The organism is Thermotoga petrophila RKU-1 (genome assembly GCF_000016785.1).
Classification (GTDB): Bacteria; Thermotogota; Thermotogae; order Thermotogales; family Thermotogaceae; genus Thermotoga; species Thermotoga petrophila.
This window is the reverse complement of sequence record NC_009486.1, coordinates 1,264,882-1,318,222: the sequence shown is the minus strand read 5'-3', so window position 1 is coordinate 1,318,222 and position 53,341 is coordinate 1,264,882. Positions and strand designations below refer to the sequence as shown.

The 53,341-nt window shown below is 46.3% G+C and carries 75 protein-coding genes and 1 riboswitch (2 of these 76 running past the window's edge); of the genes, 19 read left to right on the top strand and 56 right to left on the bottom strand.

The window, feature by feature from the left end:
* The 37 genes from rho to TPET_RS06565 all read right to left on the bottom strand — a co-directional run.
* Nucleotides 1–753, bottom strand: partial view of a transcription termination factor Rho gene (gene rho, locus TPET_RS06745; protein WP_011943804.1) — the 5' portion only. Its footprint begins 531 nt before the window's first position; only the first 753 of its 1,284 coding nucleotides appear in the window; its start codon is at nt 751–753; its stop codon lies off the left edge, out of view.
* Nucleotides 754–807: 54 nt separating this feature from the next.
* Nucleotides 808–1,203, bottom strand: coding sequence for a 50S ribosomal protein L17 (rplQ, locus tag TPET_RS06740; protein ID WP_011943803.1), 396 nt, complete (start codon nt 1,201–1,203; stop codon nt 808–810).
* Nucleotides 1,204–1,206: 3 nt separating this feature from the next.
* A complete protein-coding gene (locus tag TPET_RS06735; RefSeq protein ID WP_011943802.1) occupies nt 1,207–2,217 on the bottom strand; it encodes a DNA-directed RNA polymerase subunit alpha in 1,011 nt (336 codons plus the stop codon).
* 5 nt (nt 2,218–2,222) lie between these two features.
* Entirely contained in the window at nt 2,223–2,852 is a 630-nt protein-coding gene (gene rpsD, locus TPET_RS06730; protein ID WP_011943801.1) for a 30S ribosomal protein S4, read from the bottom strand.
* 12 nt (nt 2,853–2,864) lie between these two features.
* Complete coding sequence (rpsK, locus tag TPET_RS06725) at nt 2,865–3,257, bottom strand: 30S ribosomal protein S11 (protein ID WP_011943800.1); 393 nt, start codon at nt 3,255–3,257, stop codon at nt 2,865–2,867.
* An 18-nt stretch (nt 3,258–3,275) separates the two neighbouring features.
* On the bottom strand, nt 3,276–3,653 hold the full coding sequence (gene rpsM, locus TPET_RS06720; RefSeq protein ID WP_004081785.1) for a 30S ribosomal protein S13: 378 nt from the start codon (nt 3,651–3,653) through the stop codon (nt 3,276–3,278).
* 15 nt (nt 3,654–3,668) lie between these two features.
* Nucleotides 3,669–3,785: a 50S ribosomal protein L36 gene (gene rpmJ, locus TPET_RS06715; RefSeq protein ID WP_004081787.1), complete on the bottom strand. Its 117-nt coding sequence runs from the start codon at nt 3,783–3,785 to the stop codon at nt 3,669–3,671.
* 17 nt (nt 3,786–3,802) lie between these two features.
* Nucleotides 3,803–4,027 (bottom strand): translation initiation factor IF-1, encoded by a 225-nt coding sequence (gene infA / locus TPET_RS06710; protein ID WP_004081789.1) that lies wholly within the window; start codon nt 4,025–4,027, stop codon nt 3,803–3,805.
* A 1-nt stretch (nt 4,028) separates the two neighbouring features.
* Nucleotides 4,029–4,781, bottom strand: a complete 753-nt coding sequence (gene map, locus TPET_RS06705; protein ID WP_011943799.1) for a type I methionyl aminopeptidase — start codon at nt 4,779–4,781, stop codon at nt 4,029–4,031.
* The gene (locus tag TPET_RS06700; RefSeq protein ID WP_011943798.1) at nt 4,778–5,440 is read right to left on the bottom strand and encodes an adenylate kinase; all 663 of its coding nucleotides are present in this window, start codon (nt 5,438–5,440) and stop codon (nt 4,778–4,780) included. The genes map and TPET_RS06700 overlap by 4 nt, the downstream gene beginning before the upstream one ends.
* Nucleotides 5,437–6,732, bottom strand: a complete 1,296-nt coding sequence (gene secY, locus TPET_RS06695; protein ID WP_011943797.1) for a preprotein translocase subunit SecY — start codon at nt 6,730–6,732, stop codon at nt 5,437–5,439. Before secY ends, TPET_RS06700 begins: the two co-directional genes overlap by 4 nt.
* Nucleotide 6,733: 1 nt before the next feature.
* Nucleotides 6,734–7,177 carry a 50S ribosomal protein L15 gene (gene rplO, locus TPET_RS06690; protein WP_011943796.1) on the bottom strand — a complete coding sequence of 148 codons (444 nt, stop codon included), beginning with the start codon at nt 7,175–7,177 and terminating at the stop codon, nt 6,734–6,736.
* Nucleotides 7,174–7,377 carry a 50S ribosomal protein L30 gene (gene rpmD / locus TPET_RS06685; RefSeq protein ID WP_011943795.1) on the bottom strand — a complete coding sequence of 68 codons (204 nt, stop codon included), beginning with the start codon at nt 7,375–7,377 and terminating at the stop codon, nt 7,174–7,176. Before rpmD ends, rplO begins: the two co-directional genes overlap by 4 nt.
* Nucleotides 7,370–7,888 (bottom strand): 30S ribosomal protein S5, encoded by a 519-nt coding sequence (gene rpsE, locus TPET_RS06680; RefSeq protein WP_038034562.1) that lies wholly within the window; start codon nt 7,886–7,888, stop codon nt 7,370–7,372. The genes rpmD and rpsE overlap by 8 nt, the downstream gene beginning before the upstream one ends.
* 32 nt (nt 7,889–7,920) lie before the next feature.
* Nucleotides 7,921–8,289 (bottom strand): 50S ribosomal protein L18, encoded by a 369-nt coding sequence (rplR, locus tag TPET_RS06675; RefSeq protein WP_004081803.1) that lies wholly within the window; start codon nt 8,287–8,289, stop codon nt 7,921–7,923.
* Nucleotides 8,290–8,303: 14 nt separating this feature from the next.
* Nucleotides 8,304–8,858 (bottom strand): 50S ribosomal protein L6, encoded by a 555-nt coding sequence (rplF, locus tag TPET_RS06670; protein WP_011943793.1) that lies wholly within the window; start codon nt 8,856–8,858, stop codon nt 8,304–8,306.
* A gap of 13 nt (nt 8,859–8,871) precedes the next feature.
* The gene (rpsH, locus tag TPET_RS06665; protein ID WP_008195021.1) at nt 8,872–9,276 is read right to left on the bottom strand and encodes a 30S ribosomal protein S8; all 405 of its coding nucleotides are present in this window, start codon (nt 9,274–9,276) and stop codon (nt 8,872–8,874) included.
* Between the two features lie 15 nt (nt 9,277–9,291).
* Nucleotides 9,292–9,477, bottom strand: a complete 186-nt coding sequence (locus TPET_RS06660) for a type Z 30S ribosomal protein S14 (RefSeq protein ID WP_008195018.1) — start codon at nt 9,475–9,477, stop codon at nt 9,292–9,294.
* A gap of 14 nt (nt 9,478–9,491) precedes the next feature.
* Nucleotides 9,492–10,046, bottom strand: a complete 555-nt coding sequence (rplE, locus tag TPET_RS06655; RefSeq protein WP_008195012.1) for a 50S ribosomal protein L5 — start codon at nt 10,044–10,046, stop codon at nt 9,492–9,494.
* A 13-nt stretch (nt 10,047–10,059) separates the two neighbouring features.
* The gene (gene rplX / locus TPET_RS06650) at nt 10,060–10,377 is read right to left on the bottom strand and encodes a 50S ribosomal protein L24 (protein WP_011943791.1); all 318 of its coding nucleotides are present in this window, start codon (nt 10,375–10,377) and stop codon (nt 10,060–10,062) included.
* Between the two features lie 12 nt (nt 10,378–10,389).
* Nucleotides 10,390–10,758 carry a 50S ribosomal protein L14 gene (rplN, locus tag TPET_RS06645; RefSeq protein ID WP_011943790.1) on the bottom strand — a complete coding sequence of 123 codons (369 nt, stop codon included), beginning with the start codon at nt 10,756–10,758 and terminating at the stop codon, nt 10,390–10,392.
* On the bottom strand, nt 10,755–11,078 hold the full coding sequence (rpsQ, locus tag TPET_RS06640; protein ID WP_008195006.1) for a 30S ribosomal protein S17: 324 nt from the start codon (nt 11,076–11,078) through the stop codon (nt 10,755–10,757). The genes rplN and rpsQ overlap by 4 nt, the downstream gene beginning before the upstream one ends.
* 4 nt (nt 11,079–11,082) lie before the next feature.
* Entirely contained in the window at nt 11,083–11,283 is a 201-nt protein-coding gene (gene rpmC, locus TPET_RS06635) for a 50S ribosomal protein L29 (RefSeq protein ID WP_004081820.1), read from the bottom strand.
* The gene (rplP, locus tag TPET_RS06630) at nt 11,280–11,708 is read right to left on the bottom strand and encodes a 50S ribosomal protein L16 (RefSeq protein ID WP_011943789.1); all 429 of its coding nucleotides are present in this window, start codon (nt 11,706–11,708) and stop codon (nt 11,280–11,282) included. Before rplP ends, rpmC begins: the two co-directional genes overlap by 4 nt.
* Nucleotides 11,709–11,722: 14 nt before the next feature.
* Nucleotides 11,723–12,352, bottom strand: coding sequence for a 30S ribosomal protein S3 (gene rpsC / locus TPET_RS06625; protein ID WP_011943788.1), 630 nt, complete (start codon nt 12,350–12,352; stop codon nt 11,723–11,725).
* A 9-nt stretch (nt 12,353–12,361) separates the two neighbouring features.
* Nucleotides 12,362–12,841 carry a 50S ribosomal protein L22 gene (gene rplV, locus TPET_RS06620; protein ID WP_011943787.1) on the bottom strand — a complete coding sequence of 160 codons (480 nt, stop codon included), beginning with the start codon at nt 12,839–12,841 and terminating at the stop codon, nt 12,362–12,364.
* Nucleotides 12,842–12,852: 11 nt separating this feature from the next.
* Complete coding sequence (gene rpsS / locus TPET_RS06615; protein WP_008194997.1) at nt 12,853–13,140, bottom strand: 30S ribosomal protein S19; 288 nt, start codon at nt 13,138–13,140, stop codon at nt 12,853–12,855.
* Between the two features lie 13 nt (nt 13,141–13,153).
* On the bottom strand, nt 13,154–13,984 hold the full coding sequence (gene rplB / locus TPET_RS06610; RefSeq protein WP_008194995.1) for a 50S ribosomal protein L2: 831 nt from the start codon (nt 13,982–13,984) through the stop codon (nt 13,154–13,156).
* 13 nt (nt 13,985–13,997) lie between these two features.
* Nucleotides 13,998–14,300, bottom strand: coding sequence for a 50S ribosomal protein L23 (gene rplW, locus TPET_RS06605; protein WP_011943786.1), 303 nt, complete (start codon nt 14,298–14,300; stop codon nt 13,998–14,000).
* A complete protein-coding gene (gene rplD / locus TPET_RS06600; protein ID WP_011943785.1) occupies nt 14,272–14,979 on the bottom strand; it encodes a 50S ribosomal protein L4 in 708 nt (235 codons plus the stop codon). Before rplD ends, rplW begins: the two co-directional genes overlap by 29 nt.
* Nucleotides 14,980–14,999: 20 nt before the next feature.
* Nucleotides 15,000–15,623, bottom strand: coding sequence for a 50S ribosomal protein L3 (gene rplC, locus TPET_RS06595; protein WP_004081835.1), 624 nt, complete (start codon nt 15,621–15,623; stop codon nt 15,000–15,002).
* 18 nt (nt 15,624–15,641) lie between these two features.
* Complete coding sequence (rpsJ, locus tag TPET_RS06590; protein WP_004081837.1) at nt 15,642–15,950, bottom strand: 30S ribosomal protein S10; 309 nt, start codon at nt 15,948–15,950, stop codon at nt 15,642–15,644.
* A 50-nt stretch (nt 15,951–16,000) separates the two neighbouring features.
* Nucleotides 16,001–17,203, bottom strand: a complete 1,203-nt coding sequence (gene tuf, locus TPET_RS06585) for an elongation factor Tu (protein ID WP_011943784.1) — start codon at nt 17,201–17,203, stop codon at nt 16,001–16,003.
* Between the two features lie 11 nt (nt 17,204–17,214).
* Nucleotides 17,215–19,302, bottom strand: coding sequence for an elongation factor G (gene fusA, locus TPET_RS06580; protein ID WP_011943783.1), 2,088 nt, complete (start codon nt 19,300–19,302; stop codon nt 17,215–17,217).
* A 5-nt stretch (nt 19,303–19,307) separates the two neighbouring features.
* Nucleotides 19,308–19,775, bottom strand: a complete 468-nt coding sequence (rpsG, locus tag TPET_RS06575; RefSeq protein ID WP_011943782.1) for a 30S ribosomal protein S7 — start codon at nt 19,773–19,775, stop codon at nt 19,308–19,310.
* Between the two features lie 11 nt (nt 19,776–19,786).
* Nucleotides 19,787–20,170, bottom strand: coding sequence for a 30S ribosomal protein S12 (rpsL, locus tag TPET_RS06570; RefSeq protein WP_004081846.1), 384 nt, complete (start codon nt 20,168–20,170; stop codon nt 19,787–19,789).
* Nucleotides 20,171–20,291: 121 nt separating this feature from the next.
* A complete protein-coding gene (locus tag TPET_RS06565) occupies nt 20,292–20,711 on the bottom strand; it encodes a DUF1893 domain-containing protein (protein WP_011943781.1) in 420 nt (139 codons plus the stop codon).
* Between the two features lie 46 nt (nt 20,712–20,757).
* Here TPET_RS06565 and TPET_RS06560 point away from each other — a divergent pair, with 46 nt between their 5' ends.
* The 6 genes from TPET_RS06560 to TPET_RS06535 are packed head-to-tail and all read left to right on the top strand — an operon-like array spanning nt 20,758 to nt 26,710.
* Entirely contained in the window at nt 20,758–21,732 is a 975-nt protein-coding gene (locus tag TPET_RS06560; RefSeq protein ID WP_048810882.1) for a PhoH family protein, read from the top strand.
* Complete coding sequence (locus TPET_RS06555; protein ID WP_048810881.1) at nt 21,729–23,105, top strand: HD family phosphohydrolase; 1,377 nt, start codon at nt 21,729–21,731, stop codon at nt 23,103–23,105. The genes TPET_RS06560 and TPET_RS06555 overlap by 4 nt, the downstream gene beginning before the upstream one ends.
* The gene (ybeY, locus tag TPET_RS06550; RefSeq protein ID WP_011943778.1) at nt 23,086–23,538 is read left to right on the top strand and encodes an rRNA maturation RNase YbeY; all 453 of its coding nucleotides are present in this window, start codon (nt 23,086–23,088) and stop codon (nt 23,536–23,538) included. The genes TPET_RS06555 and ybeY overlap by 20 nt, the downstream gene beginning before the upstream one ends.
* Nucleotides 23,493–24,713, top strand: a complete 1,221-nt coding sequence (locus tag TPET_RS06545; protein WP_011943777.1) for a DUF1015 domain-containing protein — start codon at nt 23,493–23,495, stop codon at nt 24,711–24,713. The genes ybeY and TPET_RS06545 overlap by 46 nt, the downstream gene beginning before the upstream one ends.
* Nucleotides 24,714–24,725: 12 nt before the next feature.
* Entirely contained in the window at nt 24,726–25,418 is a 693-nt protein-coding gene (locus TPET_RS06540; RefSeq protein ID WP_011943776.1) for a zinc metallopeptidase, read from the top strand.
* Nucleotides 25,415–26,710 carry a 16S rRNA (cytosine(967)-C(5))-methyltransferase gene (locus TPET_RS06535; protein WP_011943775.1) on the top strand — a complete coding sequence of 432 codons (1,296 nt, stop codon included), beginning with the start codon at nt 25,415–25,417 and terminating at the stop codon, nt 26,708–26,710. The genes TPET_RS06540 and TPET_RS06535 overlap by 4 nt, the downstream gene beginning before the upstream one ends.
* On the opposite strand, the gene TPET_RS06530 is transcribed toward TPET_RS06535, so the two are convergent.
* The 11 genes from TPET_RS06530 to TPET_RS06480 are packed head-to-tail and all read right to left on the bottom strand — an operon-like array spanning nt 26,680 to nt 36,144.
* Nucleotides 26,680–27,957 (bottom strand): nucleotidyltransferase, encoded by a 1,278-nt coding sequence (locus TPET_RS06530; RefSeq protein WP_083756018.1) that lies wholly within the window; start codon nt 27,955–27,957, stop codon nt 26,680–26,682. The two genes, TPET_RS06535 and TPET_RS06530, sit on opposite strands and share 31 nt — an antisense overlap.
* Entirely contained in the window at nt 27,954–28,346 is a 393-nt protein-coding gene (locus TPET_RS06525; protein ID WP_048810880.1) for a hypothetical protein, read from the bottom strand. The genes TPET_RS06530 and TPET_RS06525 overlap by 4 nt, the downstream gene beginning before the upstream one ends.
* Nucleotides 28,343–28,753, bottom strand: a complete 411-nt coding sequence (locus TPET_RS06520) for a Fur family transcriptional regulator (protein WP_011943772.1) — start codon at nt 28,751–28,753, stop codon at nt 28,343–28,345. The genes TPET_RS06525 and TPET_RS06520 overlap by 4 nt, the downstream gene beginning before the upstream one ends.
* 14 nt (nt 28,754–28,767) lie before the next feature.
* The gene (locus TPET_RS06515) at nt 28,768–29,841 is read right to left on the bottom strand and encodes a M20 family metallopeptidase (RefSeq protein ID WP_011943771.1); all 1,074 of its coding nucleotides are present in this window, start codon (nt 29,839–29,841) and stop codon (nt 28,768–28,770) included.
* Nucleotides 29,842–31,002 (bottom strand): diaminopimelate decarboxylase, encoded by a 1,161-nt coding sequence (lysA, locus tag TPET_RS06510; protein ID WP_011943770.1) that lies wholly within the window; start codon nt 31,000–31,002, stop codon nt 29,842–29,844.
* Between the two features lie 9 nt (nt 31,003–31,011).
* Nucleotides 31,012–32,217, bottom strand: a complete 1,206-nt coding sequence (locus TPET_RS06505) for an aspartate kinase (protein WP_011943769.1) — start codon at nt 32,215–32,217, stop codon at nt 31,012–31,014.
* Between the two features lie 15 nt (nt 32,218–32,232).
* Entirely contained in the window at nt 32,233–32,934 is a 702-nt protein-coding gene (dapD, locus tag TPET_RS06500) for a 2,3,4,5-tetrahydropyridine-2,6-dicarboxylate N-acetyltransferase (RefSeq protein ID WP_011943768.1), read from the bottom strand.
* A gap of 1 nt (nt 32,935) precedes the next feature.
* Complete coding sequence (gene dapB / locus TPET_RS06495) at nt 32,936–33,586, bottom strand: 4-hydroxy-tetrahydrodipicolinate reductase (RefSeq protein ID WP_011943767.1); 651 nt, start codon at nt 33,584–33,586, stop codon at nt 32,936–32,938.
* Nucleotides 33,583–34,467, bottom strand: coding sequence for a 4-hydroxy-tetrahydrodipicolinate synthase (gene dapA / locus TPET_RS06490; protein ID WP_011943766.1), 885 nt, complete (start codon nt 34,465–34,467; stop codon nt 33,583–33,585). Before dapA ends, dapB begins: the two co-directional genes overlap by 4 nt.
* The gene (gene dapF / locus TPET_RS06485) at nt 34,452–35,162 is read right to left on the bottom strand and encodes a diaminopimelate epimerase (protein ID WP_011943765.1); all 711 of its coding nucleotides are present in this window, start codon (nt 35,160–35,162) and stop codon (nt 34,452–34,454) included. The genes dapA and dapF overlap by 16 nt, the downstream gene beginning before the upstream one ends.
* Before the next feature lie 4 nt (nt 35,163–35,166).
* Nucleotides 35,167–36,144 carry an aspartate-semialdehyde dehydrogenase gene (locus TPET_RS06480; protein WP_004081884.1) on the bottom strand — a complete coding sequence of 326 codons (978 nt, stop codon included), beginning with the start codon at nt 36,142–36,144 and terminating at the stop codon, nt 35,167–35,169.
* Nucleotides 36,145–36,231: 87 nt separating this feature from the next.
* A riboswitch (Lysine riboswitch) is annotated at nt 36,232–36,411 on the bottom strand.
* 958 nt (nt 36,412–37,369) lie between these two features.
* On the opposite strand from TPET_RS06480, the gene TPET_RS06465 reads away from it, so the two are divergent.
* The 3 genes from TPET_RS06465 to TPET_RS06455 all read left to right on the top strand — a co-directional run bounded on the left by TPET_RS06465 (nt 37,370) and on the right by TPET_RS06455 (nt 39,555).
* Nucleotides 37,370–38,146 (top strand): GH12 family glycosyl hydrolase domain-containing protein, encoded by a 777-nt coding sequence (locus TPET_RS06465; RefSeq protein ID WP_148186798.1) that lies wholly within the window; start codon nt 37,370–37,372, stop codon nt 38,144–38,146.
* The gene (locus tag TPET_RS06460; protein WP_011943763.1) at nt 38,143–38,967 is read left to right on the top strand and encodes a GH12 family glycosyl hydrolase domain-containing protein; all 825 of its coding nucleotides are present in this window, start codon (nt 38,143–38,145) and stop codon (nt 38,965–38,967) included. The genes TPET_RS06465 and TPET_RS06460 overlap by 4 nt, the downstream gene beginning before the upstream one ends.
* 150 nt (nt 38,968–39,117) lie before the next feature.
* Nucleotides 39,118–39,555, top strand: coding sequence for a ferritin-like domain-containing protein (locus TPET_RS06455; protein ID WP_011943762.1), 438 nt, complete (start codon nt 39,118–39,120; stop codon nt 39,553–39,555).
* Here the strand turns inward: TPET_RS06455 and TPET_RS06450 are convergent.
* The gene (locus TPET_RS06450; protein WP_011943761.1) at nt 39,517–39,939 is read right to left on the bottom strand and encodes an Rrf2 family transcriptional regulator; all 423 of its coding nucleotides are present in this window, start codon (nt 39,937–39,939) and stop codon (nt 39,517–39,519) included. The two genes, TPET_RS06455 and TPET_RS06450, sit on opposite strands and share 39 nt — an antisense overlap.
* A gap of 27 nt (nt 39,940–39,966) precedes the next feature.
* Here TPET_RS06450 and menA point away from each other — a divergent pair, with 27 nt between their 5' ends.
* The 10 genes from menA (at nt 39,967) to TPET_RS06400 (ending at nt 48,224) form a co-directional block, all read left to right on the top strand.
* Nucleotides 39,967–40,836, top strand: a complete 870-nt coding sequence (menA, locus tag TPET_RS06445) for a 1,4-dihydroxy-2-naphthoate octaprenyltransferase (protein WP_011943760.1) — start codon at nt 39,967–39,969, stop codon at nt 40,834–40,836.
* A gap of 5 nt (nt 40,837–40,841) precedes the next feature.
* Nucleotides 40,842–41,462 (top strand): CPBP family intramembrane glutamic endopeptidase, encoded by a 621-nt coding sequence (locus TPET_RS06440; protein WP_004081900.1) that lies wholly within the window; start codon nt 40,842–40,844, stop codon nt 41,460–41,462.
* A gap of 101 nt (nt 41,463–41,563) precedes the next feature.
* A complete protein-coding gene (locus tag TPET_RS06435) occupies nt 41,564–42,421 on the top strand; it encodes an electron transfer flavoprotein subunit beta/FixA family protein (RefSeq protein WP_011943759.1) in 858 nt (285 codons plus the stop codon).
* On the top strand, nt 42,414–43,430 hold the full coding sequence (locus TPET_RS06430) for an electron transfer flavoprotein subunit alpha/FixB family protein (protein ID WP_004081904.1): 1,017 nt from the start codon (nt 42,414–42,416) through the stop codon (nt 43,428–43,430). Before TPET_RS06435 ends, TPET_RS06430 begins: the two co-directional genes overlap by 8 nt.
* Nucleotides 43,427–44,743 (top strand): NAD(P)/FAD-dependent oxidoreductase, encoded by a 1,317-nt coding sequence (locus tag TPET_RS06425; protein WP_004081907.1) that lies wholly within the window; start codon nt 43,427–43,429, stop codon nt 44,741–44,743. The genes TPET_RS06430 and TPET_RS06425 overlap by 4 nt, the downstream gene beginning before the upstream one ends.
* A gap of 6 nt (nt 44,744–44,749) precedes the next feature.
* Nucleotides 44,750–45,028, top strand: coding sequence for a ferredoxin family protein (locus TPET_RS06420; RefSeq protein ID WP_011943758.1), 279 nt, complete (start codon nt 44,750–44,752; stop codon nt 45,026–45,028).
* Between the two features lie 9 nt (nt 45,029–45,037).
* Nucleotides 45,038–45,379, top strand: coding sequence for an FmdB family zinc ribbon protein (locus TPET_RS06415; protein WP_008194733.1), 342 nt, complete (start codon nt 45,038–45,040; stop codon nt 45,377–45,379).
* Entirely contained in the window at nt 45,345–46,244 is a 900-nt protein-coding gene (locus TPET_RS06410) for a polyprenyl synthetase family protein (RefSeq protein ID WP_012896421.1), read from the top strand. Before TPET_RS06415 ends, TPET_RS06410 begins: the two co-directional genes overlap by 35 nt.
* Before the next feature lie 12 nt (nt 46,245–46,256).
* Nucleotides 46,257–46,841 (top strand): DUF981 family protein, encoded by a 585-nt coding sequence (locus tag TPET_RS06405; RefSeq protein WP_011943756.1) that lies wholly within the window; start codon nt 46,257–46,259, stop codon nt 46,839–46,841.
* Between the two features lie 57 nt (nt 46,842–46,898).
* Entirely contained in the window at nt 46,899–48,224 is a 1,326-nt protein-coding gene (locus TPET_RS06400) for a B12-binding domain-containing radical SAM protein (RefSeq protein WP_011943755.1), read from the top strand.
* On the opposite strand, the gene TPET_RS06395 is transcribed toward TPET_RS06400, so the two are convergent.
* The 7 genes in view from TPET_RS06395 to mreB are tightly spaced (at most 17 nt apart) and all read right to left on the bottom strand, a layout consistent with a single transcriptional unit that may run on beyond the window.
* The gene (locus TPET_RS06395; protein ID WP_011943754.1) at nt 48,212–48,481 is read right to left on the bottom strand and encodes a rod-binding protein; all 270 of its coding nucleotides are present in this window, start codon (nt 48,479–48,481) and stop codon (nt 48,212–48,214) included. The genes TPET_RS06400 and TPET_RS06395 overlap by 13 nt on opposite strands.
* Nucleotides 48,482–48,491: 10 nt before the next feature.
* A complete protein-coding gene (locus TPET_RS06390) occupies nt 48,492–49,487 on the bottom strand; it encodes a flagellar basal body P-ring protein FlgI (RefSeq protein WP_011943753.1) in 996 nt (331 codons plus the stop codon).
* Between the two features lie 10 nt (nt 49,488–49,497).
* On the bottom strand, nt 49,498–50,097 hold the full coding sequence (locus TPET_RS06385) for a flagellar basal body L-ring protein FlgH (RefSeq protein WP_011943752.1): 600 nt from the start codon (nt 50,095–50,097) through the stop codon (nt 49,498–49,500).
* On the bottom strand, nt 50,094–50,954 hold the full coding sequence (gene flgA, locus TPET_RS06380; RefSeq protein ID WP_012896419.1) for a flagellar basal body P-ring formation chaperone FlgA: 861 nt from the start codon (nt 50,952–50,954) through the stop codon (nt 50,094–50,096). The genes TPET_RS06385 and flgA overlap by 4 nt, the downstream gene beginning before the upstream one ends.
* Nucleotides 50,955–50,960: 6 nt before the next feature.
* The gene (flgG, locus tag TPET_RS06375) at nt 50,961–51,746 is read right to left on the bottom strand and encodes a flagellar basal-body rod protein FlgG (protein WP_004081929.1); all 786 of its coding nucleotides are present in this window, start codon (nt 51,744–51,746) and stop codon (nt 50,961–50,963) included.
* A gap of 17 nt (nt 51,747–51,763) precedes the next feature.
* On the bottom strand, nt 51,764–52,513 hold the full coding sequence (gene flgF, locus TPET_RS06370) for a flagellar basal-body rod protein FlgF (RefSeq protein ID WP_011943750.1): 750 nt from the start codon (nt 52,511–52,513) through the stop codon (nt 51,764–51,766).
* A gap of 4 nt (nt 52,514–52,517) precedes the next feature.
* Nucleotides 52,518–53,341 carry the 3' portion of a rod shape-determining protein gene (mreB, locus tag TPET_RS06365; RefSeq protein WP_004081933.1) on the bottom strand. It continues 187 nt past the right edge of the window, so only the last 824 of its 1,011 coding nucleotides appear in the window; the start codon falls outside the window, past its right edge — the gene reads right to left on this strand; its stop codon occupies nt 52,518–52,520.

The following is a 53,341-nucleotide window of genomic DNA, read 5'->3' as shown; positions in this document are numbered from 1 at the left end:
CAGGGTGAGCTCGGCGACCTTTACCTGTTTGTCTGGGGGCATGTCAAAGGGAGCCGCTATGACGATTGCATTCGTTGACTCTTTTATATCCGTAACCTCTTCCGGTCTTTCATCGATCAGTAAGATTATTCTTATGGTATCCGGGTGGTTTTCAGCGATACCGTTCGCTATTTCTTTGAGGATAGTCGTTTTACCGGCTTTTGGAGGTGCCACGATCATTCCTCTTTGTCCCTTCCCAATAGGAGCGAAAAGATCTATTAATCTGGTGGAATATATCTTTGGGTTGGTTTCAAGGATGAAGCGTTCTCTGGGGTAATCCGGAGTCAAGTTGTCAAAGTTTACTCTGTCGTTGACCGCTTCGACTGGTCGATAATTTATCGCTTCGATTTTTATCATGGCGAAGTACTTTTCGCCTTCTTTCGGTTTCCTTATAACCCCGGAAATTATATCTCCCGTGTTCAGGTTGAATTTCCTTATCTGAGAAGGGGATATGTATATATCATCGTTGCTTGGAAGAAGGTTGTCCTCGAGCCTTCTCAAAAAACCAAAACCTTCAGGATGAATTTCCAGTACACCTTCACCGAAAAAATAACCGGTGGATTCGGTTTGGGCTTTCAAAATGGCAAAAATCAAGTCTCTTTTTCGCATAGAAGTGTATCGAGGAATACCCAGGGATTTTGCTATCTCGTAGAGCTGTTTTATGTTCATGGATTCCAGCTCTGATATGCTAATGGCTTTCTGTTCCTCTGTCAATTTTTCACCTCCTACTGATGGAAGGCAACAAGGGAGGGAAAGAAAAAGGAGGCATCAGCCTTCCTGACTGGATGCCTCCACAAGCTGAACGAGCGACATCTCAGCGGCATCTCCTCTTCTGAAACCTATCCTCAGAACCCTCACATAGCCTCCGTGTCTCCCAACGTAGTTCTTCGCTATTTCATCCACAAGTTTGTTTGTCAATCGTCTGTCTCCAAGCACAGCGTTTATCTGCCTCCTCAGATGAACGCTTTTGGCTTTATCATCAGTTGTGGCGGCTTCTATGGCCTTGCTGACAAGTTTATCCATTAATATCTTCAGAGCTTTTGCTTTTGCTGTTGTGGTAACTATCGAACCGTGTTCAACGATTTCTCTTGAAAGGTTTCTCAAGAGACTTTTTCTGTGGCTACCATATCTTCCAAGTCTGTGCCTCTTCACTCTATGTCTCATCTTTCATTCCCCCTTCCTGAGCTCAAGACCGAATTTTTCTTTCAATTTCTCCTTGACCTCATCGAGAGATTTCTGACCAAAATTCTTTATCTTCAAAAGCTCTTCCTCTGTTTTGCTGAGAAGATCTCCGATCGTTTCTATTTTAGCTCTCTTCAAACAGTTGAGAGATCTGACCGAAAGCTCGAGTTCATCTATCTTTCTGTTGTAAACATCCAGATTCTCCCTGTTTTCTTCTTCATGATCAACGGCGGGAATTTCTGCTTCTTCTTCCTCGGATGTGATGATGTATTCCTCGGAGATCTTCAGTTCAGGCAGACCCTCCGTCACGATTTTGAAATGATTTATCAGGATGTCCGCAGCCTTTCTGAGGGCCTCTTCAGGTCTTATCGATTTCTTCGTCCAGATTTCAAGAATGAGCTTGTCGTAATCCGTCCTCTTTCCAACACGAACGTTTTCCGTCAGAAAGTTCACTTTGATCACAGGGCTGAAAACTCCATCTATTGGAATCCATCCCACGTCAGGTCTTTCTTCCCTCTCAGACACGGGAACGAATCCCTTTCCCACTTCTGCGTAGACTTCGAAGAAAAGATCTGCTTTAGAATTCAAGGTGGCGATGTGTAGATCCGGATTCGCCACTTCGATACCAGCCGGTGTCTTTATATCACCCGCGACAAGTTCGCCCGGTCCCTTCTTTTCTACCTCCATCTTTATTGTACCTTTCACAGTCACGTTGACCCGAAACTGAACTTTCTTCAAGTTCAGGATTATATCCAGTATGTCTTCTTTTACTCCTTCAATGTAATCGTATTCATGGTACTTTTCTGGCTTTATGAATCTCACTCCAACGATTGCGAGAGAAGGTATGGAGGAGAGAAGAACTCTCCTCAATGCGTTTCCTATCGTGATGGCATATCCTCTTTCAAGCGGAGAAAGCGAAAATCTTGCATAATAATAGTCCTTTTCCTCTCGTTCTTCCTCCACCTTTAATTTTTTCGGTATCACAAACTCTATCATTCACATCACCTCGAGTAGAATTCGATAACTGTCTGAAGATCGACTGGAAGATCGGTAACTTCCTCAAGGCTCGGATATCTCAGGAAAGTGCCTCTGTAGTTGTCGTAATCGACTTCTATCCAGGGTACAACGCTTCTTTCTTTGTTGGCTTCTACAGCCTTTTTGATCACTTCGAGGTCTCTGCTTTTTTCTCTCAATTCAACTACATCGTTCGGCTTCAGAAGATAACTCGGTATATTCACTTTCTTTCCATTCACGAGGAAATGTCCGTGATTAACCAGCTGTCTTGCCTGTCTTCTGTTTATAGCGAATCCCATTCTGTACACGACGTTGTCCAGTCTGGCTTCAAGTATCTGGATCAAGTTCTCTCGAGTGTCTCCTGCCTTCTGCATAGCTTTTTCCACGTACCTTTCGAACTGTCTTTCAAGTATGCCGTAGATTCTTTTGACGGTTTGCTTTGCTCTGAGCTGTATACCGTACTGCGTGAGCTTGGCTCTTCTCTGACCGTGCTGACCCGGTGCGTAAGGTCTTCTGTCAAAAGCACACTTATCGGTGTAACACCTTTCTCCTTTAAGATAGAGTTTCATTCCCTCTCTTCTGCAAAGCTTGCAAAGAGGTCCTGTATATCTCGCCATTTCGTTCCCTCCTCACACTCTTCTTCTCTTCTTGGGTCTGCAGCCGTTGAACGGAATAGGAGTAACATCCTTTATCTGGTTGATTTCAAGACCGGCGCCCTGAAGCGTTCTTATCGCAGGTTCTCTTCCCGGGCCAGGTCCCTTCACAAGAATATCGACTTTTTTGATGCCCATTCTGAGAGCTTCTCTTGCCACTTTATCGGCTGCCAGCTGAGCAGCGTAGGGTGTTCCCTTCCTTGTTCCCTCGAATCCCACCGTTCCTCCGCTGGCCCAGGTGAGTGTATTTCCATCTTTGTCAGTGAGAGTAATTATGGTGTTGTTGAAAGTGGATTTTATATGCACCACTCCGTAATCGAAGCCAACTTTCTTCTGTTTCCTTGAAGAGCTGCCTCTCTTTCTTGCCATTCAATTCCCTCCTTTACATTATGAAGACTTCTTTTTGGTCTTTATTCTGCTCGGTCTGGGTCCTTTTCTTGTCCTTGCGTTTGATCGGGTCTTTTGACCTCTAACGGGGAGCCCAAGTTTGTGTCTGATACCTCTGTAACACCCTATCTCTATGAGTCGTCTGATGTTTCTTTCAACCTCGCTTCTGAGTTCTCCTTCTACCTTGAAATGATCCTGGATGTACTTGGTGATCTTGCTGATCTCCTCATCGGTGAGGTCTCCCACTCTCTTTTCCGGATCTATACCAGTGTTTTTCAAAATTTCAAAGGATCTGCTCCTTCCAATTCCATAGATGTAGGTCAGCGCCACCCAGACCTTTTTGTTGTTTGGAAGCTCAACACCTACGATACGAGCCATTCATTTCCCTCCTCCTTAACCTTGCTTCTGATTGTGTTTTGGATTAACCTTACAGATAACATAGACTCTCTTCTTCCTTCTGATTATTTTGCAGTGTTCACATCTCTTCTTCACAGAAGCCTGAACCTTCATTCTCCTCACTCCTTTCGTTACTCTGGTTTTTTTCTATAAACGATTCGCCCTCGAGTGAGATCGTACACAGAGAGTTCAACAATAACCCGATCTCCAGGAACCAGTCTTATAAAATTTTTCCTCATCCTGCCAGAAACGTGGGCGAGCACTTTGTGCCCATTGTCTAATTCTACTCTAAACATAGCGTTAGGTAAAGCCTCTATTATGGTCCCTTCCATCCGGATGACATCTTCCTTTCCCATTTCATCCCTCCTTGGTCAATATCTCCACCCCATTTTCTGTTATCAGAATCGTGTGTTCAAAATGAGCGCATCTGGAACCGTCCACTGTAACGGCTGTCCATCCGTCTTCTTTCACAACAACTCTCCAATCTCCTTCACTCACCATGGGTTCTATGGCCAGTGTCATACCCTTTCTTAATATCACACCCGTTCCGGGTGTTCCGTAATTTGGAATTTGAGGATCTTCGTGGAGTTCTCTCCCCACTCCATGACCCACATAATCCCTGATCACGTTGAAACCTGCCGATTCAACTGTTTCTTGAATGCAGTGCGAAACATCTCCAAGTCTGATGCCGGGTTTTATCATTTTTATAGCTTTTTCCAGTGCCTCTCTTGTTACTCTCACCAGCTCTTTTCCTCTTTCATCGGTTTCTCCAACTATGTATGTAACGGCCGCATCACCGTAAAGTCCCTGATACACCGCTCCAACATCCACAGAGACTATGTCTCCTTCTTTGAAAACCTTCTCCTTGAGGGGAAGACCGTGCACCACTTCCTCATTCACGGAAACACACGTTGCGTACTTGTAACCACCGTATCCCTTGAAAGCCGGCTTGACTCTGAGTTTTTTGAAGATCTCCAGAACAAGAATTTCAACGTCCCATGCGGTTTTCCCCGGAACGATCACTCTTTCAACTTCCCTCAAAGCTACTGCGACCGCTTTTCCGGCTTTTTTCATCTTCTCGATCTCAGAGGGTGTCTTTATTCTTATCATTTATCACTCCACCCTACTATCTTTAACACTTCAGCAATCACGTTGTCTATTCCTATGGTACCATCCACTCGTTTGAGAATGCCCTTTTTATCGTAGTAATCAATCACCGGCTGTGTCTTTTCGAGATAAACCTTGTACCTGTGTCTCACTGTTTCCTCTTTGTCGTCTTCTCTCTGAACGAGCTTCACTTTACAATCATCGCACAGTTCATCCTCTTTTGGAGGAAGTGAAATCAAATTGTAAATTCTTCCACATTTTGGACAGATCCTTCTGGCTGTGAGCCTCTGAACAACCACTTCTTCAGGAACTTCAAAGAGTACAGCAGCCGTGAGCTCTTTGTTTTGATTTTTCAAAAAGTCGTCGAGGAATTCTGCCTGAGCAACAGTTCTTGGATAACCATCCAGTATGAATCCTCTTTCACAATCTTTTTCTGAGAGTCTTCTTTTCACAACCTCGTTCACGAGTTCATCCGGAACGAGTTCTCCTCTTTCCATGATCTCTTTTATCTTCTTCCCAAGTTCGTCGTTCTCTTTCTTTACAATGTCCCTGAAGATGTCACCAGTGGATATATGTGGAATACCTGTTATTTCCTGTAATCTCTTTGCGTAGGTTCCTTTTCCCGCACCCGGAGGTCCCAGAAAGACGAGGTACGCCATCATCTTCTCCCCCTTATTCTACCCTTTTTGATGAATCCTTCGTAGTGTCTCATCACCATATGGGTTTCCATCTGTTGAATGATGTCAAGAGCGACTCCCACAGCGATCAAAGCGGAAGTGCCTCCAATCCAGACGTTCACCTTTATGGCTCCCTGTATCAGGTAGGGAAGAAGGGCTATAACTACGAGGAAGACCCCTCCGATAAACGTCACTCTGTTCAGAACTCTGTGGAGGTACTGCTCCGTTGATCTTCCAGGTCTCAAGCCCGGGATGTAACCTCCGTACTTCTGAATGTTTTCAGAGATTTCCTTAGGATCGAAAATCACAACGCTATAGAAGTAAGTGAAGAAGAACACCAGCAATCCGTAAACGAGAAGGTAGAGGAATCCACCTGCTTTGAAGAGATTTTGAAGAGTTCCACTGTTCGTTATTGAAGCGATCGCAGAAGGTATTGAAACTATGGCACTCGCAAAGATGATGGGGATCACACCACCTTGGTTCACCTTTATAGGAAGATACGTGCTGGCTCCTCCATACACTCTCCTTCCTGTGACCCTTCTTGCGTATTGTATGGTTATCCTTCTCTCTGCCTGCTGAACGAGTATGATTCCAAATATCGTGATAAGGCCAACAGCTATGAGAAAGATCCATTCCAAAAGATTCAGACCACCGAGATATGCCTGTCTAATGTAGCTTGGGTATCTTGCCACTATTCCCGCGAAGATCAGGATCGAAATACCGTTTCCTATACCCTTTTCTGTGATCCTTTCACCGAGCCAGAGCAGAAACATGGTTCCGGCAAGCATGGATATGGTGGAGAGAATGGTGAACTGGAGCACATTAACACCGGGAGCTATCATGTCCGGGTTCGATCTTGCAAGCGAAAAGGAAACAAAGAAAGCCTGAAAACCACCTATCAAGAGTGTGAGATGCCTTGTGTACTTTGCGAACTTCTTTCTTCCCTCTTCACCCTCTCTGAGCATCTCCTTGAGCGAAGGCATAACAGATGCCAGAAGCTGAAGGATGATCGACGCGGTTATGTATGGAGTGACACTCATGGTGAAAACAGAGAACTGACTCAAAGCTCCTCCAGTGAACACATCGTAGAAACTCAAAATTCCAGCGACACCAGCGGTTTCCGCTATTCTTCTGAAGATTTCCCCCCACGCTTCCAGATTCAATCCAGGAACGGGGATGTAAATCCCCATCCTGAAAACGATCAAAGCGAGGAACGTGAAGATGATCCTGTCACGAAGCTCTGGTATTTTAAAAGCGTTTTTAAAAGCTTGCCACATTTCATATCACCTCAGCCTTACCACCAGCACTTTCTATCTTTTCTACAGCGCTCTTACTGAAAGCGTGTGCTTTGACTACCAGTGGCTTGGTGAGTTCTCCGTCTCCGAGGATCTTTATCCCATCTTTCAGATCTTTTATGATCTTTCTTTCGATGAGTTTTTCAGGAGTTACTTCTTCGTTGGCTTCGAACCTTTCTTCGAGAACTTTGACATTAACAACCGCATAAACCTTTTTGTTTATGTTGTTGAATCCTCTCTTGGGGAGTCTTCTGTGCAGAGGCGTCTGTCCACCCTCAAACCAGATGTGAACCTTTCCGCTTCCTCTGGCTTTCTGTCCTTTGTGTCCCCTTCCACTGGTTTTTCCGTGCCCAGATCCGGGACCTCTACCGACTCTTTTCCTCTTTTTCATTGCCCCGGGAGTTGGCCTCAGATCTTCAAGCCTCATGCGTTGCTACCCCCTTCCTCAATCTCCTCTACTTCCACCAGATGCCTCACCTTTCTGATCATACCTCTGATCTGTGGTAGGTCATCCTTTACGACTATCTGGTTGAGCTTCCTGAGTCCAAGCCTCTTCACCGTATCCTTTTGATCCCAGGAATAACCGATGGGACTCTTGACCAGTTTTATCTTCAGCTTCTTAGGCATTGTCCTCCCTCCTCACACCTTTGAACACTTCTTCGACTGAGATATCCCTGAGTTTTGCAACTTTTCTTGGATCCAGGAGATTCTTCAGACCGTTCATTGTTGCAAGAGCGAGGTTCAAAGGATTGGTGGACCCGAGCGATTTTGTGAGTATGTTCTGAATACCCGCGAGTTCAACAACTGCTCGGACAGTACCACCTGCGATGATACCTGTACCTGGCGCTGCTGGTCTCAGAAGCACTTTGGAAGCGTCCTGTCTTCCTATGATTTCGTGCGGTATGGTTCCGTTGATTACAGGAACCTCTATGATATTTCTCTTTGCAGCAGATATGGCCTTTCTGATCGCTTCAGGAACCTCTCTTGCCTTTCCTATTCCCAGTCCCACTTTACCGTTTTTGTTTCCAACTATTGCAACAACTCTGAAGCTCAGATTCTTACCACCCTTTGTGACTTTGGAGGTTCTCCTTATTTCTATTATCTTCTCTTCGAATTCTTCATACTGTATTTCTTTCATAACTCCCTGTGTTTCCACAGTACCACCCTCCTTCAGAATTCGAGTCCAGCTTCTCTGGCACCATCCGCCAGTGCCTTAACCCTACCGTGGTACTTGTATCCGCCTCTATCGAACACGACCTTCTTTATTCCCTTTTCGAGAGCCCTTTTTCCTATGAGAAGCCCTACTTCTTTGGCTGCCTCTACGTTCCACGTTTTCTGAAGCTTTTCCCTCAGCTCGGGGTCGAGAGTAGAAGCGGAAACAAGAGTGTGGCCTATAGTGTCATCTATGATCTGTGCGTATATGTGTTTATTGCTTCTGAAAACACAGAGCCTTGGTCTTTCGGGAGTTCCAAACACCTTTTTCCTAACTCTTCTGTGCCTTCTGAGTCGCTGCTCTTTTTTTGACTCCTTCTTTATCATTTCAGCTACCCCCTTTATGCTTTCTTACCTTCTTTCTGTCTCACCACTTCACCAACATACCTGATTCCCTTTCCGGTGTAGACATTTGGTGGTCTGAACGCTCTGATCTCAGCGGCAACCTGTCCAACCCTCTGTTTATCGATGCCAGAAACAACTATCCTGTTCGGTGCAGGAACTTCAATTTTCACATCAGAGGGTATCTCGTAAACAACGGGATGAGCGTAACCAAGGTTCATCACTACTGTATTCCCCTGAAGCTGAGCCCTGTAACCGATTCCTACGATTTCCAGCTCTTTCTTGTAGCCTTCTGTTACACCAACAACCATATTTCTGATGAGGGACCAGTAAGTTCCCTGGAACATCTTTATCTTTCTCCAGTCAGATTTTCTTATAATCTGATTCTCGTTGGGTCTTACCCAGACTTCATTACCTTCAACTTCTATTTTCACGTAAGGGAGAAATTCCTGACTGAGTTCTCCCTTGGGTCCCTTCACCTTAACAACGTTGTCTTTTATTTCAACCGTAACACCCTGTGGTAAGACTATGGGCTTTTTCGCGAGTCGAGACATTCAAAACACCTCCTCACCAGACGTAAGCGATTACTTCTCCGCCGACTCCAAGCTGACGAGCTTCTTTATCTGTTAGAACGCCCTTCGAAGTAGTGAGTATGGCTATTCCAAGACCGTTTTTCACTTTTGGAATATGATCCTTGTCAACGTAAATTCTCCTACCTGAGTGAGACACTCTGACGATACCGTGAATGACTCTTTCTCTGTTCTTCCTTCCGCCTTTGTATTTGAGGTAAACCCTCAGTATTCCCTGCTTTCCATCCTCGATGTATTTGTAGTCCGCTATGAATCCTTCTCTTTTCAGGATCTCGCAGATCTTCTTCTTGAGGTTAGAAGCAGGTATATCCGTATATTCTTTGAAAACCATATTGGCATTTCTGATTCTTGTTAGCATGTCGGCAATTGGATCGCTCCACACAGTACCATCCCTCCCTTACCAGCTTGCCTTCCGAACTCCGGGGAGCTTTCCTTCCAGAGCAAGCTTCCTGAAACAAACCCTGCAGAGTCCGAATTCTCTGTACACCGCTCTCGGGCGTCCACAGATGTGGCACCTTGTGTACTCACGAACCTTGTACTTCTTCGGTTTCTTCCATCTTTCTATCATCGCCTTCTTGGCCATTCATCTCACCTCCGTTATCCTCTCTTGAAAGGCATGCCAAAGAGCTCAAGAAGCCTTCTGGCTTCCTGATCTGTCTTTGCAGTTGTGACGATGGTGATGTCCATTCCTTGTATTCTTCTGACTTCATCCGGACTCAGTTCAGGGAAAACCAGCTGTTCTGAAAGACCAAAGGAGTAATTCCCTCTTCCGTCAAAGGAATTGGGATCGAGTCCCCTGAAGTCCCTCACCTTGGGCAGCACGATGTTTATGAGTTTGTAGAGAAAATTGTACATCCTTGCTCCTCTGAGGGTTACTTTCAAACCTATCGGCATTCCCTTCCTTATCTTGAAGTTGGAAATACTCTTCCTCGCCCTTGTAACGATTGGTTTCTGCCCTGTAATTTTTGCGAGCTCGTTCGCGTGTCGTTCTATGAGGTCGTAGTTTCTGGAACCTTCGCCAATTCCCATGTTTATAACGATTTTGACCAACTTTGGAACCTGATGGATGTTTTTGTAGTTGAACTCTTTCATCAAAGCGGGTACTATTTCCTTTTCGTACTGATCTTTCAGAGGAACGTATTCATATCTCATACCGATTCCTCCCTCAATCTTTGTCAATGATCTCACCACACTTCTTGCAGTATCTTACCTTTTTTCCATCTTCGGTGAACCTGTAGCCAACCCTTGTTCTCTTATCACAAGCAGGACAGACAACCATGACTTTGGATGCGTAAATTGGCGCTTCTCTCTCTATGATTCCACCCTCACGAAGCTGGGGAATAGGTCTCTGGTGCCTTTTCACCATGTTCACATTTTCAACGATGACTTTGTTTTCCTTTGGAATCACTCTGAGTACTTTTCCCCTTTTTCCCTTGTCTTTTCCAGAAATTACTTCGACGAGATCACCCTTTTTTATCCTCATCTCCGTATCACCTCACCAAACTTCTGGTGCGAGGGATACTATTTTCATGAAACCTTTTTCTCTGAGTTCCCTCGCAACCGGTCCAAAGATTCTGGTACCTCTGGGAGCGTTGAACTTGTCAATGAGAACAGCCGCGTTGTCATCGAATCTGATGTAAGTACCATCACTCCTTCTGATTTCCTTCTTTGTTCTCACGATAACTGCTCTGACCACGTCTCCCTTTTTCACATCAGAATTTGGGATGGCTTCTCTGACTGAACACACGACTATATCTCCAACCGTTCCGTACTTTTTATGAAACCCACCGATAACCCTTATAACTCTGAGCTTTTTGGCACCGGAGTTATCAGCCACATTGAGGTAGGTCTCTTGCTGTATCATGATTCAACCCCTCCCTTGCCCTCGACTGCTTCTATTTCTTCCTGAATGTCCTCTTCTTCTTTCAGTACTCTTTCGGGTTCAAACCTTTGAATGATCCTGACGACTCTCCATCTCTTAGTTTTGCTGAGAGGCCTTGTCTCTTCTATTTCAACAACATCTCCTATTTTACATTCGTTCCTTTCATCGTGTGCGTGATATTTTTTCGTCCTTTTCACGTATTTTTTGTAAATCGGGTGCTGAACGAGCTTTTCCACGGCAACAACTACTGTCTTGTCCATTTTATCGCTCACAACTATTCCAGTCAAACGTTTCCTGGGCATATTTTCACCTCCTTATGCCTAACTCCCTCTCTCTAAGAATGGTCTTTATTCTTGCGATGTCTCTTTTAGTGAGCTTTATGAGAGAAGTATTCTTCAGCTGTCCCATTGCAAGTTGGAATCTGAGTTCCATGAGCTGTCTCTTCTTTTCTTCGAGAAGATTCTTCAATTCTTCATCTGTGTAATTCCTGAGTTCGGAAGCCTTCATACTGCCTCACCCCCAATATGGTGACGGGGAACTACCTTAGTAGCTATGGGAAGTTTACTCGCAGCGTACCTGAGAGCTTCATGGGCTGTTTCCTCATCGACTCCCGCCACTTCAAAGAGAATCTTCCCGGGTTTCACAACGGCGACCCATCCTTCAACGTTACCCTTACCTTTTCCCATCCTGGATTCAGGTGGTTTTTTCGTGTAAGGTTTGTCAGGGAATATTCTTATCCAGATCTTTCCGGATCTTTTCATAGCCCTCAGCATGGCAATTCGGCAAGCTTCTATCTGCTGGGCTGTGATCCAAGCTGGTTCGAGTGCTTTGAGACCCCATTCACCGAACTGAACAAATGTTCCTCCCTTGGCTTTTCCTTTCATTCTTCCTCTTTGTTGTTTTCTGTATTTGACCCTTCTTGGCATCAACATGGCAATTACCTCCCTTAGATATCAGCATCTCCTTTGTAGATCCACACTTTGATGCCGATAGTACCGTACTTGGTCCACGCAGTGGCCGTTCCATAATCTATGATCGCCTTCAATTTCTGAAGAGGCAGTCTTCCTCTGAGGTACCATTCTCTTCTGGCGATCTCAGCTCCACCGAGCCTTCCAGCGACCATCACTTTTATTCCCTGTGCACCCTTTCTCATGGCGTTCATTATTGCTCTCTTCATTGCCACTTTGTAAGATGCCCTCTTTTCTATACGGGAAGCTATAGACTCGGCAACAAGCTGTGCATCGAGTTCGGGCGTTTTTATCTCTTCAATATTAATAACAACCCTTCTGTTGAACTTCCTCTCCAGCTCCTCTCTCAAACTCGTTATCTCCGCACCTTTCCTTCCTATGATGATTCCAGGTCTTGCTGTTTTCACGGTTATGTTGATCCTTTCAGCGTCAGGTCTTTCTACGTATATCTCGCTAATCCCAGCATGGTAATACCTGTTCTTTATGAACTTTCTTATCTCTTCATCCTCGAGGAGCCACTCTTTGTAATTCTTTTCGTTGAACCATTTTGCTTGCCAGTCGGCACTCAGACCCAACCTGAAGCCGCGGGGATGCACTTTCTGACCCACCGTATCACCTCACTCTTCGGATGATATCTTCTTTTCTAATTCTTCAAGAGCTTTCCTGTATTCATCTTCTTTACTCCGATCCCTCACCACAATTGTGATGTGGGACATTCTTTTCTGAATGATATCCGCCCTTCCTCTTCCTCTGGGCCAGATTCTTTTCATCCTTGGACCGTCGTTAACGTAGCACTCAGAAACGTAAAGATTCTCGACACTCAACCCAAAGTTATTTTCGGCATTCGCGACAGCCGACTTCAATACCTTTTCCATTATTCTTGCGGCCTTCTTCGGTGAAAAAGCAAGAATCTGGAAAGCTTCTTCGACGGATTTCCCTCTTATTGTGTTTGCTATGGCTCTGGCTTTTCTTGGAGAGATCCTTATGTATCTTGCCACAGCCTTAGCTTCAATCTTCGGAAGAGAAGACAGGAGCTCTTTTCTCTTTTTATGAAAAATTGAACGCTTCAAACTGCTTCTGGGTACCTGGAGCTTCATTCTTTCCCTCCTCACTTCTTCAATTCACCTTTTTTCGCTTTTTTGTCGGCATGACCTCCAAACCTTCTGGTTGGTGCAAATTCTCCAAGTCTGTGTCCGATCATGTTTTCAGTAATGTACACCGGTATGTGTTTCATACCATTGTAAACTGCGATCGTGTGCCCTACCATTTCAGGAATGATCATAGAGGCTCTGCTCCATGTTTTGATAACTTTCTTTTCACCAGTTTCGTTGAGTTTTCTGATCTTTTCGAGTAATTTTTTATCTACATAGGGTCCTTTCTTACTGGAACGACCCATTCAATTCACCTCCTTACGCTTCATTCCTTCTCCTGACGATGAATTTGTCAGAAGGTCTCTTTCCACGTCTCGTCTTGTAGCCCTTGGTTGGCAGGCCCCATGGACTCGTTGGATGGTGACCTTTACCTCTTCCTTCACCACCACCGTGCGGGTGATCCACCGGATTCATGGCAACTCCTCTGACATGCGGTCTTCTACCGAGCCATCTCACTCTTCCAGCCTTTCCGTGGACTTCGTTCTTGTGATCTTCGTTGCCCACAACACCGACGGTGGCGTAGCATTTGATGTGTACCTTTCTCAGTTCTCCAGAAGGCATTCTGAGCAGAGCGTAATTCCCTTCCTTCGCCATGATCTGACAGTATGTACCAGCTGCTCTTGCGATCTGACCACCCTTGCCCGGTGTGAACTCCACGTTGTGGACAAGGGTACCGACGGGTATCTTCTCAAGAGGAAGTGCGTTTCCTGGCCTTATTTCCGCATCGGGTCCGCTCATGAGAGTGTCTCCCACGTTCACACCTTTGGGTGCCAGAATATATCTTTTCTCTCCATCAGCGTAAAGGAGAAGCGCTATTCTGGCTGATCTGTTGGGATCGTATTCAATGGCCAGCACTTTCGCAGGAATTCCAGCTTTGTCGTATCTCTTGAAATCTATTATTCTGTATCTTCTCTTGTGCCCGCCACCTCTGTGCCTTACAGTAACTCTTCCGTGATGATTCCTTCCACCTGTTTTCTTGAGAGGTGCGAGCAACGACTTTTCAGGTTCTGTCTTTGTGATATCCGAAAAATCGGAGATAACCATAAAACGCCTTCCCGGGGTAACCGGTTTGAATCTTTTGAGTCCCATGACTTCACCCCTCTCAGTGTTCGCCTTCCAGTTCTTTGATTGTGTAACCTTCCTTCAAAGTTACAACAGCCTTTTTCCAGCTGCGGGTCTTTCCTTCAAAGATACCCCTTCTTTTCGGCTTGGGCTTCATGTTGAGAATGTTCACCTTTTCTACTTTGACATTGAAGAGCTTTTCAACAGCCTCTTTTACCAGGTTCTTGTTTGCAAGTGGATTGACCTCGAATACGTATTTCCTCTGTTCGCGGAGGATAAGAGCCTTTTCTGTGATGATGGGTCTGATTAGAACATCATTCAGTGAGAGCTTTTCCTGCTTCATTTCCGAGCACCTCCTCTATCTTGGAAACCATGTCCTGGGTGAGCACAAGGTAATCGTACTTGAGCATGTCAAAAACATTGAGTCCATCTATTCTTACTGCCTTCTCACCATTTTTGCTGTTGTTCGGATTGTCCGCAATTATTACCTTCACGTTGGGAAGGTTCTTTCCAGAGAGTTTCACATTCATGTATCCTTCATCTTTCCATGGAAGGACGATCAGTGTTTTCTTGTCGGAAAGCTGAAGGTTCTGGAGGATTTCCTTCAGAAATTTCGTCTTCGGCCTTTCGAGTTTCAGATCATCGAGTACGAAGAGTTTGTTTTCTCTGTACTTCACAGAGAGAGCAGATCGCAGAGCGAGCTTCTTCATTTTCTTGTTGAGCTTTTTGCTCCAGTCTCTCGGTTTAGGTCCGTGTGCAATTCCTCCATGCCTCCAGATGGGGGATCTTATGGAACCGTGTCTTGCTCTTCCGGTGTGTTTCTGCGGCCAGGGTTTTCTGCCACCACCGGAGACTTCTCCTCTTGTTTTCGTAGAGGCAGTTCCAGCTCTCCTGTTGGAGAGCTGCATATCCACGTATCTCCACATCACGTCGTAGTTGGGATCGATGTTGAAAACGAAATCACTGATTTCCAGGGTCCCTACTTTTTCTCCCTTCACATTCAACAGATCCACCTGAGCCATCTTTTATTCCTCCTCCACTGTTACTTTTTCGGGGCCTTGGCGCTCCTGATCAAAACGAGCCCGCCCCTCGCTCCAGGGACTCCACCTTTGACCACTAAAAGGTCGTTTTCAGGATCGATATCCACAACTTGAAGATTTCTGACAGTTACCCTCTCGTTTCCATATCTTCCGGGCATTTTCTTACCTTTCCATATCTTGGCAGGTTCCGTGTGCTGACCAACAGAACCGAGTTCTCTATGGAATTTGGAACCGTGGCTCTTCGGTCCACCGCTGAATCCCCATCTTTTCATCGCACCAGCGAATCCTCTTCCTTTTGTCCAGCCAGTAACGTCCACGTACTCACCTTTTTCAAACACGTCAACCTTTATTACCTGTCCGGGTTCGTACTCGTCGGGATTTTCTACTCTGAACTCTCTGAGTATTTTCATCGGTTCCACACCGAATTTTTTGAAGTGTCCTGCGAGAGGTTTGTTGACCTTCTTAGCCTTCTCGAATCCAAGCTGCACAGCGTTGTATCCGTCTTTCTCAACGGTTTTTTTCTGGACAACCACACAGGGCCCCGCCTTTATGACTGTAACGGGAACGGAATCATTTCCAACGAATACTCTCGTCATACCGATTTTTCTTCCAATTATCATCTTCATCAAAGACACCTCCAGGGATTACAGTTTGATCTCAACGTCGACACCTGCTGGGAGGTTTATCCTCATCAAAGCATCGATGGTCTTTGGAGATGGGTCTATGATATCTATTAGCCTTTTGTGTACTCTCTTTTCAAAGTGTTCTCTGGAGTCCTTGTGTTTCATGGGAGATCTCAGGACACAATAGAGTGTCCGCTCCGTTGGCAAGGGAATGGGACCGGACACTTTGGAATTCGTGGATTTAGCGACTTCAACGATCTTTTTCGCCGATTCGTCGAGTAACTCGTGATCGTAGGCTTTGAGTTTTATCCTTATCTTCTGTCCAGGCATATTCTAAGCACCCTCCCTCTTTTCTCAAAAAGGAGGGGGAAGCGTCCCCCTCACTCGATGACTTCTGTGACCACACCAGCTCCAACTGTTCTTCCACCTTCTCTTACAGCGAATCTCTGTCCCTTTTCAATAGCGACAGGGTAGATGAGTTCTATTTCCATTTCGACGTGGTCTCCAGGCATAACCATTTCGACACCTTCAGGAAGTCCTACGATTTCCCCTGTAACGTCAGCGGTTCTTATGTAGAACTGGGGTTTGTAACCTTTTGTGAACGGTGTATGTCTTCCTCCCTCTTCCTTCTTCAGGACGTAAACCTGAGCCTTGAATCTCTTGTGTGGTTTGATGCTTCCAGGAGCTGCGAGAACCTGTCCTCTCTCAACTTCGTCCTTGTCGATTCCTCTGAGCAGACATCCAACGTTGTCTCCTGCGATTCCTTCATCGAGTTCCTTTCTGAACATTTCCACGCTTGTAACAACGGTTTTCCTGATTTCGTAGCTGAGACCTATGATCTCAACTTCATCACCGGGTTTGATTCTTCCTCTTTCGATCCTTCCTGTAACAACCGTTCCTCTTCCTGTGATTGAGAACACGTCCTCAATAGGCATGAGGAACGGCTTATCAACTTCTCTCTGAGGCTCAGGAATGTAGTTGTCCATAGCGTCGAGGAGCTCCTGGATAGGTTTGTAAGCTTCGTGATTCGGATCGTTAGGAGCTTCGACGGCTTTCAGAGCAGAACCTCTTATGACTGGCACTTCGTCTCCAGGGTAACCGTACTGGCTCAGAAGGTCTCTCACTTCCATCTCGACGAGGTCGATGAGTTCAGGATCGTCAACCATGTCCGTCTTGTTTATGAAGACGATCATGTAGGGAACCTCAACCTGCCTTGCAAGAAGCACGTGTTCCCTTGTCTGAGGCATGGGACCATCGGTTGCAGCGACAACAAGGATGGCTCCGTCCATCTGAGCCGCTCCGGTGATCATGTTCTTGATGTAGTCCGCGTGACCAGGACAGTCAATGTGAGCGTAGTGCCTCTTTTCGGTCTGATACTCAACGTGTGTGATGTTGATGGTGATTCCTCTTGCCTTTTCCTCAGGAGCCTTGTCGATCTGGTCGTAAGGAACATACTGGGCAAGTCCCTTGAGAGAAAGGTACTTTGTTATAGCGGCTGTCAGTGTGGACTTTCCGTGGTCGATATGTCCAATCGTTCCAACGTTAACATGCGGTTTTGTTCTTACAAATTTTTCCTTCGCCATGTTCTCCCTCCTTAAACAACCTTGATGATTTTCTCGGCGATTTTCTCCGGAACTTCCTGGTAGTGCGAGAACTGCATGATGTAGCTCGCTCTACCCTGACTGAGCGATCTCAACACTGTGGCATATCCAAAAGTTTCAGAAAGCGGGATCTTCGCTACAACGATTTTCAAATGTCCTCTTGTTTCGAGAGATTCAATCTTAGCCCTTCTGGAATTGAGATCGGAAATGATGTTGCCCATGTATTCCTCCGGTGTAGTGATCTCAAGCTTCATGATAGGTTCAAGAAGAACCGGTTGCGCTTTTTTCATGGCCTCTTTGAATGCCATCGAAGCAGCTATCTTGAACGCCATTTCTGAGGAGTCAACTTCGTGGTAAGATCCGTCAAGCACAACTGCTCTCACTCTCACAACGGGATATCCCGCAAGAGGCCCAGACATCATAGCCTCCTTGATACCTGCTTCGATAGCGGGCATGAATTCCTTCGGTATCACACCACCGACCGTCTTGTCAATGAATTCGAAGTTCTTTCCTTCCTCTTCGGGTATGGGTTCTATTCTGAGAATCACATGACCGTACTGACCTCTACCACCGGTCTGTCTAATGTATTTTCCTTCGGCTTCAGCAGGCCTCTTGATGGTTTCCCTGTAAGCCACCTGAGGCTGTCCGACTCTCACGTTGACGCCGAACTCTCTCTTCAACCTGTCCACAACTATTTCAAGATGGAGTTCACCCATTCCTGAAATGATGGTTTCTCCCGTTTCTTTGTCAACCCTCACCTGAAGAGTGGGGTCTTCTTCAGAGAGAGCAAGCAGTGCCTTCACGAGTTTTTCCTCATCGGCTTTCGTGGCCGGTTCAATAGCAAGAGAAATAACAGGTTCTGGGAAGTCGATCTTTTCGAGGATTACAGGCTCTTTTTCGTCGCAGAGTGTATCTCCAGTCTGAGAAACTTTGAGGCCGACCCCTGCCGCTATATCACCGGGTCTGACGTAGTCAACTTCCTCTCTCTTGTCTGCGTGCATGAAGACGATCCTCGATATTCTCTCCCTCTGGCCCTTTGTGGAGTTGTAAACGTAACTTCCTTTCTCCAGCCTTCCAGAGTACACTCTGAAGTACACGAGCTTTCCTATGTATGGATCCACCTGCACTTTGAAGACCAGAGCTGTAAAAGGTTCGTTCTCATCGGGTTTTCTGTAGACAATCTCTCCGTCGGAAACCCTCCAGCCCTTCACCGGCGGAAGATCAAGGGGCGACGGCAGATAGTCTATCACCGCGTCCAGAAGCGGTTGTATTCCTTTGTTGGCTTTCGCCGCTCCACAGAGAACGGGAACTGCCCTGTTTTCTATGGTTGCTTTTCTCAAGATTCTCTTTATTTCTTCTTCGGAAATCTCTTCACCTTCGAGGTATTTTTCAAGAATTTCTTCGTCCAGCTCTGCAACTTTTTCAAGCATCTCTTCCCTTCTCATTTCCGCTTCTTCTCTGAGTTCTTCTGGGATCTCTCTCTCCTCGTACACCGATCCGTCTTCGCTAACCCAGTAGATCGCCTTCATTTTTATGAGGTCAATCACACCCTGGAAGTCTTTCTCACTACCGATCGGCATCTGTACTGGAATGGGATTTGCTTTGAGTTTTGTTACAAGAGTTTCGACGGCCATGTAGAAATCTGCTCCCACTTTGTCCATCTTGTTCATGAAAGCGATCCTCGGGACATTGTACTTGTCAGCCTGTCTCCAGACGGTTTCTGACTGAGGCTCGACTCCCGCCGTGGCATCGAAAACAGCTATTGCTCCATCGAGAACGCGGAGCGCCCTTTCAACCTCGGCCGTAAAGTCAACGTGTCCGGGTGTATCAATTATGTTGATTCGATAGCCCTTCCAGAAACACGTTGTGGCAGCAGACTGTATCGTAATGCCTCTTTCCTTTTCCTGAGGCATCCAGTCAGTGGTTGTGTTTCCTTCATCGACGTCTCCCAAAAAGTGTTTCCTTCCCGTGTAATAGAGAATTCTCTCTGTTGTCGTAGTTTTTCCGGCGTCGATATGGGCCATTATACCGATATTTCTAAGCTTATCCAGGTCAACATACCTCGCTTCCACATTTTCCATACTTATCACCACCTGTAATGAGCAAATGCCCTGTTGGCTTCCGCCATTCTGTGAGTGTCTTCCTTCTTCTTAATGGCCGTACCTGTGTTGTTGTATGCTGCTATGATCTCCTCGGCCAGCTTCTCTTTCATTGGCCTTCCTTTTCTGGCTCTTGCAGCTTCAACTATCCATCTGAGAGCAAGAGAGGTCCTCCTCGGTTCCTGAACTTCGATGGGAACCTGGTAAGTTGCACCACCAACCCTTCGCGGTCTTACTTCAAGAACAGGCTTCACATTTTCTACAGCCTGCCTGAAAACTTCAAGAGGATCTTTCTTTGTCTTTTCTCTGATGATATCGAAAGCACCGTAGACGATCTTCTGAGCGGTTGTTTTTTTGCCATCCCACATCACTTTATTTATCAACTTTGCAACAAGCACATCTCCGTACACCGGATCAGGTGGTACCTGTCTTATTTCAGCTCTCCTTCTACGCACCCACAGTCACCTCACTTCTTCTGATCCTTGGGTCTTTTCGCACCGTACTTACTTCTGGACTGTCTTCTTCCCTCGACGCCTGCAGCGTCCAGAGCCCCTCTGATGATCTTGTACCTGACACCAGGTAGGTCCTTGACCCTACCACCTCTGACGAGCACAACAGAGTGTTCCTGCAGGTTGTGACCAATTCCAGGAATATACGCAGTGACTTCTATTCCATTTGAAAGCCTCACCCTTGCGATCTTTCTGAGAGCGGAGTTCGGTTTTTTCGGTGTCATCGTAGAAACTTTTATACACACACCCCTCTTTTGAGGGTTTCCCTGAAGAGCAGGAGCTTTTGACTTTTTCTTCTTCGGTTTCCTGCCGTACCTGATTAATTGATTGATCGTTGGCATCTTCATCCTCCCTTCCGTTTTACTCCAAGCCGAAGTTTAATTTTACTCTTCAATTTGTATATTGTCAACAAAGAAAGCAAGCACCTCTCATCAATTTATCATAAGTAGTTTAAAACTTCATTTAAAGTGACGTGAATTTTGAAAGAACAATCCTTATGATTTCCTCCGGGTTGTCCATCTCCAGAACCAGTTTTTCGAATGGGCACATACTTTTGCCATTTCTTGCGAGGACAAAAGGTATCTTTTTATCGTAGCTGAAAGACTGTCCGTATCCATTCAGTAATTTTAAAGCCGGCTCACTTATAATTTTTGCGTGGATGTGGTCGGGTCTCATTTTCAACAGAAAAGAAACTGCAGCCTTTCCAACCATCTTGTCGATCACCAGACTTCCTTCCAGATTATCGAAGCTTCGGTAGAGTTCTATCAATGGTTTTAGACCACTGCCTTTGCTTTCGAAGATCGTCCGACCGTTATAAACCAGCAAACTCAGCTTCTTCTCCTCAAAGATTTTCAAAGCTGTCTTCAAAAGAGTTTCCTCCATTTCACCACGCTCCTCGTAGTATAATTTCCTTAGAAAGTATACCAGTGTGGAGGTGAAACCCACGGTTGCAGTTAGAAGAATAAGAATTCCAGAAGATGTGGCCGTTTTGGAGATATTCGGACAGTACGACAAGCGCGCGAGGTATCTGAAAAAACTCTTCAACGTGGAATTCGCGGTGAGAGACAGTGAGATTCTTATAAAAGGCATGGATGAGAAAAGTGTCGATGCAGCCCATCGGGTGCTCGATGAGATCATATCCATAACACGGGACGGTCACCTTCTGGACTGGACTGAGTTCGAGTATCTCGTGGAGAGAGTTTCGAACTCAGAAAGTGTGAAAGAAGTGTTCTCAAACGACAGCAGAGGATTGATCATCGGCAAGAAAGTGAAGCCGAAGACACTCGGCCAGAAGAAGTATCTGGAAGCAGTCGAAAAGAACGACGTGGTGTTCGTGATAGGTCCAGCCGGTACAGGAAAAACGTACCTGGCAGTGGCCGTTGCTTTAGACTATCTGAAAATGGGAAAGGTGAACAGAATCATCCTCACAAGACCAGCCGTTGAAGCCGGAGAGAAGCTTGGATACTTGCCGGGAGATCTGTCTGAAAAAGTGGAACCTTATCTCAGACCTCTTTACGACGCCATCATAGATATCACATCCCCGGACAAATTCAACAGCTACCGTGAAAGAGGCATCATAGAGATCGTACCGCTCGCTTACATGAGAGGAAGGACTTTGAATAACTCCTTTATCATTCTGGACGAAGCCCAGAACACCACATACCAGCAGATGAAGATGTTCCTCACCAGACTCGGATTCAACTCCAAGGCGGTCATAACGGGAGACATCACCCAAGTGGATATCGAGAAGGAAAAGTCCGGTCTCATAGAGTGCCAGAAAATTTTAGAAGGAATCTCTGGTATAGAATTCGTGTATCTGAACGAAAGCGATGTTGTGAGACACCCTCTCGTGAAGAAGATCATAAAGGCCTACGAAGAGTACGAAAGGTCGAGGAAGCTATGAATCGAAAGCGTTTCCTCCTGATAACGATTACGGTGATTCTTTCTTTGATGCTGGTGCACGTTCGTACAGGAATCCGACCTTTGAATTTCATCTTTGAGGCACTGGTCGCCCTCGTTATCTGGTTCGCTCTGGTGGAGATGAGTACCAGATATTACAGAAAGTACTGGCTCAGCGAAGCATTCACCTACACCCATCTGGCACTGATACTGCTTGGAGCTTCTTTCATCGGATTTTCTTTCCCGGAGATAGGTCCTTTCGTGACACCTATATACATACCGGTTGCACTCATAGAGCTCGTGTTCTTCTCTCCAGAGATAGCAATAACGACCGGATTTCTGATGTCCTTGTTTGCCCTGTATAGATGGAGTTACGATATCTTTCTTCTTCTGCCGTTCATTTCAACAACCTTTGTTGCGGCAGTGACTCTCTCCAAAGCGAACAGAAGACTGGATGTGGTGAAATCTTCTGCCCTCACATCTCTTGCTCTTATGGGAACATCTCTGTTCATGAAGTTTGGACTGAAAATCGAGTACACGCCGTACGACCTGGTAGCTGCTATTTTGAATCCGATCTTTTCAGGTATTCTGGTTCTTGGAATACTGCCTTACGTGGAATACACAAGTCGCCTTTACTCGAATCTTGGGCTCGTAGAGTTTGGAAATCTGAACCATCCGTTGCTCAAGATGCTTTCCATTAAAGCTCCAGGAACTTATTATCACAGTGTGATCGTCGCAAACTTAGCAGAAACTGCAGCGGAGAAAATAGGCGCAAACCCCATTCTGGCAAGAATAGGAGCTTACTATCACGATATAGGGAAGATGAAACGCCCTCACTTCTTCACTGAAAACATTAGAGACGGTAAAAATCCCCACGAAGACATAACCCCCTCTCTCAGCCACCTCGTTTTGAACGAGCACGTGAAGTACGGTGTGGAACTTGCAAGAAAATACCGACTCCCCCTCCTCGTTGAATTCATAATTCCCCAGCATCACGGCACAAGATCGCAGAAGTATTTCTACTACAAAGCAAAACAGCAGTTTGAGGATATTCCCGAAGAAGAATTTCGTTATCCAGGCCCCAAGCCACAGTTCAGAGAAGCGGCCATCATCATGCTTGCTGACTCTGTGGAAGCTGCATCAAGAAGCTTGAAGTCACCCTCCGTTTCTCAGATCAAGGAATGCGTTGAAGATGTCATATCTTCCATATTCTTTGAGAGACAGCTCGATGAGTCAGGTATCACTCTGAGCGAGCTCGAAAAGATTTCAGACGCGTTCCTCCAGGTTCTCGTGAATCTGTTCAGCTCCAGAATTGAATATCCAGAGGAAGAGAAAATTCAGAAGGTGGTAAAGATAAATGATAAGAATACTGGGTGAGGGTAAAGGATCGAACCTTCTCGAAGACGTTAAAGAAAAACTCGAAGAAATCGTAAAGAAAGAGATAGGAGATGTACATGTAAACGTGATTCTTGTGAGCGAAGATGAAATTAAAGAACTCAACCAGCAGTTTCGAAGCCACGATCAGCCAACAGATGTGCTCACCTTTCTCCTCATGGAAGAAGATGTCTATGGAGAAATCTACGTTTGTCCCATGATCGTAGAAGAAAACGCCAAAGAGTTCAGCAACACCTTTGAAAAAGAGCTTCTGGAAGTGGTGATTCACGGGATACTTCATCTTGCAGGATACGATCACGAGTTTGAAGACAGAAAATCCAAAGAGATGTTCGAAAAACAGAAAAAATATGTCGAGGAGGTATGGGGTGAATGGAGATCAGACCCTTCAGAGGATTCAGGCCCAGGAAAGAGATAGCCAAAAAATTCGTGGCCAAACCTTACGATGTGATTTCCTTTCTTGAAGCCAAAGAGACAATAAAGAACAATCCTTTCAGCTTTCTGAGGGTAACTCGCGTTGAAGCGGAAACACATGAAATAGAGATGGATCCCACACCCGAGGACATGGAGAAAGCCAGGAAAAATCTGGAAAAGTTCATAGAGGATGGCATTCTTATTCAGGAAGAGAAGGAAGCATTCTACATTTACCGTCAAAGGATGGGCGATCACACACAAACAGGAATAGTGGCACTCTTTCCTGTGGAGGAGTACAAGAAGGGTCGAATAAAGAAACACGAGCTTACTCGGAAAAAGAAAGAAGAGGAAAGGGTTCAACACATTCTGAAAACCAGGGCACACACAGGACAGGTTTTTCTTTTCTACAAGGCTTTCGAAGAATTTGACAAAAAACTCTCTGAAATTGCCGACTCTCAGGAGCCCGTTTACAGAATACGCGATGATCTCGATGTTGTTCATGAATTTTTCGTCGTCAAAAATGAAAACGAGGTGAATGAGATAAAGAAGCTCTTTGAGAGGGTGGAGGAACTCTACATAGCGGATGGCCATCACAGGGCAGCGGCCGCAGCCAGAGTCAGCGACATACTGGATGAAAAGATAGGAAAAGGACCTCACAATTACTTCATGGCCACAGCGTTTCCCCATAACCAGCTCAGAATATTCGACTACAACAGAGTAGTGAAGTCTCACCTCACAGCAGAGGAGTTACTCGAAAAACTTCAGGAAAAATTCGAAACGTACAGATCTTACACGGTACCTGCAAGACCATCCAGAGAACACGAAATAACTATGTACGTAGGCAACAGGAAATGGTACATCCTGATCCCAAAAAAAGTGCCAGAGGACGTCGTTGAAAGTCTCGATGTGAACATCCTTCAGCGTGAGGTTCTGGAACCCATCTTTGGTATCTCCAATCCTCGCGAAGATGAGAGAATAGACTTCGTTGGTGGAATAAAGGGTCTGTGTGAACTGGAAAGAATGGTGGACAAGGGAGAATTCGATGTAGCCTTCGCGATGTATCCGGTGAACATAGAAACGCTTATGAAAGTCTCAGATGAAGGAAAGATCATGCCACCGAAGTCGACCTGGTTCGAACCGAAACTTCTGAGCGGTTTAGTGGTGCACGTGTTCGGTTGAGGAGGTGATACGATGTTCTTCCTTTTTGATCCAACGTTCATCATACTGATTCCCGGTATTATTCTGGCTTCTTGGGCACAGATACGAGTTCAGGCTACTTACAACAAGTACTCACGGGTAAGGTCCTCTCTTGGACTCACAGGATATGAACTTGCAAAAAGACTCCTTGAGAACGCGGGAATCTACAACGTGAAGATAGAGGTCGTTTCCGGTTTCCTGTCTGACCATTACGACCCATACCGGAAGGTGCTCAGGCTCTCTCCACAGAATTTCAGAGGTGTTTCCGTTGCTTCACTCGGAGTTGTAGCCCACGAAGTGGGACATGCCCTTCAGGACGTAGAAAAATACCCGCTGCTTGCACTGAGAAATCTGATGGTACCAGCAGCCGTCACGGGTTCTCAGCTTGCTTGGATCATTTTCATTCTTGGTCTCTTTTTCCAGACACCGTTTTTGATAAGACTGGGAATTCTTTTGTTCTCCTTAGTGGTACTCTTCACTCTCATCACACTTCCTGTTGAGTTCAACGCCAGCAGGCGTGCTGTGAAGCTCCTTGAAACAACGATGTTGATGCCGGAGTACGAACTAAAGGGAGTGAAAGAAGTACTCGGTGCCGCGGCTCTCACTTACGTCGCGTCTTCACTGATGGCATTTCTCCAGCTTCTCAGAATGATAGCACTTGCTGGTCTGTTCGGTGATAGAAGATGAAAACAAACGTAAGACTGCTCGCCTACAGACTTCTGAGAAAGTACGAGAAGGAAAAATTCATATTGAGAGAGGACGTGGACAGCGTCCTCTCTTTTTTGGACGATAAAGATAGAAGATTCTTCAAAGAACTCGTGTGGGGAGTTGTGAGGAAAGAAGAGCTTCTGGACTGGTACATAAACCAACTTCTGAAGAAAAAAGACATCCCACCCGCTGTCAGGGTTGCGTTGAGGATGGGGGCTTATCAGCTCCTCTTCATGAACAGTGTTCCAGATTACGCGGCGGTCAGCGAAACAGTAAAACTGGTGAAGAACGAAAACTTCAAAAAACTGGTGAACGCCGTGCTGAGGAGATTGAGAACTGTTCCCGAACCAAAAGAGCTTCACCTCATCTACTCACATCCGGAGTGGATCGTGAACTACTGGAGATCTTTTCTTCCCGAAGAGGCAGTTTTGAGAATTATGAAGTGGAACCAGGAACCTCTCCCTGTCATGCTCCGCGTGAATTCACTTGCAACCACTAAAGAGGAAGTCATCAAAATTCTCGCCGAAGAGGGCACGGAGGCAGTTCCGGGGAAACACGCCCCGTTTTCTCTGGTTGTAAGGAAACTCGGAATTTCGATGAACGACTCCAGAGTGATAAAGGATGGACTCGCAAGTGTTCAGGGAGAGTCTTCACAACTTGTGCCCTTTTTCATGGAACTGAAACCCGGACTGAGAGTACTGGACACCTGCGCGGCACCGGGTGGCAAGACCACCGCTATCGCCGAATTGGTGAAAGACCAGGGAAAGATACTGGCCGTTGATATAAGCAGAGAGAAGACACAGCTTGTCGAAAAACACGCGAAACGCCTGAAACTCTCTTCGATAGAGACAAAAATCGCCGATGTCGAAAGACTCACAGAGTACGTACAGGACACATTCGACAGGATTCTGGTGGACGCTCCCTGTACTTCGCTGGGTACGGCAAGAAACCATCCGGAGGTTTTGAGGAGAGTGAACAAAGAGGATTTCAAGAAGTTCTCAGAAATTCAGCTGAGGATGGTACAGCAGGCCTGGCAGCTTCTGGAAAAGGGTGGTATCCTCCTCTACAGCACCTGTACTGTGACGAAAGAAGAAAACACCGAAGTGGTGAAAAGATTCGTCTCCGAGAGGAAAGACGTTGAAGTGATCGATACCAGAGACAAAATGAAAGAATTCGAAGTGGAAGGAATCTGGGATGGTTACGGCTTTCTGATGCTTCCTGACGAGACGATAACTCCCTTCTATGTCTCCGTTCTCAGAAAGATGGGATGAATGGAAAAGTCTCGTTCTCCACAGCGCTGTTCCACCGCTGGAAAGAACATCGAGTAGAAGTTCGTCGTCCTCACGTCGAGATCGATCTGTTCAAAAAAGAGTTGTTTATCAACTGGTAGGTCTGTTTTCTCCAGAACTTTCCTGTAGAGGGACATGTTCGTTACGATCGGAAGTTTTGCCTTCTTTCTCATGAGAGAAAGGATTTTCCTTCCCTTCTCTGTGAATCCAAGGATCCTGATGTACTGAGGCCCCTTTGCGTTGCTTTTTTCAACGAATTCTTTGTTCACCTCGAACACCGAAAAGAGAGCGAGTCTTCTTATTCGAGAAAAGGTGAAACGCTTGGCTTTGACACACTCCAGAAAATCTTGGTAAGATCCTGTTTGTCTGGCACAGATGTGAAACCTCTTTTCGAGTCCCTCGGAAAAACCATGGATTCTCTCGAAGAACTCCATGTTTTTCAGTCTGAAAAATGAAAGGAGAAAATCTCCCATATTCTCGAGGAAAACGGGTCCACGCCCTTCGTTTATCTCCCTCATGAGGATCTCAAAAGAATCTTCTGGAAGAGAATCTCTCACTTCTTCCCACCTTTCTTCTCTTATAAGGTTTCTTATCGCCGTTGCACTGGAGAATCGTCCCCTGAAACTGGTGTCTTTCTCCTCCGCTCCTACCCTTTTTATCGTGTGGAATCTGATGTTAGAACCTATCTTCAGAGCAGAATGAATGTACTCCACCCCTAAGATATCGTTCGACTTTTCGAGCCTCAGGACTTCTTCCTCGTTCCAACCTTTCATGGAAAAATACCTCATCAGAGCGTACTTTCTGGCATTGGGGAAAGAGTAGCCTTTTTTCAACTCTTCATGCAAAAACTTCTGGTATTCGTCGGGTTGCTCGTAAAGAATTTGCGCTACTCTTTGAAGAAACCCGATGTCGTTTGATTCGCTTCCAAAGACCACATCTGTGACAACACCCGTTGCATCCAACACGCTCACCGCACCGAAAGCAAATCCTCCGGCATCCTGTGTGGCAAAAACAACGGGTAGTTCCAGAACAACATCTATTCCCATTCTGAGAGCGATCTCTGCCCGCGCGAATTTATCTATGACGGCTGGTTCACCTCTCTGGCAGAAATTACCGCTCATCACAGCGATCGTGTAGTCCGGTCTCACGAGCTCTCTGGCCGAAGTAAGATGATAGAGGTGTCCGTTGTGGAATGGATTGTACTCCACGACAACACCAAGAACCTTCAGTCTTCATCCCTCCTGATGATCGTGAGGAAATAGGCAAGAGAGACCATTGTGAAGAGAAGGAAGATAAGATAAGCGGGAGCGATCTTCAAAAAGATCCCCCTGAGGATGTACAGCCCATAAATCTCGCTCACAAAAGAAACGGAAAGAACAACAAAGCCAAATACAACAAGCCACTTGATCCCGGAAGAAATGTAGAAGTTGAGGAGAACACCCGAGCCGAGTATTGGCAGAAAACACCCCAGAAGAACATTCGAAATATTTTCCGGGAGTTTTATTCCTACAAATCCCTCAATGTAAGGCGCCAGAAAGTACAATCCTGCCCAGACAACCAGACCAAGAATTCCTATAATTACAAGAAGGAGAGAAAAAAGTTGCGCAAGGTACTTCAATCTTTCACCTTCTTCAAACACTCCTCACAGACACCTTTTATCACCAGTTCGATTTTTTCTCTTTTGCCTTTTATCTCTCCAAGTTTCAGCTCCCTTATTTCTACGTCTTCAATCTTTCCGCATTCTTTGCAAACGAAGTGCCCATGTGGCTCCGGATTGAAATCGAAGACCGTTTTCTGACCATCACTGAAGGCATAAACAACACCAAAATCCGTTAGAAGGTAAAGAACACTGTAAAGAGTGGCTATGGAAAGCGAAGGAACTTTCTTTGACAGGATGGCAAAAAGCTCCTTTGCCTCAAAATGGCCTTCCTTCATTTCGGATACGAATTTTATAATTTCCATCCTCTGGGTTGTGAGTTTTACCTTTTTCGATTTCAAACGTTCAATTATCTCTTCTGTGGTCATAGTGTTCACTCTCCTCAAACGACCATAGCGAGCCCAGTCAAAAGATCCGCCGCCATGGGTATATACCTATCATTCGGCAAAAAACGCGGATGGTGCAGCCCAAAACGCTCCCCTTCTCCCACGCCAAACCAGAAAGAGAGAGAAGGAAAGATCTGCGAGAAATACCCAAAGTCCTCTCCAGTCCACTTCATCTCACATTCAACGAAAGAAAAACCCAACCTCTGACAGGTTTCTCTGAGAGTTTCAAAGAGGTTTTGATCCACCCTCACTTCAGGATAGACACTGCCCCTTTCAACAGCAAAATCAACCCCCGTTTTTTCCTTCAGTTCCCCAAGTTGTTTTACCATATCGGATATCACTTCTTCCGTTATTCTCAGCGCTTCTGATCTTATCGTTCCTTCTAATTTTACCTCATCCGGAACGATGTTCCTCGCTCGTCCTCCCGAGATTTTGCCAACCCCCACAAGAGCGTTCCACTTTTTGTTGTAGAGCCAGTTGAGAAAAGAAACCGCTGCCTTCAGAGCATTTTTTCCCTTCTCGGCAAACGCCACATGGGCTGGGACACCTTTAAAGTATACATCAAATTCCGTGGCTGAGGCAAAAAGCACTCCGGGTCGGGATGCCACAGTTCCGGCATCGTACTCGTCAGTCACGTGAAACCCAACAGCGGCTTTTATTTCGTACCTGTCTCTGAGAAAGTTCACAACCTCTTCTGCTCCACCACCCGTTTCTTCGGCGGGCTGAAATACAAAGAGAAAGTTCTTTTTCACGTTCTTGAGTCTCTTCATAGCACCGTAGAGGACACTCATGTGAAAGTCGTGCCCACATGCATGCATGTAGTCATTACGCGATGCGAACTCCCAACCCGTTTCTTCTTTTATGGGCAAAGCATCCATATCAGCTCTCAGAACAACGTACGGATCTTCCGTTTCCTTCTTTTCTATCACCAGGCCTGTTCCGGCCACTTCTATGATCTTCTCGTATCCAATATCACTCACTGCTTTTCTGAGTATCTCTTTTGTTCTGTACTCCCTGAAAGAAGGCTCTGGATTCATATGAAGGATGTGTCTTAGTTCGATCTCGTTCATTCACATCACCACGTCTTTGAAGATGTCCATCTCTGTCTCTCTCCTTCTTATCAGAGAGATCTCTCCGCCTTCTCCGACGAGCACCTCAGCCGGACGTACGGTTGAGTTGTAGTTGTTCGACATGGTGTAGCCGTAGGCTCCCGCGTTTTCCACAACGATGATGTCACCCGGTTCGACCTCTGGAAGTTCCCGGTCGTACGCGATCACGTCACCGCTTTCGCACAGAGGGCCAACCACATCCGCTCTCACTTCTTTACCCTGTTTTCCAAGAACGAAAACCCTGTGATACGCGGAGTAAAGTGCCGGTCTTATGAGGGTGTTCATCCCTCCATCGACCACAACGAACGTTTTGTTACTTCTTTTTTTGACGAGTACTACCCTGAGAAGCAGGTACCCGGAAGGTGCTACGATGTACCTTCCTATTTCAACGATGACCCTTTTGAATCTCTTCAAGGCAGGAACAACCTTTTCTCTGTAGCTGGACAGGTCGAGTTCTTCTCCACTGTAGTTTATTCCCCAGCCGCCACCGATGTTGATCTCTTCGAATCCAAACCTTTCAGAAGCCCGGACGACTTTGTCGAAGGCCTCCACAAAGGGTTCAACCTGTGTTATCTGTGATCCTATGTGAACATGAAGACCTTTTACGTTCATTGATCCGAATCTTTCCATGAATAGGTCCAGATCTTCCAGTGGTATTCCGAACTTGTGCTTTTTCAAGCCGGTGGAGATGTGAGGATGTGTCTTCGCGTCGACTTCCGGATTCACCCTAATGAAATACTCCACGCCCTCCGGGTTCAATTCCTTCCAGATCTCCATCTCCTCGAACGAATCCACGTTGATGATCCTCACGCCTTCTCTCAAAAAGTGTTTCATCTGATCCACGCTCTTTCCATTGCCGTTCCATACAACGGAATGAGAAGGAACTCCCGCCAGTTTAGCCGCGAAGAGTTCTCCTTTTGTCACCACGTCCATTCCGAAACCTTCTTCTCTTAGAATCCTCAGCAGAACAGGATTGTTGTTCGCCTTCACAGCAAACGTCGGAAGGAGGTTCACCCCCTCGAAGACCTCTTTTACAAGACGTGCTCTTTTTCGCAGTGTTTCCTCGAAGTACACGTAAGCGGGTGTCCCATGGATCTCTGCCACTTTCCACAAGATGTCCATTTCTTCACCTCACAGTTCGAATTCTTCGATCACCGATTTCAGTGCCTCTTCCGCTTTCTCTTCAGGGACGAGACAGGAGATCTTTATCTCCGACGTCGTGACAAGTTCCGGTGTGACACCCGCCCTTTCCAGCGCTTCAAAGAACCTGGCGGCCACACCCGGGCTCGTTCTCATTCCCACCCCAACTATGGAGAGTTTGGCAAAACCTCCTTCGTAGGTGGATTTCCATCCTTCCACGTCTCTGAGAGCCTCTTTGAGCGCCTCGTCCAGATCTTCTTTGTGGTCTTCGAGAATTGTGAAGGAGAGGAAAATCTTGCCGTTCGAAGGAACAAGGGAAATCATGTCCACGTTCAGGGCTTTCTTTCCAACTTCCTCGAAGATGGCCGTGATGTACTTCACATCCTTTGGGAGGAAAGATATGGAAACTTTTATCTGACCATGAGAAATCGTTGCTCCTGTTACAACAGGTTCTTCCAGCCACTCCGGAAGTCTTTCTACCACCATGGTTCCCTCCTCTTCGGTGAAAGAAGATGCACAGTAAATGGGTATCCCGTATTTCTTAGCTATTTCCACGGATCTTGAGTGAAGAACCTTCGCACCGAGAGCGGTGAGCTCGAGTGCTTCGTCGTAGGTGATGTAAGCGAGTTTTTTGGCCCTCGGATGAACACGCGGGTCACAGGTGTATATCCCGTCCACATCGCTGTAGATTTCACAAGGAACTCTGAGTTTTGCTGCAAGCGCCACGGCAGATGTATCCGAACCGCCCCGGCCAAGCGTGGTCAGATCACCGTGTTCGTTCACACCCTGAAAGCCCGTTACGACGAGAACGTCGTAATCTTTCAGATTTTCCCAGATCACACTGTCGTCTATATCCACGATGCGAGCACTCGTGTGATGTGAAGTGGTTTTTATTTTCACCTGGAACGCGTTCAAAGATTTGGCCTTTATTCCGAGATCTTTCAGGGCCATCGAAAGGAGCGCGGCGGAAACCTGTTCTCCCGTTGCAAGGAGCATATCGAGTTCCCTCGAATCCGGCTTTGGAGAGATCTCCTTTGCGAGTTTTATGAGGTTGTCCGTTGTCTTTCCCATAGCGGAGACAACGACCACGACTTTGTACCCTTCGTCCACTTTCTTCTTGATTCTCTGGGCAACGTTCTTTATTCTCTCCGGTGTGGCAACGGAGCTTCCTCCATACTTTTGAACCACCACGTTCATTTCCCAGACCTCCATTCATTCGAGATTTCTGAGTTCATCAACTATCTTTGTCTTCTCTTTTGTTCTTTCGTCTATTTGTTTTATCACACGCGCGGGAACACCAGCCACGACCGTGTAGGGAGGAACATCCTTCGTTACAACCGCACCGGCCGCGACAACCGCACCTTTTCCGACCGTCACACCTTCAAGGATTACAGCGTTCGCTCCCACGACCACTTCGTCCTCTATGACAACGGGTTTTGCACTCGGAGGCTCTATAACACCCGCTATCACCGCACCGGCACCTATGTGGCACTTCTTTCCTATGATCGCCCTTCCACCAATGACCGCGTTCATGTCTATCATCGTTCCTTCACCGATCACTGCACCAACGTTTATGACAGCTCCCATCATGATCACAGCGCCTTCCCCTATTTCCACCATGTCCCTTATGATCGCTCCCGGTTCTATTCTTGCTTTGTATTTCGTGATGTCTGCCAGAGGGAGCGCGGAGTTTCTCGCTTTCACCTCGAGATGGTAGTCTTCTATTTTTTCCTTGTGCTCTTCGAGAAGCTTTTTGAAATCTTCGTACTCTCCAAAGAGAATTCCGAACTTTTCATCACCGAAGAATTTGAAACTGGAGAAATCTATGCCCGCCAAATCACCTTTTATGTAAGCGACTATGGGAGTTTTCTTTTTGGCTTTGGCTATCATTTCTATGATTTCTCTTGCGTCCAACTCACTCACCCCCAAAGATCACTTCTTCGAAACTGTACATACCGGGATCTTTTCCCACAAGAAACTCTGCAGCCTTCAGGGCGCCTATAGCGAAAACAGTCCTCGAAATCGCCCTGTGCTTTATCTCGATAGTCTCACCTATGTTTCCAAAGACGACCACGTGGTCTCCCGGGACACCACCCACTCTCAGGGAGTGAATGGGAACGCTCTTTCCCAGCGCGCTCTCCAGAAGAATCGCGGTTCCGGAGGGTGCGTCTTTTTTGAAGCGATGGTGCGTCTCCACGATCTCAACATCCCAGTCTTTAAGGACTCTGGCGAGTTCTGAGAGGAATCTCTTCAGAACGTTTATACCAATGGAAAAGTTGTAGGCCTGAACAACGGGTACCTCTCTTGAAAGATCCCTCAGCATCTGGAAGTGTTCTTCTTTCAGGGCGGTTGTTCCCAGAACGAGTCCAGCCCTGTATTTTTTACACAGCTCCACCGTTTTCGGGAGTGCTTCAGGTGAAGAAAAGTCAACCACAACATCTGGAGAGTCCAGCTCTTCAATCCCGTTCACATCCACCTTCAAAACGAGTTCGTGTCCTTTCTCCGAGAAGACTTTCTGGATCTCCTGGCCCATCCTTCCGGAGTAACCAACTATTCCGTACTTCATAGCAATCCACTCTCCTTGAGCACGTTCCTGAGAAGTTCCATCGTCTTTTCACTGGCGGGTACGAGTGGTAGTCTCAGCTCGTTCTCGATGAATCCCATGAGATTCAAAGCGGCTTTAACTGGTATCGGATTCGTTTCCGCAAACAGCGCCTTCATGAGAGGTCTGAGTTTTCTGTGAACCTCCCTCGATTTTTCGAGGTTTCCGCTGAAGTACTCTGCGCAGAGTTCTACCATCTGTTTCGGTGCCACGTTCGACACAACAGAGATGACGCCGTCTCCACCCGCGCAGAGGAGATAGAACGTTCTATCATCGTTGCCGGACCACACCATGAAATCGCTTCTTGCCTGTTTTGTCAGTGATACCGTCCTGTCTATCTGGTCTATATCCGGGTTCGCCTCTTTTATTCCCACCACGTTCTTGAGGTCCGCAGCGATCCTTGCAGCAGTTTCCGGGAGAACGTTCACACCGGTTCTTCCGGGCACGTTGTAAACAACGATCCCGAGATCCGTTCTCTCAGAGATGTACTTGTAGTGCTGATAGAGTCCTTCCTGTGTGGGCTTGTTGTAATACGGGGTGACCACAAGAACTCCGTTTGCTCCGAGTTTTTCCGCCTGCTTGACGAGTTTCAGCGTTTTTTCGGTGGAATTCGTTCCCGCTCCCACGATCACAGGGATTTTCCCATCGACGATCTCGAGAGTTCTGGAAACGAGCTTTTCTCTCTCGTCTTCGTTGACGGTTGGTGATTCACCTGTCGTTCCAAGGACGATCAGCGCGTTGACGCCGTTTTCGAGCTGATACCTGACAAGCCTCTCGTAAGACTCAAGATCAAGCTCACCATTTTTGAATGGTGTAACGATAGCAGTTCCTACTCCTCTGAACATCTTTTCACATCCCCCCTGAGAAAGATTTCTCCGTTTTCTTCTTTCAGAAAGAGCGTACCTCCTGGTACCTGGATCTTCACCTCTTTTGCCCCTGTTTTATCTCGATACACGGCGAAAACAGACGTAACACCCGTTCCACAGGCTTTTGTTTCCCTTTCCACTCCTCTTTCGTATGTTCTCACCTTGAGGCGGTCGGGAAGTACCTCGTAGAAATCCACGTTCGCGCCTGTTTTGTACCTGAGATCTCTTCCGAGTTTTTCCACATCCAGTTCGTCGATTCCTTTCACTTCCATAACGAAATGAGGAACGCCCACAACGACGAAATATCCTTCGTAATCATCCACCTTCATCTCTTTCTTTTCTGAAACACCCGGCATCCTCACCCAGATACTGTCGTCAACGATTACCTTTATTTCTCCAGCTCTGGAAAGGAAAGTGAATTCTTTTTCTTTGATCCAGCCCCTGTCTATGAGGTACTGAGAAAAGGCCCTTGCGCCGTTCCCACAGAAGGCCGCCATACTCCCATCGCGGTTGTAGTAGTCCATGAAGTATTTCCCATCGACCAGCTCCACGAATATGACTCCATCCAGATCGCCCACGTTTTCCCTGACAAAATCTGGTTTTTTCTCTTCGGGTATCCTCTTTTGCGTGTTGTCAACTATGAGGAAGGTGTTCCCATTGGCCGAATAGCACACACTATCACACCTTTCCGTTCATCTCAGCGTGCTTCAGGAGAATTCTGACGGCGTTGGTCGCAGCCCCTACACGGATGTTGTCCGCCACGTTCCAGAAAAGAATGGATCTTTCATCGGTCGCTCTGAGTCGGCAAACATAAGTTTCGTTCTTTCCTGCGACATCCACCGGTGTTATGAGATCGTCCGTCACCACCACGTCTTCTCCAGAAGCTATGACTTCTCTCACCTTTTCGAGAGACTCGTAGGGTTTCTTGAGCCTCACCATGATCGCTTCAGAGTGTCCGTACAGAACGGGCACCCTCACCGTTGTTGGATACACCCTTATCGAGTAGTCGTTCAGAATTTTTCTTGTTTCATTCACCATCTTCATCTCTTCCTGAGAGAAAAGATTTTCCTGGATATCACCTATGAGAGGAATGACGTTTCTGTGAATGGGTTTTGGGAAGACTTTCATCACGTTTTCTCCTCTTTCTTGAGCAAGGAGTTCTTCTATCCCCTTATGACCAGCGCCGGAGACGGACTGATACGTCGACACAAAGATCTCTTCTATTCCGTAAACTTCGTGAAGTTTGTAGATGGAAAGGATCATCTGAATCGTTGAACAGTTCGGATTTGCTATTATTCCTGTGTATCCCTTGAGAAGGTAAGCGTTCACCTCCGGAACCACAAGGGGTATTTCCTTCTCCATTCTGAAAGCAGAAGAGTTATCTATCACGGTCACTCCGTTTTCGGCTGCGATAGGAGCGAACTTTCTGGAAACACTGGCACCCGCGGAAAACAGGAAGTAGTCACACTTCCATTTCATCGATTCTTCCGTGAGAAGCTCGACCTTGAATTTCTCACCTTTGAATTCAATTTCTTTACCCACAGATCTTTCCGAAGCGAAGAGCCTGAGCTCCGTGACGGGAACGTTGAATTCTTCGAGTACTTTTACCATCGTTCTTCCAACTTCTCCCGTGGCACCAACAACTCCTACTTTCACCTTCATCCCTCCTTGAATTAATAAAAAAAGCGTCTCTTCGCTCCCCGAAGAGACGCCAAATCAGGTCTGAAATCTTTTTCTGATTCCAGACCCGATCGGCTCTCCACGGAGAGACCTCCGTGACAGTGGTATGGGTATTCCCCATACCCCCAGGCATGCAGAGCGGGAGGAACTCTGCACCCTTCGGCGCCCCTCGCCTTTCAGCCGTCCCCGATTCCTCCCCTGATGGGACAGCCTACTCATCTCGGGCGCGCCTCCGTCGGGTCAATGACTATTTTAGCTTAATTGTATCAGTATTTCAAACCGGAAACAATTAAGGAAAGGTTAACTTTGAAGTGACAATCGATAAGGGGTTTGAAGTTAGACAAAAATTTATTTATCAAAATTGATTATGTTTTATGCATCCAAATCAAATTAGTTCCAATCATTCACAAAGTGGGTGATGCGTGTATCTGGCACTGGAAGAACGATACAGAGTATGCAATTACCGGTAACGAAAAATTTCATGCAGGTTTGTGGTACCGGAAGCTATGCGTTAAAAAGGGAATAATGGATGATATGAAGAGACAATATGAAGAGAATTTGTGGTAATCAACGACGTGTAAGTGCTTTGAATTCGAGAAATTAGTAGTTAACTTCTAACACATTGAGGAATACCTTCTTTCATCTATTTGTGAAACATGGAACTAATCGATTTTCACCAAAAACACCTCAAAATGCCCCGACGTAGGTTGATATAATTTATCTTCTGTTTTTTGCTTGTGTTCTTTTCTTGTTTGACTATGCAATTATTCCATTTTTCCAAACAGTACTTGAAGGTGCTCTCTTGTGTGTTAGAATGGTTTATGGAAAGGGAGGATATGGAAGGTCAAAAAACATCTTGCTTTCAGAGTGTGTTTGTGGTATAATTTCTCTTGAACTCAACGGGTTTCAATAATTCCTTAGAGGTATGGAAACTCAGAGGAGACTACGACCTTTTCGAATACGCCGACAGTTTCAATAATTCCTTAGAGGTATGGAAACGCTCCTCCCTGTAGTCGTGGTCCACGATATTGAGCCAGTTTCAATGCGTCTTCAGAGGTACAAGAACAAAAATTCGATAAAAAGAGAAAAGCAGGGATTAATACCCCTGTTTTTTTATTTTTGGGTGTATTTAGTTCTATTTGCGAATTTTCAGATTTTGAATGTAAACATTTTCATAATAAGATGTTTTCTGGAGGTGATAATGGTGGTACTGATGACAAAACCGGGAACATCGGATTTTGTATGGAATGGCATTCCCCTTTCCATGGAGCTGAATCTGTGGAACATAAAGGAATACTCCGGTTCTGTAGCTATGAAATTCGACGGTGAAAAGGTAACTTTCGACGCGGACATTCAGAATCTTTCTCCAAAAGAACCAGAAAGGTACGTTCTCGGTTATCCCGAGTTCTATTACGGTTATAAACCCTGGGAAAAGCACACGGCAGAAGGTTCGAAACTTCCAGTACCTGTTTCCTCTATGAAATCATTTTCCGTCGAAGTTTCTTTCGATATTCACCACGAACCGTCTCTGCCTTTGAACTTTGCCATGGAAACATGGCTCACAAGAGAAAAGTACCAGACGGAAGCGTCGATCGGCGATGTTGAAATCATGGTCTGGTTCTATTTCAACAATCTCACACCAGGGGGCAAAAAGATAGAGGAGTTTACGATTCCGTTCGTGCTGAACGGAGAGAGTGTCGAAGGCACCTGGGAACTGTGGCACGCGGAGTGGGGATGGGACTACCTCGCTTTCCGCTTGAAGGATCCCGTGAAGAAGGGAAGGGTGAAGTTCGACGTGAGGCATTTTCTTGATGCCGCCGGGAAAGCTCTTTCGAATTCCACTCGTGTGAAAGATTTTGAAAATCTTTACTTCACCGTCTGGGAAATTGGAACCGAGTTTGGAAGCCCGGAAACAAAGAGCGCGCAATTCGGGTGGAAGTTTGAAAACTTCTCTATTGATCTGGAGGTGAGAGAATGAGGTGGGTAGTTCTTCTGATGGTGGCGTTTTCTGCTCTGCTCTTTTCCTCCGAGGTGGTTCTCACGAGCGTTGGCGCAGCGGATATCTCCTTCAACGGATTTCCCGTCACCATGGAGCTCAACTTCTGGAACATAAAGTCGTATGAGGGAGAAACGTGGCTCAAATTCGATGGAGAAAAGGTTGAGTTCTACGCGGATTTGTACAACATCGTTCTTCAGAATCCAGACAGCTGGGTGCATGGATATCCGGAGATCTACTACGGTTACAAGCCCTGGGCGAGTCACAACAGCGGTGTTGAATTTCTTCCTGTGAAGGTGAAAGATCTTCCGGATTTCTACGTGACTCTTGATTACTCGATCTGGTACGAAAACAATCTGCCTATCAACCTTGCAATGGAAACATGGATCACGAAAAGCCCCGACCAGACTTCTGTTTCTTCGGGTGATGCGGAGATCATGGTTTGGTTTTACAACAACGTTCTGATGCCCGGCGGTCAGAAAGTGGATGAGTTCACCACAACAGTTGAGATAAACGGAGTGAAGCAGGAAGCAAAATGGGATGTTTACTTCGCACCGTGGAGCTGGGATTACCTTGCCTTCAGACTGACAACACCGATGAAAGAAGGAAAGGTGAAGTTCAACGTGAAGGACTTCGTTCAGAAAGCCGCGGAAGTTGTCAAAAAGCACTCAACGAGAATAGACAATTTCGAAGAGCTGTATTTCTGCGTCTGGGAGATCGGGACGGAATTTGGAGATCCAAACACAACAACGGCAAAATTCGGCTGGACCTTCAAAGACTTCTTCGTCGAAGTTGTAAAATAAAGCGCAGAATCACCAATGAGAAAGGCGGGGCTTTCCCGCCTTTTTCTTTTGGTAAATTTATACACAAGTAGTATAATATTCTATGCAGTGTGTGAAAAGTAGTATAATATTCTATGCAGTGTGTGAAAATCAGAACAATGAGGTGATTCTATGAAAGTAAGTGACATTCTGACGGTGGCCATCAGGTTGGAGGAGGAAGGCGAAAGATTTTACAGAGAACTCTCGGGACATTTTGATGGAGAGATAAAAAAGACTTTCCTTGAGCTTGCTGATCAGGAAAGGGCTCACGCGGAAATCTTTAGAAAGATATCAGATCAGGAAAACTGGGATGAGGTGGATTCTTATCTCTCGGGATACGCTTTCTATGAAGTTTTTCCAGATACGAGCGAAATCTTGAAGAGAAAGGATCTAACCTTGAAAGAGGTTCTGGATATAGCCATATCTGTTGAAAAAGACAGCATAATTCTCTACTATGAACTCAAAGATGGTTTTGTGAATTCTGATGCACAGAAAACAGTGAAAAAGATCATCGATCAGGAAAAAGAACATCTAAGAAAGCTTCTCGAGATGAAACGTGAAAGTACCTGAGGCGATATCTTTGATGGTGATGTTAGAAAACAGATCTTTCAAATAATCGGAAAGCCAGTTCCAGAAGTATTTTACCCTGCAGGCCCTGTAATTCTTGCACCGGCTGTTGCAGTCCACAATAACAAGGTCTTTTTCAAAGACGCTGATAACATCCAGAAACGATATTTCGTCTGGCGACTTTGCAAGAACAAAACCACCGTTTTTTCCTTTGATCGAATTCACAAGGCCCGATCTTTTAAGATAATGAAGTACTTTCAGAGTGAAATTTCTGGTGATGAGTTCTTTCTCAGCGAGTTCCGAAGAAGACATAGGTCTGTTCTCCAGCGACAATCTCACGAGAAGTCTAAGAGCGTATCTCACGTGTTTTTGACACTTTCCAAACATCAAGCGCACCTCCGGGAGGTATAGATAATGAAGTATTTCGTGGCTGTGAGACCGTTTTCCTTCGTTGCAAGTGCTTTTCCTGTTACTGTAGGAGCCATGCTGGCTGAGGAATTTTCCCTGACCAGATACATTCTATCACTGATCGCTTCCATTTTCTTACATGCAGGTGTCAACACCACGAACGATTATTTCGATTACAAAAAAGGTGTGGATACTAAAGATTCTCTTGGTTCGAGTGGACTTCTTGTTTCCGGGAAAATAACACCACGCGAAGAGCTCCTTTTGAGTGTTTTCTGTTACGCGGTGAGTGTGGTTCTGGGGCTTGTTCTCATAAAGATCTCTGGACCTGCTCTGCTGTGGCTGGGACTTACTGGTCTGGTTCTCGGGTACGCTTACACTGGACATCCGTTCTATCTGAAATACAAATCCCTTGGTATGTTTCTCGTGTTTATTCTCATGGGACCCCTGATGGTGCTGGGAGCCTATTATGTTCAGACGGGAAGGTTCTCACTGGAAGCACTTCTGGTCTCTATTCCCGTGGGGATCGCTACAGATCTCATTCTCCTCGCCAATGAAATCAGAGACTCCGAGTTTGACAGAAGAAGTGGTATCAAAACCCTTCCTATTTTGATCGGAGACAGAGCAGCGTCTTTTCTCTACGCGGTCCTCACTGGTTTGATCTACGTCTTTATCGTGATCCTCGTATCGACGGGTGTTTTTAGAGTAATCTCTCTTGTCAGCTTAGTTTCTCTTCCGCTGTACATACGGGTGATAAAGCAGTTGTTTCAAAAATCAGCGGGAAGGAAAAATGCACGAGAGATCGCTGACGTTGATAAAATGAGTGCGCTGGCGGAAATGATACTCTTTGTTTCTATGATTTTGGGACTTTTGAGGTGATGCCGATGGTTAAAAGAATCTCTGAGATAAGTTTCCTTTCAGTTTTGATCGGACTTTTTTTAGGATGGTATTTCGTCTTTCAGGTGAATATGCTCGATTTCTGGTGGAGAATGTTCATGACCACTCTGATTTTTTCTGTGATTTCGATCTTTCTTGGCGGAAAGAGGAACATAAAGCCAAATAAGTACGAGGCGCCCCTTGCGATCTACTCCGCTGTAGCAGCTTATCTTCTTTTCGTCGTTGGATATTTGATTTCGCTTTTGATTCCTCCGTTTCACAGGGATGTTGTCAGTGTTTACGGACTCGCGGAAGGGCAAAATGCATTGAAAGTGATCATTCTTCTCGTGTTCATAGCCTTTTTTGAAGAGATCATATGGCGTGGTTTTGTAACAGAATTCCTTCTCCAACGGCTGGACGTTGTTCCTTCAATACTGATCTCTTCGCTTCTTTACAGCGTAGTCCACGTGTTCACTGGAAATATGGCTTTGATAGTGGGGGCGTTTGTCCTTGGGATAATTCTTTCTCTTCTTTATGTGATCACTGGAAAGGTCAGCACACCAGCTTTTGCGCATGCGCTGTGGAGCCTTCTCATATTCGTTGTTTTGCCTCTGAAAGGGGGTTTTTGAATGAAAGCACTGAAGCTGATAATCGAGTTTCCGGTTGCTGCAGCTGTTCTCATGTTCGTGGGATTTGACCTTTGGAGGAGATATCTGAGGAGGCGAAGAGCATGAATGTGGTTGTCTGTATCAAACAGGTTCCCGATACAACGAACGTCAGAATCGACAGAAAAACGAACAACCTTGTGAGAGAAGGTGTCCCGTCTATCATAAATCCCGATGATGAAAGGGCACTCGAACTTGCCTCACAATTGAAAGAAAAATTCGGAGCCACGGTTTATGTGATCACTATGGGACCACCGCAGGCGAAAGAGGCTCTGAAGGATGCCATTGCCTTCGGTCTCGATGAAGCAGTCCATTTGAGCGACAGGACGTTCGCGGGAGCGGATACGCTCGCCACGACGTACACACTTTACTGGGGAATAAAGAAGATCGAAGAAAGAATAGGAAAGATAGATCTCATTTTGACAGGAAAGCAGGCGGTGGATGGAGACACCGGTCAGGTGGGACCTGGTCTTGCTACAAGATTCGGATACGCGCTCGGTGCCTACGTCGTTCGAATAGAGGAAATAGATCCAGAGAAAAAAGAGATGGTGATAGTCAGAAGACTGGACCAGGGATTTGAAAAGATACGGCTCAAACTGCCAGCGGTTCTCACAATCACGGATGAGCTGAACAAACCAAGGTACGCAAATCTGCCCAATCTCATCAGGGCGATCAGGTACGAGCCCATCGTCTGGACTCACAAAGATCTGGGTCTCGATCCAAAAAAATGTGGATTCTTTGGATCACCTACAAGGGTTGTGAGCACAAACATACCCCCGGCGAGAAAAGGTGGAGACATCATTTCAAAAAATGAAGATCCGGAAGTGGCAGCGGAGAAACTCATAGAAGCTTTGAAAAAATTTGAAGCCGTTCGACTCGTGGAAGCGTTGAAACCTGTGTTGGAAGGTGAGAAAGATGAGTGAGAAAAAGATAATTTTCGTTCTCATAGAACATCACGGTGGAAAAGCTCATCCTGTTTCCTGGGAACTCATTGGAAAGGCAAGAGATCTCGCCTCGAAACTGGAAAATTCAGAAGTATGGGGTGTTTTGCTGGGAGAAGGTCTGGAGAGTGTGGCAAAAGAAGCAATTCAACGCGGAGCGGACAAAGTTCTTTATGTTAAGAACAGGGAATTCAACACGTATGTGAACTATCTCTACAAGAAAGCCCTCGTGGATATGGTGAGAAAGTACAGACCGGAGATATTCTTAATAGGTGCAACTCTCGAGGGAAGAGAGCTCGCTGGAATGGTGGCAACAGAACTTGAAACAGGTCTGACTGCCGATTGCACAGGACTGGATATAATACCGGACAAAAAGCTTCTTGCCATGACGAGGCCCACATTTGGTGGAAACCTCATGGCAACCATCATGTGTCCGGATCACAGACCGCAGATGGCAACGGTGAGACCGGGTGTTATGAAAGAGCTTCCGCCGGATCCAGAGAGAACGGGAGAGATCATAGAAGAGGAGTACGATTTAGGAACTTTTGACAAACTGATCGAGATTCTGGAAACCATACCACTTCAGACCCAGGTGAACCTCGAGTACGCTCCGGTTGTGGTAGCAGGTGGAAAAGGAGTTGGGGGACCGGAAGGTTTCAAGAAATTGAAGGAACTCGCGGATCTCCTTGGAGGAGAAGTGGGAGCTTCAAGGGCGGCTGTGAAAGCTGGATGGATTTCTCCAGAGCATCAGGTTGGCCAGACCGGAAAAACTGTGAGGCCCGTTCTATACTTCGCGTGTGGCATTTCCGGTGCGATCCAGCACGTGGTTGGAATAAAAGAGTCAGAAATAATAGTGGCCATAAACATAGATGAGAAAGCACCAATATTCGATATAGCCGATATAGGGATCGTTGGTGACCTGCACAAAGTAGTTCCCGCTCTCACTGCAAAACTCAGAGAGCTTCTGAACAAAAGCGGGGTGAAAAAATGAAGATAGAATTCGACGTTGTCGTCGTTGGTGCTGGCCCTTCTGGTCTGTCCTGCGCATACGTTCTTGCCAAGAATGGTCTCAAAGTTGCGGTCGTGGAGAAAGGAGAATATCCGGGTTCCAAAAACGTGATGGGAGGGGTTCTCTACGTACATCCTCTGAAAGAGATCATGCCAGATTTTCTGGAAAAAGCGGCAAATTCGAAAGCTCTTGAAAGAAACGTTATAGAGCAGAACCTTTGGCTCCTCGGAAATGAAGGTGTCATCAAGATCGGTCACAGAAACGTGGAATGGAAAGAAAATCCGAATGCATTCACTGTTTTGAGGGCAAACTTTGACAGATGGTTTGCCCAGGAGGTGGAAAAAGCAGGTGCCCTGATCATACCAAAAACCAAGGTGGAAGACTTCCTGAGGAACGAAAAAGGAGAAATAGCAGGCGTGGTGACCTCGAGACCAAAGGGAGAAATACACAGCAAGGCGGTTGTGATCGCGGAGGGTGTGAATCCCATCCTCACGATGAAAGCTGGGCTCAGGAAGGAAGATCTGAAACCACACATGGTGGCCGTTGCTGTGAAAGAGGTGATCAGTGTTCCTGAAGATGTGGTGAACAGGGTCTTCGGTGTGGAGGGAAACGATGGAGCAACGATAGAACTTCTTGGAAGCTGGTCTGAAGGTATGTTCGGAATGGGATTTCTTTACGCCAACAGATCTTCCGTATCTCTGGGTTGTGGGGTTCTCCTTGAAGATCTCAGAAAAAAGAAGATCAAGCCGTATCAACTTCTTGAGAATTTGAAAAATCACCCTGTCATTTCCGATATGCTGGGAGAATACAGAAACAACACGATGGAGTATCTGGCACATTTGATACCTGAAGGTGGATACTACGCGATGCCGAAGGTCTATGGAGACAGGGTTCTGGTCTGTGGAGATGCGGCAATGCTTGTGAACTCTATACATAGAGAAGGATCGAATCACGCGATCACATCGGGAAGACTCGCTGCTGAAACACTTCTCGAAGCTTTTGAAAAGGGAGATTTTTCTGAAAAAATTCTGAAAAATTACTACCTCAGATTGAAAGAATCCTTCATATTGAAAGACCTGGAAAAGTACAAAGATCTCATGCCCACTATGGAAAAGAACCACCAGTTCGTGGAAATCTATCCGGATCTTGCAAACGATGCTTTGAAGAGATTTCTGCAGGTTGACGGGACTCCAAAGTGGGACGTTCAAAAACAGATCGCGGACATGGTACTTTCCAGGAGAAGTTTGATTGGAATCTCCCTTGATCTGCTCAGATTCTGGAGAGCTGTGAGGTGATGTACTGTGAGGATCGAAGATAAACTCTATTTGAACAGATACAGAACGGACGAAGAAAATCCACATCTGAAGATAAAGGATGAAAGCATCTGTGCGGAAAAATGTCCCGATCGACCATGTGTAAGCTGTTGTCCTGCGGATGTGTACGAATGGACGGAGAGTGGAATGGAAGTGAAATTCGAAGGGTGCCTCGAGTGTGGTACCTGTAGGATTGTCTGCCCCTTTGGAAACATAGAATGGAAGTATCCAAGGGGAAATTACGGTGTGCTCTACAAATTCGGGTGAGGTGATTTTATGTATGTGAAGATCGACAGAAAGAAGCTTCCCTGTGTGGAAACTGAAGGAACGGTTCTGTGTACCACCTGTGGAAACAGTTATCAGATAGAACCCCGGCAAAAATTGCACTCCATCATAGTTACAACGTGTCCGCACTGTGGCCATCAGAACATAAACGTTGTGACAAACAGCGTAAAGTTCATAGAAGAGGTCTTATCCAAGATAGACAGGCTGAGGAAGGATCTGATGGAGCTGAAGAAGTCCCTTGAAATTGAGATGCAGCAGAACGGCTTTGTCGACAACTATCCGGAGGTGTTCAAAGCAGATGATGAAAAACAGGCTGAACCAAAACTCCTGTGAACTGGAAAAAGTCAAAGAACGCATCGAACAGATTCTTTCCCGATTCTTCCCCGAACAGATAATGAAGGATCTTCCGCTCTACGGAAAGATGTTGAGGGTGAGACTTTCGATACTTTCTTTCAAAAATAGAGGAGTAGAGATCAGTGAAGATGCGATATCTTCTCTTGCGGCGCTCGAACTCGTTCACCTTGCCTCACTTCTCCACGACGATGTGATCGATGGGGCTCGTTTTAGAAGAGGAAAAGAGACGATAAATTTCATGTACGGTGACAAAGCGGCGGTAGCAGCGGGGGATCTTGTACTTGTCAGTGCGTTCTATACGGTTGAAGAGATAGGAAATGACAGACTGAGAAGGACTTTTTTGAATGTGATCAGGAGAATGTCGGAAGCGGAGCTGATCGAACAGCTGAGTCGATACAAACCGATTACAAAAGAAGAATATCTTCTCATAGTTGAGGGAAAGAGCGGTGCGCTTTTCGGCCTGGCGCTGCAGCTTCCCGCATTATTCGAAGGGGAACTCGGAGAAGATCTTTACAATCTGGGGGTCACCATTGGAACCATTTATCAGATGTTTGATGACATCATGGATTTTGCTGGAATGGAAAAGATTGGAAAAGACGGATTTCTCGATCTCAAAAACGGCGTTGCTTCTTTTCCATTGGTGACGGCGATGGAGAAGTTTCCAGAAGCCAGACAGATGTTTGAAAACCGGGATTGGAATGGATTGATGTCGTTTATGAGAGAAAAAGGGATTCTGAAAGAATGTGAAGAGACTTTGAAGGTTCTTGTGAAGAATGTGATGATAGAGAATTCATGGTTGAGAGATTTTGTGGAAGGAATTTTTAAAATCAAAATCTTTTCATGAGGAGGTGTACATATGTTTGTTGATTACCTGACTGTGTTCATGGCAGATGTTGTTGCAGGGTTGGGCGTTCTCATCGCTTTCGTTCTCAAGGGTCTAAACGATTCTGAGAAGGCGAAGTCTTTTGCTCCAGCTTTTGCGGCGGTTGGACTTCTGGCGATCGCAACAGGACTCCACATGGTTCTGACCTGGCCGCTTCCCGGCAGCCACAACATAGCGTTCGGAGAACCTTTCCTTCTTTACGGTTTCGTCTTTCTCGCCGCGGCAATAGCTGTCGCGAAGGGATGGGATCTCATGCCAACGACGATCTTTGCGCTGTTTGCGGGAATATACGCGATCATAGTTGGAGGTTCCATCATAGGTTACGGTATGACAAGACATCCGTTCACTTCTGGTCTTGGATTCATCGCAGCGGGTCTTGTGGGTGTTCTGAGTCCTGTGGTGTGGAAACTCAGAGAAAACAAGATCATAAGGTTCCTCGGTGTAGTGCTCCTTGCCCTGACACTTCTTCTCTGGTTTATCACCATGTATGGTTCCGTCACAGGACATATAAACCCGCAAGGTAGTTTCGGAAAATGGACTCCAATTCCGATGAGGTAAAAAGAAGGGGCTTCGGCCCCTTCTTTCTGTGTTAGAATACCCACAGAGGTGATTCTCATGAGAGTGCTCCTCATAAATCCCTACAGCGGTGGGTACTACTACAGACTAGGTGCCGTCTATCCTCCCCTTGGTCTCATGTACATCAGTTCCTCCCTCAAGAGAAAAGGACACAGCGTGGCTCTGATAGACATGAACGTGGAGAAATTCGATCTGGAAAGGTTCAATTTCAGAGATTACGATGTGGTGGGGATATCTGCCGATACTGTGCGGTTTCCCGTTGTGGAAAGGATCGCAGAGAAGGCTAAAGCGCAGAACGTAACGGTGGTGATGGGAGGCCCCCACACGACAGCCTGCTACCATGAGATCCTTCAGAAGGGACTCTGCGATTACGTCGTGCTCGGAGAAGGAGAAAGAGCCTTTTCAGATCTTGTAGAGAGCATAGCGAGCAGTGAAAAATATCCTCTCATACCCGGTGTTGCCTACATGAAGGATGGAGAAGTAATAGCTTTGCCTTCTCGATTTTTGGAGAATCTGGACGATCTGCCGTTCCCCGATAGAGAGAAAGTCCATCTTTATAGAACGAAATTCGCGGGTGAGAGAGCGACGAGTCTGATCACCTCAAGGGGCTGTCCTTTCAACTGCGAGTTCTGCAGTGCTTCTCAGTTCATGGGAAGGAGAATCAGGTGGAGAAGCATCGAAAACGTGATAGATGAGCTGAAAATCTTGAAAAAGTTGGGATACGGATCTGTCATCTTCTTCGATGACAACTTCATGATAAATCCAAAAAGAGTCGTGAATCTGTGTGAGGAAATGATGAGGAAAGACCTTCGTTTCAAGTGGTGGGCGTTTTCGAGGGCTGATGAACTTCTGGGACGAGAAGATATGGTGGAAGCGATGTCGAAGGCCGGTTGTAGAATGCTTTTCATAGGTTTCGAGAGTGCGAACGATGAGGTGCTCGAGGAATACGGAAAGAATTTGAAATCAGATATAGCTTTCGACGTGATGAATCTTTTGAAGAAGTACAAGATAGACGTGTTTGCGAGCTTTGTGATTGGAGCGCTGAAAGACACGAGGAAAACCATAGAGAAAACAGTGAAATTAGCCAAAAAATTGAAGGCCTCCATCGTTCAGTTTTCCATTCTTACACCGTATCCCGGCACCGTCCTTTTCGAAAAACTAAAACACCTGATCTTTGAAAAAGACTGGAGAAAATTCGACGGGACGCACCTGGTTTTCAAGCATCCGAATTTTTCACCAAAGGAGCTGAGGAGACTCTTTATAAAGGCCTACTACGCCGTTTACACGTCACCGAGGCTGATATTCAGACGGGGCATACCGTTCCTTGTACGTCTGCTTTCTCATAGAGAAGCCTACTCTCTCTGAGGAAGGCTGGAAATTTTCTTTCCACCGAGACTCTTCATAACCATGTCGGCCAGAGGGCTCTGCTCTGCGGCGTGTTTCGAATACTCCTGAAGGAGCATTTCTTTGAACCACTTCTCGGCAGTTGTTTCAGGTACGAGATCGTACTTCGGAATCGACTCGTACATCTCCTTGAAGATTCTGTAGAAGAGATCACTCACGAATTCAATGCTCGCGTCCCGCAGATTCTTTATATTAGAAGAAACTCCGTAGACGAACACGCTTTTCACCTCACATGATTATGAGTTCTCCTGTAATGTATCCCGATTCGTAGATCACCTGCAGAATGGCTATGATGTCCTGAGGAGTGGCACCCGCTGCTTTGAGAGCGCTGACGAGATTGGAGATTGTGGCATCTTTATCTCCTATTTTTCCCCCGGTCACACTTATCGTGAAGTTTCCGTAGGAGATCACAAAGTCAGATAGTTTCACATCCCCTCCGAACAGAACGGTTCCTGTTCTTTCGTTCACCACAATTCTTGCCGGAACGTCTGGCTGAACTTCTATCTCTTCAACGAGCGAAAGAAACGTGATGAGGTCATCCTGGAACGCGTTGGGAACGGTCAATTTGATGGCGGATGGATCGATGGCCTTTGCGAGATCCATCTCGAACTTCTCGTTTATCGCCCTCGCCACCCTGGCTGCGGTGGTGATGTCCGGCTGTCTCAGAAGGATCGTCACACTGTCTCCATCGAGCATGTCGGATGGAATGTCCCTTTCCACGATGGCACCCTCCGGAAGATAGCCAACCACTCTGTACCTCTTTTGGAGATTGGAAGAGAGCTTTACGTCTTCTCCTCCGATGATCACGGAACCCTGCGCTACGGCGTACACCTTTCCATCGGCACCGTAGAGAGGTGTCTGGAGGAGATATCCACCTGCAAGTGATTTCGCATCGGCTATGGAAGCGACTACACAGTCTATTCTCATACCTTCTTTGGCAAAAGGAGGAATGTCTGCGAGGACCATCACAAGTGCTGTGTTCTTGGACTTCAGGTCGTTTTCCGAAACCTGAACACCGAACTTTTTCATCATTTCGAGAAGAAGAGGAGAGTTCACGTTACCGGAATCTCCCGTTCCGTTGAGACCAACAACGAGTCCTATTCCAAAGAGCTGGTTGTCACGGGCACCTCTAAAGAACGCTATGTCTTTTATCCTTGTGGTCACAGAGAACGAAAAGGTTATCGTCAGAACTATGACCAGCAAAACGGCCAATCTCTTCTTCATGTTCATCACCTCATGTGAAGAGTCCTGCTAAGAACGCGAGTATCTTGTCGAAGAAACTCTCTTTTCCGGGTTCCTCGCTGAAAACGAGTTTCCCGTTCACCCATATCTCGGAATCTGCAAGCTTGGAGGAATCCACCTCGTTTCCTATCTCTATGTCGTCTGGCCTCACTTTTCCTTTCACGATGATTTCCTGATAGTCCTTGTCCACCTTTATCGTTTTTCTTCCCTCCACCACGAGGTTACCGTAGGGATCGATGTCGACGACCACTGCCGAGATCTTCGCCACGACGGAAGACTGCACCTTTCCACCGCGCTGTCTCTCAGGAGAGTTGTTGTTTATAGGAATGAAGTTGTTGAGGTTGACACCTGCGGCTGCGTTCACAACGTTTCCCAAGATGTTCAAAAGGGTTTTCTGGATCTCGAGACTTTCCCTCTCCGAAGACACGTTGTTGCTTTCCCGGATCACGATGGTGAGGATGTCTCCAACCTTCGAGGCTTTCTGTATGGAAAGGAGATTTTTGTACTCGGATTCGCCCGCAGAGTTCCAAATTGAGAAGGGGAAAATGCTTGTTACGAAAACGATCAACAGCACGATTGATATCTTTTTCACTCTACCACCTCCAGAATTCTCAATACAGGTCCTCTCTCAACTCTTCCAAAGACGTATTTTCTGCTCTCTACGTTCATCGCCCTCACCGTTTCACCGAGATAGCCGTTTTCCAAAACCTCAACGAACGTTGTTACCTTTATGCTGCCCATGTCCACGTAAGCTGGAACCACCTGGCCTTTCACCACGTCGGGGGGATCTTTCACCATGTCCGCAGTCAGAACGGTTCCCTCTTTCAGGTATCTTCTGGATATCTTTCCGACCACCTCTGAAACGTCGAAGAACGGCTCTCCATAGATCTCGAACACGTTTTTCTTTTCCAGTCTCACGTCTTCTTCCTTTATCACATCGCCCACATTTATATTTCTCTTCAGAACCACCACATTCCTTTCTTTGCGTAGCAACATGTTGAGGGTCACGTATGTTTCCGGAAACCTCAGAAAGACGCTGAAGAGATTTTTCGAGATTTTCGTTACTCTGATCGTTTGAGGTTCAAATTTCTCCGGCAGAGTTCCAAAGGTCTTCACCACGAAGGCTTCGAAGTCTTCTGTTCCCGCTTTCTTTCCTATCTCTTCGAAAACAGTGTTTTTGAGACTGCTGGATCCTTCCACAGTTATTCTCACGCTTTCTGGACCTGTGAAATCGTACTCTGGAAATTTTGTTCTGAGGAGATCTCTGGTCACGAGATATTCGAGCCCGGGCAGGAGAATCATCAGATTCTTTTCAGATTCTACTTTTTCGATCGTGATGTCATCTAAGAAAAGAACTCCTGGCGAAGCCAGGAGCGTTTCCTTCAACGTCAGAGTTTCAGAAAAGAGGAAGGAGGAGATGAGCACTATCAAAACCGGGAGAATCCTCATAACTCATCATCTCTTCACATTCGTGGCTGTTCTGAGCATCTCATCGGCTGTCTGGATAACTCGAGAATTGAATTCGTAGGCCCTCTGTGCTGTGATCATGTCCACCATTTCCCGCACCACATCAACGTTGGACTTCTCCAGAAAGCCCTGCTTTATAGCACCGAAGCCGTCCTGTCCTGGAACACCCTCGATGGGGTCTCCAGAGGCTGGAGTTGCGATATAGAGGTTGTCTCCTATGGATTTCAAACCAGATGGGTTCACGAATCTCACAAGGGTGATCGTTCCAAGTTCCTGTATCGTACCATCCTGGAGTTCGGCGGAGACGATTCCATCGGGAGAAACGTTTATCGAGACGGCGTTTTCAGGTATGGTGATTTCCGGTACCAGAAGAAGTCCGTTGGAAGTGACTATTCTTCCTTCACTGTCCATCTTGAAGCTTCCGTCTCTTGTATAAGCGATTCTACCGTCCTGAAGCTGGATCTGGAAAAATCCGTCTCCGGCTATCGCAAGATCAAGCGCGTTTCCCGTTTGCTCGAAATTACCCAAGGTGAAAATGCGCGTCGTCGCTGCCGTTCTCACCCCGTGACCCACGTAGAGTCCTGTTGGAAGAGATGACGTCGCGGCGGTTGGAGTTCCAGCGTTCTTCACGTACTGATAGAGAAGGTCCTGGAACTCTGCCCTCACTTTTTTGTAGCCTGTTGTGTCCACATTGGCGAGGTTGTTCGCTATGGTATCGAGTTTGAACTGCTGTGCTGACATCCCCGTTGCCGCAGAGTAAAGCGATATCATCATTGCTCAACACCTCCGGTTCATTTCAGACTGGCGAGTGAATTGATCAGCTTTCCGTTTAGTTCGTCGTTCACTGTCACTGCTCTCTGCGATAACTCGTAGTGTCTCATCGCTGAGATCATATCCACCATGGCTTTCAGGGCATCCACATTTGATTTTTCTACGTATCCCTGCATAATCCTAAAGTTCTCCGAAGGTGATGGATTCTCGCCTGTGAAGAGTGTGTTTCCAAATTTTTCTGGGTTTTCCAGATTGTACACACCGATCCTGGTGACAATGTTTCCATATGCGTCTCTCACGTAGCCCTCTTCGTCCACGGTGAAATCATCGAAGAATCTGACTCTTTCACCGTTTTCATCGAGGAGATAGCCTCCGTAATTCGTAACGATGTATCCCTCGCTGTTCACAGTGAATTCCCCGTTTCTTGTGTAGTACTCTCCTCCGTTGAATTCTATTCTGAAGAATCCTTCTCCATTTATCGCGAGGTGGTAAGGAACGTCTGTTTTCTCAACGGGACCCTGGGAGAGATCTGTTCTGACCTCGTCGAGAACGGTAGCGTACTCCAGAGGACCGATCGGCACTTTTTTCGTTCTGCTCTCCACCGGATCTGGTTCTTGCCTGAACACCTCTCGTCTCAGGTAGGCCCTGAAGGCTTCCCGGTCCTGTTTGTAGCCTGCAGTGTCAACGTTTGCCAGATCGTTGGCGATTCTATCGAGTTTGGCCATATCTACAAGCATTCCCATCGCGGCGTTGTATATGCCCCTCGTCATAACATCACCTCGAATAGGTTTCACACACGGTTTTCAGGAGTTTCTCATCTTCGAGGAGAATCCCCGTTCCTCTTGCGACGCAGGTTATGGGGTCGTCTGCCACAATCGTCTTCACGTGTATTTCATCGTATATAGTTCTGTCCAGCCCTCTGAGCAGTGCACCACCGCCGGTCAGACGAATGCCGTTGTTTATGATATCGGCAGAGAGTTCTGGTGGTGTTCTTTCCAAGACGTTCTTGAGCTTTGTAAGAAGCGCAAAAATGATGGGTTCGATCGCTTCTCTCACGTCTTCCGAGCTCACGCGGTCTGTTCTCGGAAGACCCGTCACCACATCTCTTCCCTTTATTTCTATTTCGTAGTTTTCGAAAGCGGGATGTGTTTTTCCTATTCTTTTCTTGATCTCTTCAGCGGTGGATTCTCCGATAATGAGACCGTATTTTTTCCTTATGAACTTCACGATGGCTTCGTCCATCGCGTCTCCAGCCATTCTCACGGACTCTCCCACCACCGTGCCGCCGAGACTGATGACCGCTATATCCGTGGTTCCTCCTCCGATATCCACCACCATGTTTCCCTCTGAAGCCATCACATCTATTCCGGCACCTATCGCAGCTGCGATCGGCTCGGAAACGATGTGAACCCTTCTGGCACCAGCGTTCAAACCGGCTTCGAACACCGCTCTCTTTTCTACCTCTGTTATTTTCGTGGGAACACCTATGATGAGAGAAGGTTTCACGAAGCTGAACCTTCCTATGATTTTCTTCAGAAAGTTTCTTATTATCGCTTCGATCATTCTGTAGTCCGCTATCACACCGTCTTTCATGGGTC

Bases quoted from the DNA above. Each gene is read 5' to 3' on its own strand.
- rplQ (WP_011943803.1), bottom strand. From the start codon at position 1,203: ATGAGACATAGAGTGAAGAGGCACAGACTTGGAAGATATGGTAGCCAC.
- TPET_RS06735 (WP_011943802.1), bottom strand. From the start codon at position 2,217: ATGATAGAGTTTGTGATACCGAAAAAATTAAAGGTGGAGGAAGAACGA.
- rpsD (WP_011943801.1), bottom strand. From the start codon at position 2,852: ATGGCGAGATATACAGGACCTCTTTGCAAGCTTTGCAGAAGAGAGGGA.
- rpsK (WP_011943800.1), bottom strand. From the start codon at position 3,257: ATGGCAAGAAAGAGAGGCAGCTCTTCAAGGAAACAGAAGAAAGTTGGC.
- rpsM (WP_004081785.1), bottom strand. From the start codon at position 3,653: ATGGCTCGTATCGTAGGTGTTGAGCTTCCAAACAACAAAAAGGTCTGG.
- rpmJ (WP_004081787.1), bottom strand. From the start codon at position 3,785: ATGAAGGTTCAGGCTTCTGTGAAGAAGAGATGTGAACACTGCAAAATA.
- infA (WP_004081789.1), bottom strand. From the start codon at position 4,027: ATGGGAAAGGAAGATGTCATCCGGATGGAAGGGACCATAATAGAGGCT.
- map (WP_011943799.1), bottom strand. From the start codon at position 4,781: ATGATAAGAATAAAGACACCCTCTGAGATCGAGAAGATGAAAAAAGCC.
- TPET_RS06700 (WP_011943798.1), bottom strand. From the start codon at position 5,440: ATGATGGCGTACCTCGTCTTTCTGGGACCTCCGGGTGCGGGAAAAGGA.
- secY (WP_011943797.1), bottom strand. From the start codon at position 6,732: ATGTGGCAAGCTTTTAAAAACGCTTTTAAAATACCAGAGCTTCGTGAC.
- rplO (WP_011943796.1), bottom strand. From the start codon at position 7,177: ATGAGGCTTGAAGATCTGAGGCCAACTCCCGGGGCAATGAAAAAGAGG.
- rpmD (WP_011943795.1), bottom strand. From the start codon at position 7,377: ATGCCTAAGAAGCTGAAGATAAAACTGGTCAAGAGTCCCATCGGTTAT.
- rpsE (WP_038034562.1), bottom strand. From the start codon at position 7,888: ATGAAAGAAATACAGTATGAAGAATTCGAAGAGAAGATAATAGAAATA.
- rplR (WP_004081803.1), bottom strand. From the start codon at position 8,289: ATGATAAAGAAGGAGTCAAAAAAAGAGCAGCGACTCAGAAGGCACAGA.
- rplF (WP_011943793.1), bottom strand. From the start codon at position 8,858: ATGTCTCGACTCGCGAAAAAGCCCATAGTCTTACCACAGGGTGTTACG.
- TPET_RS06660 (WP_008195018.1), bottom strand. From the start codon at position 9,477: ATGGCCAAGAAGGCGATGATAGAAAGATGGAAGAAACCGAAGAAGTAC.
- rplE (WP_008195012.1), bottom strand. From the start codon at position 10,046: ATGAGATATGAATACGTTCCTCTGAAAGATCAGTACGAAAAGGAAATA.
- rplX (WP_011943791.1), bottom strand. From the start codon at position 10,377: ATGAGGATAAAAAAGGGTGATCTCGTCGAAGTAATTTCTGGAAAAGAC.
- rplN (WP_011943790.1), bottom strand. From the start codon at position 10,758: ATGATACAGCAAGAGACCTACCTCAATGTGGCTGATAACTCCGGTGCC.
- rpsQ (WP_008195006.1), bottom strand. From the start codon at position 11,078: ATGCCCAGGAAACGTTTGACTGGAATAGTTGTGAGCGATAAAATGGAC.
- rpmC (WP_004081820.1), bottom strand. From the start codon at position 11,283: ATGAAGGCTTCCGAACTCAGGAATTACACAGATGAAGAATTGAAGAAT.
- rplP (WP_011943789.1), bottom strand. From the start codon at position 11,708: ATGTTGATGCCAAGAAGGGTCAAATACAGAAAACAACAAAGAGGAAGA.
- rplV (WP_011943787.1), bottom strand. From the start codon at position 12,841: ATGAAGCTCCAGGTACCCAGAAGCAGTTTGAAGCGTTCAATTTTTCAT.
- rpsS (WP_008194997.1), bottom strand. From the start codon at position 13,140: ATGGGTCGTTCCAGTAAGAAAGGACCCTATGTAGATAAAAAATTACTC.
- rplB (WP_008194995.1), bottom strand. From the start codon at position 13,984: ATGGGACTCAAAAGATTCAAACCGGTTACCCCGGGAAGGCGTTTTATG.
- rplW (WP_011943786.1), bottom strand. From the start codon at position 14,300: ATGAAGCAGGAAAAGCTCTCACTGAATGATGTTCTAATCAGACCCATC.
- rplD (WP_011943785.1), bottom strand. From the start codon at position 14,979: ATGGCTCAGGTGGATCTGTTGAATGTGAAGGGAGAAAAAGTAGGGACC.
- rplC (WP_004081835.1), bottom strand. From the start codon at position 15,623: ATGAAGATGATAATTGGAAGAAAAATCGGTATGACGAGAGTATTCGTT.
- rpsJ (WP_004081837.1), bottom strand. From the start codon at position 15,950: ATGCCTGGACAGAAGATAAGGATAAAACTCAAAGCCTACGATCACGAG.
- tuf (WP_011943784.1), bottom strand. From the start codon at position 17,203: ATGGCGAAGGAAAAATTTGTAAGAACAAAACCGCATGTTAACGTTGGA.
- fusA (WP_011943783.1), bottom strand. From the start codon at position 19,302: ATGGAAAATGTGGAAGCGAGGTATGTTGACCTGGATAAGCTTAGAAAT.
- rpsL (WP_004081846.1), bottom strand. From the start codon at position 20,170: ATGCCAACGATCAATCAATTAATCAGGTACGGCAGGAAACCGAAGAAG.
- TPET_RS06565 (WP_011943781.1), bottom strand. From the start codon at position 20,711: ATGGAGGAAACTCTTTTGAAGACAGCTTTGAAAATCTTTGAGGAGAAG.
- TPET_RS06555 (WP_048810881.1), top strand. From the start codon at position 21,729: ATGAATCGAAAGCGTTTCCTCCTGATAACGATTACGGTGATTCTTTCT.
- ybeY (WP_011943778.1), top strand. From the start codon at position 23,086: ATGATAAGAATACTGGGTGAGGGTAAAGGATCGAACCTTCTCGAAGAC.
- TPET_RS06545 (WP_011943777.1), top strand. From the start codon at position 23,493: ATGGAGATCAGACCCTTCAGAGGATTCAGGCCCAGGAAAGAGATAGCC.
- TPET_RS06540 (WP_011943776.1), top strand. From the start codon at position 24,726: ATGTTCTTCCTTTTTGATCCAACGTTCATCATACTGATTCCCGGTATT.
- TPET_RS06535 (WP_011943775.1), top strand. From the start codon at position 25,415: ATGAAAACAAACGTAAGACTGCTCGCCTACAGACTTCTGAGAAAGTAC.
- TPET_RS06520 (WP_011943772.1), bottom strand. From the start codon at position 28,753: ATGACCACAGAAGAGATAATTGAACGTTTGAAATCGAAAAAGGTAAAA.
- TPET_RS06515 (WP_011943771.1), bottom strand. From the start codon at position 29,841: ATGAACGAGATCGAACTAAGACACATCCTTCATATGAATCCAGAGCCT.
- lysA (WP_011943770.1), bottom strand. From the start codon at position 31,002: ATGGACATCTTGTGGAAAGTGGCAGAGATCCATGGGACACCCGCTTAC.
- TPET_RS06505 (WP_011943769.1), bottom strand. From the start codon at position 32,217: ATGAACGTGGTGGTTCAAAAGTATGGAGGAAGCTCCGTTGCCACACCG.
- dapB (WP_011943767.1), bottom strand. From the start codon at position 33,586: ATGAAGTACGGAATAGTTGGTTACTCCGGAAGGATGGGCCAGGAGATC.
- dapA (WP_011943766.1), bottom strand. From the start codon at position 34,467: ATGTTCAGAGGAGTAGGAACTGCTATCGTTACACCATTCAAAAATGGT.
- TPET_RS06465 (WP_148186798.1), top strand. From the start codon at position 37,370: ATGGTGGTACTGATGACAAAACCGGGAACATCGGATTTTGTATGGAAT.
- TPET_RS06460 (WP_011943763.1), top strand. From the start codon at position 38,143: ATGAGGTGGGTAGTTCTTCTGATGGTGGCGTTTTCTGCTCTGCTCTTT.
- TPET_RS06455 (WP_011943762.1), top strand. From the start codon at position 39,118: ATGAAAGTAAGTGACATTCTGACGGTGGCCATCAGGTTGGAGGAGGAA.
- TPET_RS06450 (WP_011943761.1), bottom strand. From the start codon at position 39,939: ATGTTTGGAAAGTGTCAAAAACACGTGAGATACGCTCTTAGACTTCTC.
- menA (WP_011943760.1), top strand. From the start codon at position 39,967: ATGAAGTATTTCGTGGCTGTGAGACCGTTTTCCTTCGTTGCAAGTGCT.
- TPET_RS06440 (WP_004081900.1), top strand. From the start codon at position 40,842: ATGGTTAAAAGAATCTCTGAGATAAGTTTCCTTTCAGTTTTGATCGGA.
- TPET_RS06435 (WP_011943759.1), top strand. From the start codon at position 41,564: ATGAATGTGGTTGTCTGTATCAAACAGGTTCCCGATACAACGAACGTC.
- TPET_RS06430 (WP_004081904.1), top strand. From the start codon at position 42,414: ATGAGTGAGAAAAAGATAATTTTCGTTCTCATAGAACATCACGGTGGA.
- TPET_RS06425 (WP_004081907.1), top strand. From the start codon at position 43,427: ATGAAGATAGAATTCGACGTTGTCGTCGTTGGTGCTGGCCCTTCTGGT.
- TPET_RS06415 (WP_008194733.1), top strand. From the start codon at position 45,038: ATGTATGTGAAGATCGACAGAAAGAAGCTTCCCTGTGTGGAAACTGAA.
- TPET_RS06410 (WP_012896421.1), top strand. From the start codon at position 45,345: ATGATGAAAAACAGGCTGAACCAAAACTCCTGTGAACTGGAAAAAGTC.
- TPET_RS06405 (WP_011943756.1), top strand. From the start codon at position 46,257: ATGTTTGTTGATTACCTGACTGTGTTCATGGCAGATGTTGTTGCAGGG.
- TPET_RS06400 (WP_011943755.1), top strand. From the start codon at position 46,899: ATGAGAGTGCTCCTCATAAATCCCTACAGCGGTGGGTACTACTACAGA.
- TPET_RS06390 (WP_011943753.1), bottom strand. From the start codon at position 49,487: ATGAAGAAGAGATTGGCCGTTTTGCTGGTCATAGTTCTGACGATAACC.
- flgA (WP_012896419.1), bottom strand. From the start codon at position 50,954: ATGAGGATTCTCCCGGTTTTGATAGTGCTCATCTCCTCCTTCCTCTTT.
- flgG (WP_004081929.1), bottom strand. From the start codon at position 51,746: ATGATGATATCGCTTTACTCTGCGGCAACGGGGATGTCAGCACAGCAG.
- flgF (WP_011943750.1), bottom strand. From the start codon at position 52,513: ATGACGAGGGGCATATACAACGCCGCGATGGGAATGCTTGTAGATATG.